The sequence below is a fragment of the Actinotalea solisilvae genome, assembly GCF_016464425.1.
Lineage (GTDB): Bacteria > Actinomycetota > Actinomycetes > Actinomycetales > Cellulomonadaceae > Actinotalea > Actinotalea solisilvae.
The window spans coordinates 1-53,802 of the sequence record NZ_JADDKQ010000008.1 but is presented as its reverse complement, the minus strand read 5'-3'; the positions used below and the strand labels follow the sequence as shown (position 1 = coordinate 53,802).

The window sequence follows — 53,802 nt, the reverse complement described above, 5'->3', positions numbered from 1 at the left end:
GCGGGCGACGAGGGCGGCCTGCGGGTCCTCGCCTCCAAGGGCATCCACATCGTCGTGCCGCGCGAGCGCATCCGCGGCGACGTCGGGCTGATCCTGCAGACCGAGAAGAGCGTCCTGTTCGTCATCCCGTGGTCCCGCTACTGGGTCATCGGGACCACGGACACCCCGTGGGAGCAGGAGCTCGTCCACCCCGTGGCGACGGCGGCCGACATCGACTACGTCATCGAGCACGCCAACGCGGTGCTCGCCGACCCGATCACGCGCGACGACATCATCGGCACGTGGGCGGGCCTGAGGCCCCTGCTCCAGCCGGGCACCAAGGAGGGCACGTCGTCGGCGAAGGTGTCGCGCGAGCACACCGTCGCCTCGCCGACCCCCGGCCTCACCGTGATCGCGGGCGGCAAGCTCACGACCTACCGCGTCATGGCCAAGGACGCCGTCGACTTCGCGATCGGCGAGCGCGCCAAGGCGCTCCCGTCGATCACGGACCGCATCCCGCTCGCGGGGGCCGAGGGCCACGCCGTGCTCCAGCGGCAGGCCAAGCGGATCGCCCGGACGCACGGGTGGACGCGGTTCATGGTCGACCACCTGCTCCACCGCTACGGCTCGCTGCTCACCGACCTCATCGACATGGTCGAGGCCGACCCGTCGCTCGGCCGCCCGCTCGAGGGCGCGCCGGCCTACCTGCGGGCGGAGGTCGCGTACGCGGCCAGCCACGAGGGCGTGCTCCACCTCGAGGACGTCATGGTCCACCGCACGCGCCTCGTCTACGAGCAGCGCGACCGCGGCCTCGCCGCCGTCGAGGAGATCGCCGAGCTGGTCGGCGAGCGCCTCGGCTGGTCCGCCGAGCGGCGGGCGGCCGAGGTCGCCGCCTACCGCGCGCGGTGCGAGGCCGAGGAGGCCGCGTCCCACGAGCCCGACGACGCCTCGGCCGAGGCCGCGCGCCTGCGCGTCCCGGACATCACGCCGCTCGTCGACCTGGGTCCGGACAACCCCGGCGGCGGCCTCAAGCCCGGGTCGCCCGAGGGCTCCCCCGCGGCCGCCGGTCCCGCCGGCACCTGAGCACGCGTCCGGCGGCATGCCGGACCTTCCCACTCTCCGGGCACCCCGCCCGGAGCGCACGTGACAACGAAGTCCCCGCGAGTGAATCGAGGAAACATGGACGTCACCATGACCCAGGTCTTCATCTCGGAGGTGATCGGAACCGCCATCCTGCTCCTCCTGGGTGCAGGCGTGGTCGCCAACGTGATCCTGCCCGGGACCAAGGGCTTCAACGGTGGCTGGATCGTCATCACGTTCGGGTGGGGCCTCGCGGTCTTCGCCGGCGTCTACGCGGCGTACCGGTCGGGCGCACACCTCAACCCCGCCGTCACGTTCGGTCTCCTGGCCAACGGTGCGGAGGAGTACGCCCCCGGGGTGCCCGTCGACGCGATGTCGACGCTCGTCTACCTGGCCGGTGAGATGGTCGGCGCGTTCCTGGGCGCCGTGCTCGCCTTCGTCGCCTACAAGAAGCACTTCGACGAGGACGCGGACCCCGCGACCAAGCTCGCCGTCTTCTCCACGGGCCCGGCCATCCGCAGCTACAGCTGGAACTTCCTCACCGAGGTCCTGGGCACCTTCGTGCTCGTCTTCATCATCCTCATGTTCGGCAACACCCCCAGCGAGCTCGGCCCGCTCGCCGTCGCCATGCTCGTCGTCGGCATCGGCCTGAGCCTCGGCGGCCCGACGGGCTACGCCATCAACCCGGCCCGTGACCTCGGCCCGCGCATCGCGCACGCCCTCCTGCCCATCAAGGGCAAGGGCTCGAGCGACTGGGGCTACGCGTGGGTCCCGGTGCTCGGTCCGATCGTCGGCGGCGTGCTCGCCGGCCTCCTCGCCGCCGGTCTCGCCTGACGCGCACCCCCACCCCCCATCCACCTGCACGACGACGTGAAGGACTGACATGGCTGACTACATCCTCGCCATCGACCAGGGCACGACGAGCTCCCGGGCGATCGTCTTCGACCACTCCGGCTCGATCGTCTCGACGGGCCAGAAGGAGCACGAGCAGATCTTCCCCAAGCCCGGCTGGGTCGAGCACGACCCCGAGGAGATCTGGACCAACGTCCGTGAGGTCGTCGGCCTCGCGCTGACGCGGGCCAACCTCACCCACCGCGACATCGCGGCGGTCGGCATCACCAACCAGCGCGAGACCGCCGTCGTCTGGGACCGCACGACGGGCAAGCCCGTCTACAACGCGATCGTCTGGCAGGACACGCGGACCCAGAAGATCTGCGACGACCTCGCGGCGATGGGCGGCGGCGCCGAGCGCTACAAGGAGCGCGTGGGCCTCCCGCTCGCCACCTACTTCTCGGGGCCGAAGATCCGCTGGATCCTCGACAACGTCGAGGGCGCGCGCGAGAAGGCGGAGCGCGGCGACCTCGCGTTCGGCAACACCGACTCGTGGGTCGTGTGGAACATGACGGGCGGCGTCAACGGCGGCGTGCACGTCACGGACGTCACCAACGCGTCCCGGACGATGCTCATGAACATCGACTCGCTCACGTGGAACGAGGAGATCGCCGGCGACATGCAGATCCCGGTGTCGATGCTGCCCGAGATCCGCTCGTCGTCCGAGGTCTACGGCAACGGGCGCGAGGGCGGCATGGTCCCGGGCGTGCCCATCGCGGGCATCCTCGGCGACCAGCAGGCCGCGACGTTCGGCCAGGCGTGCTTCGAGGTCGGCACGGCCAAGAACACGTACGGCACGGGCAACTTCATGCTCCTCAACACGGGCACGGAGCCGATCCAGTCCAAGAACGGCCTCCTCACGACGGTCTGCTACAAGATCGGCGACCAGCCGCAGGTCTACGCGCTCGAGGGCTCGATCGCCGTGACCGGCTCGCTCGTGCAGTGGCTGCGCGACAACCTCGGGCTCATCAAGGACGCCCCCGAGATCGAGCAGCTCGCCTCGACGGTCGAGGACAACGGCGGCGCCTACTTCGTGCCGGCGTTCTCGGGCCTCTTCGCGCCGTACTGGCGGGGCGACGCGCGCGGCGTGCTCGCGGGCCTCACCCGGTACGTCAACAAGGGGCACATCGCCCGGGCCGCGCTCGAGGCGACGGCGTTCCAGACCCGCGAGGTCCTGGACGCCATGAACGCCGACTCGGGCGTGGACCTCACGGAGCTCAAGGTCGACGGCGGCATGATCGCCAACGAGCTGCTCATGCAGTTCCAGGCGGACATCCTCGGCGTCCCCGTCGTGCGGCCGAAGGTCGCCGAGACGACGGCGCTCGGCGCGGCCTACGCGGCCGGCATCGCCGTCGGCTTCTGGCAGGGCGAGCAGGACGTCATCGACAACTGGGCCGAGGACAAGCGCTGGGAGCCCTCGATGGACCCCGAGGCGCGGGACAAGACGTACCGCAACTGGAAGAAGGCCGTCACGAAGACCTTCGACTGGGTCGACGCCGACACCGAGTGACGTCGGTCGCACCCTGACCGCTGCCGCCGGCGGGCACCGGCGGCAGCGGCAGGCGCGGAGGGGCTCGTCCTGCGGGACGGGCCCCTTCGTCGTCCCCGGCGGCGCCGGCCCGGTCGGCACGTGCGGCGCACGGTGCAGGAGTGACCCACGTGGCGCGGCCGCCGTCCCCTGGGCCCCGTCGGTCCCACCGGCACCGTGCGCCGCACATCCGGGACGGGAGTGCGGCGGCACCGGGGTCCGGGGCGGGGCAGGATGGCGTCATGCGGGTCACGGTGACGGGTGCGTTCGGCAAGGCTGGGCGGGTGGTCGTCGGCGACCTCCTCGCGCACGGGTACGAGGTGGTGGCGACCGACGTCGCGGGGCCTCCCGGCGCGGACGCCGGGCTGGGCGCGGACCTCCTCGTCGCGGACCTCACCGACTACGGGCAGACGCTCGAGGTCATGGCCGGGTCGGACGCCGTCGTGCACCTGGGGAACATCCCCGCGCCGGGGCGCGCGACCGGGCCCGAGACGCTGCACCGGAACTCCGCGATGAACGGCAACGTGTTCCTCGCCGCCGCGCGGCTGGGGCTGCGCAAGGTCGTGTGGGCGTCGAGCGAGACGACGCTCGGCCTGCCGTTCGACACGCCGCCGCGGTACCTGCCCGTCGACGAGGCCCACTTCCCCTACCCGACGACGACGTACGCGCTGTCCAAGGTGCTCGGGGAGGAGACGGCCGCGCACGTCTCGGCCTGGTCGGGCATCCCGTTCGTCGGGCTGCGGATCTCCAACATCCACCGGCCCGAGGACTACGTCGCCGTGCCCGGGTACTGGGGCGACGCGCAGCTGCGCCGGTGGAACGCGTGGGGCTACGTCGACGTGCGCGACGTCGCCCAGGCGTGCCGGCTCGCGCTCGAGGCCGAGACGACCGGGTCGCAGAACGTCATCGTCGCGGCGGCGGACACGATCATGGACCGCCCGTCGGCCGAGCTCGCCGCCGAGGTGTTCCCCGACGTCCGGCTCACCAAGGCGCTCGGCGAGTTCGAGACCCTGCTCGCGATCGACGCCGCGCGCGACCTCCTGGGCTACGAGCCGGCCCACTCGTGGCGCGACGAGCTCGGCCCCCACGGCGACCTCCCCGAGGCCGTCCCCTCCCCCAGCTGACGGCGTTCACCCGGGCGCACCCGTACGACTGAACCTCGGCGCCGTGCGGCGTCCAGGGCTCATGCGCGAGCCCTCCGACGCCGATGGTGACGACATGGCGTCCGGTCCCACCCAGAACTACGACGACGCCTCCCTCGGCCGCTGGAAGGCGCGGCCCGTCCTCGCCCTGCTCGTGCGGGGCACCGTCGCGCTGCTGCCGGTCGCGCTCGCGGTCGCGTTCGGCGCCGCCGCGGCCCGGTGGTTCGGGCCCGAGCGCCTCGGCGTGCACCCCTGGCTCTGGCTCCTCGTCGAGGTCGCCTGCGCGGTCCTGCTGCTGCTCGGGCTCGCCCGCGTCCTGCGCCGGCTCCTGCCGCTGAGCACGATGCTCCGGCTCAGCCTCGTCATGCACGACCGTGCCCCCTCGCGCCTGGCCGTCGCGCGCCGGCTGTACACGCCCGCCGCGCTCGTCGAGAGCCGCCGCCGGCGCGCCGGGCGCAGCGTCCCGCCGCCCGACGACGAGGCCGGGCGTCTCCTCGCGCTCGTCTCCGCGCTCAACGCGCACGACCGGACGACCTTCAGCCACAGCGCCCGGGTCCAGGCGTACAGCGCCCTCATCGGGCGCGAGCTCGGGCTCTCGCGCGAGGACGTCGCGCGGCTCAGCTGGGCCGCGCTGCTGCACGACGTCGGCAAGCTCGAGGTGCCCGGCGCGCTCCTGACCAAGAGCGGCCGCCCGACCGACGAGGAGTGGGCCCGCCTCGCCGAGCACCCGCGGCACGGCGTCGGGCTGGTCCTGCCGCTCGCCGGCTGGCTCGGCGACTGGGCCGGCGCTGTGGGCGAGCACCACGAGCGCTGGGACGGCGCCGGCTACCCGGCCGGTCTCGCCGGCACGGACATCAGCCTCGCCGCGCGGGTCGTCGCCGTCGCGGACGCGTACGACGTCATCACGTCGGCGCGCGCGTACAAGAAGCCGCTGTCCGCCGCGGCCGCGCGCGCCGAGCTCACGCGCTGCGCCGGGACGCAGTTCGACCCCGACGTCGTCCGCGCCATGCTCGCCGTCGGCCTGGGGCGCCTGCGCCTCGTGGCCGGCCCCGCGTCCCTGCTGTCGGCGCTCCCGGGCCTGCGCGTCGTCCCCTGGCCCGAAGCGGTCGCGGGCGTGCCCGGGCTGAGCGCCGCGGCGACGGCTGCCGTCGTGACGACGGCGCTCGTGGCCTGGCCCGCCCTCGCGCTCGCCGGTCCCGAGGCGGTGGCGCAGGAGCCCACGGCCGTCGTCGTGGCGCAGCAGGCGGCGGGGACCGGGTCCGGGTCGCCCAGCCGGTCCGGCCGGGACGGCACCGACGGGCCCGCGTCCGGCGGCGCTGGCGCGACCGACGGCCCGGGCGCGACCGACGGCGACGACGCGTCCACCCCGTCCACGGCTCCCGACGGCGAGCACGCCGGGCGCCCCGAGCGCCCCGTCGCACCGGCGTCCCCTGACGGCGGCACGACGACGCCGGACACCGACGCCGCGCCGAGCGCCGCTCCGCCCGCGGCACCGGCTCCCGGCCCGACGACGCCGACGCCCGCCGGGCCCGCAGCCCCCGTCGCGCCCGTGCCGGCCCCCTCCGCCGCACCCCCGTCGAGCACACCCGCCGAACCGACCGCCGCGGAGTGCCAGGCCGCGCGGGTGGGTGCCGTCGACATGCGCGGCGCCAACCTCGCGCGCTGCGACCTCAGCGGCGCGACGCTCACGGGGTCGTGGGCCGGTGCGAAGCTCGACGGCGCCGACCTGCGCGGGGCCACGCTCGTCGACCTCGACCTCAGCGGCGCGAGCCTCAGCGGCACGGACCTGCGCGGGGCGACCGTCACGCGCACCCGGTTCGACACGGCGACCCTCACCGGCGCCCGGTTCGTCGACGCCGTCGTCAGCGACTCGAGCTTCGCGGGCGCGGTGCTCGACCCGCGCACCCTCCGGGGCGCCACCGTCACCGGCAGCACGGGGCTCGCCTGACGTCGGGACGCGAGGCCGATGCGCGCGCCCGACCGTGACCAGGGGGTCCGGCCCGCGAGCGCGGCCGTCACCGGTCGACCCGCGCGCTCCCGCCGCCCGCGAGCTTGAGCACCTCCGCCTTGGTGACCATGGTCGTGTCCCCGGGCGTCGTCATCGCGAGCGCGCCGTGCGCGGCGCCGTACTCGACCGCCGTCTGCAGCGGCTCGCCCTCGAGCAGCCCGTAGACGAGGCCCGAGGCGAACGAGTCGCCGCCGCCCACGCGGTCGAGGATCTCGAGGCGCTCGCGGTGCGTGGCCTGCACGACGCCGGTCTCGCGCGACCACGCGAGCGCCCCCCAGTCGTTGATGCTCGCCGAGTGCACCGTGCGCAGCGTCGTGCCGATGACCTGGAAGTTCGGGTAGGCCGCGGCGGCCTTCTCGATCATCGCGGCGAACGCGTCGACCGGGATCGTCGAGAGGTGCTCGTCGACGCCCTCGACCTCGAAGCCGAGGGACGCCGTGAAGTCCTCCTCGTTGCCGATCATGACGTCGACGTGCTCGGCGATGCGACGGTTGACCTCGCGCGCCTTCTCCTGACCACCGATCGACCGCCACAGCGACGGCCGGTAGTTGAGGTCGTACGAGACGACGGTGCCGTGCCGCTTCGCGGCCGTGACCGCCTCGACGACGACCTCCGCCGTCGTCTCGCTCAGCGCCGCGAAGATCCCGCCCGTGTGGAGCCAGCGCGCCCCGAGCTCGCCGAACAGGTGGTCCCAGTCGACGTCGCCGGGCTTCATCTGGGACGCGGCGGTGAGGCCGCGGTCCGAGACGCCGACGGCGCCGCGCACCCCGAAGCCGCGCTCGGTGAAGTTCAGGCCGTTGCGCACGCCGCGACCGATGCCGTCGTACGGGACCCACTGCACGAAGGACGTGTCGAGCCCGCCGGTGAGCATGAGGTCCTCGACGAGGCGGCCCACCTCGTTGTCCGCGAGCGCGGTGACGACGGCGCCGCGCAGGCCGAACGCCCGGCGCAGGCCGCGCGCGACGTTGTACTCGCCGCCGCCCTCCCAGGCCCGGAACGAGCGCGCGGTACGGATGCGGCCCTCGCCCGGGTCGAGGCGGAGCATCACCTCGCCGAGCGAGACGGCGTCGTAGCGGCAGTCGGCGGCGGGGCGGAGCGTCAGGGCGGTCATGGTCGTCCTTCGCGTGCTGGGGCGGGGGGCTCGGGCGGGTGCGTCAGTCGCGGCGGGCGAGCGCGACGGCCTCGGTCGTCAGGCGCGTGATGCCGGCGAAGTCCCCGGCGCGCACGAGGTCCTTCGGGACCATCCACGAGCCGCCCACGGCGACCACGGACGGCAGGTCGAGGTACTCGTGCAGGTTCGCCGCGCCGACGCCGCCCGTGGGCACGAAGGTCACGCCGCCGAACGGCGCCGCGAGCGCGGCGATCGCCTTGGCACCCCCCGACGTGCCGGCCGGGAAGAACTTCACGGTCGAGAGGCCGAGCTCGAGCGCCGCCTGGATCTCCGTCGCCGTGACCGCGCCGGGGAGCGGCAGCACGCCGTGCTCACGGCACCGCTCGACGACGGCCCGGCTGAGCCCGGGTGAGACGACGTACGACGCGCCGGCCGCGACGGCCTGGTCGACCTGGGCGGGCGTGAGGACGGTCCCGGCGCCGACGAGGACGTCGCCGCGCTCGCTCATCGCCCGGATCGCGTCCGCCGCGGCGGCGGTGCGGAACGTCACCTCCGCCACGGGCAGCCCGCCCTCGACGAGCGCGGCCGCGAGGGGCGCGGCGTCGGCGGCGTCGTCGAGCACGACGACGGGCACGAGCCGCGCGGCGGCGAGCTGGGCGAGGGTCTCCATCGACGTCTCCTGGCGTTTCGCGGTGCGGAACGATGGTCCCGCCTACGGGAACAGTACGACATCTGGCGTCGCGGAACCAGCCTCCCCTCCGCCCTGCCCGGCACTCCCCCGCGCGCATCCCCGGGTGCGCGGAGCGTCGCGCCGCGCCGCGCCGGCGTGTCGCGGCACAGGGCTCCGCAGGTGGCATGGCAACCGGCGGACGGGTCGCCAGGCGAGCGGCGCTCGCGGTCAGGGCGTGGGGAGGGTGAGGCCCGCGGGGAGGGTGGGCGGGAGGACGCGGCGCATCTCCGCACGCAGAGCGGTCACGCGCGCCGGGGTCATGCGCTCGACCGGCGCGGTGACCGACACGGCCGCGACCGCCACGCCGGCCCTCAGCAGGGGGACCGCGACGCAGCTGATCCCCGCCTCGTTCTCCTCGACCTCCGTCGCGAACCCGTCCCGCCGCGCCCGCTCGATCACGTCCCACACGTGGTCGCCGTCGACACCGGTCCCCGCGAGGTATCCCTCGAGCGTCGAGCGGTCGGCACCCCGGTGCGCGAGCATCGCGCGACCCAGGGCCGTCGTCGCGGCCGGGCTGCGCCGTCCGATCGCCGACCACACGCGTACCGCGCGCTCCGGCTCGACCTTGTCGAGGTACACGACCTCGCGCCCGCTCAGCACCCCCAGGTGGACGAGCTCGTCGACCTCACGGCTCAGCGCGACGAGAGCCGGGTGGAGCAGCGCGGGCAGGTTCTCCTCGCCGAAGTAGGCGTCGGCCAGCCGCGTGGCGGCCGCGCCGAGCGCGTACCGGCCGGACGGCTCCTGCGTCGCGAACCCGCGGTGCCGCAGCGCCGCCAGCGTGCGGTGGATCGTCGTCTTGTTGAGGCCGAGCCCGGCGGCGAGCTCCGCGAGGGACGCCCCGTGCGGTCCGGCCGCCGCGAGCGCCTCGAGCACCACGAGCGCCCGGTCGACCGCCTCGACGGGCGACGCGACGCCGACGTCGGCACGGGCGGGCTCCGGGGTGGCCATGCCGCCAGCCTAGGAGGCGCCGCGCGTTCCGACGCGGTCCGGCCCCTGACCAGCGGCGGCCCTACCCTGGGCCCGTCGCCAGCGCCGCCCACCGCGGCCCGTGACCCTCAGCCGGGTGGCTGCCGAGGCGGGGTCTCCCTCGCGACCGCGTCGCGCGCCATCAACGGCAGCGCCACCCGCACCGTGCGCGAGGACCGAGGTGGTCTTCGCGGTCGACGACGTCATGGCGGTCGGCGCGATGGCCGCGGCGCGCGAGCTGGGCCGGCGCGTGCCCGGCGACGTCGCGGTCGCGGGCTTCGACGACATCACCACGCTCCGCGACATCACCCCCGCGCTCACGACCGTGCGCATCCCGCTGGTCGACGTCGGCATCGCCGCGGCCGAGCTGTCGCTCGCGGCGCCGTCGAGCGAGCCGCGGCTCGTGCACGTCGGCGGGACGGTCGTGCTGCGCGAGTCGACGCCGCCGCGCGGCTGAGGTCGCCGCCGGCGCGCCTCAGAAGCGGCCGCCGCCGCCCTTGCTGCGGCGCGAGGACGAGCTGCGGCTCGAGCTCGACCGCCGGCTCGACCCCGAGCTCGACCGCCGGCTCGAGCTGCTGCGGCCGAACGACCCGCCGCTCGCGCGACGCGACCGGCTCGAGGACCGGCTCGACGACGACCTGCTCGAGCCGCCCGAGCCGCCGCTCCACCAGCCGCCGCCGGACGAGCCCCCGCTGCCGCCCCAGCCGCCGCCCCGGCTCGACTCGTCGTCGTCGGAGTCCCACCGGAAGCCGGACGTCCGGGCGGACCACGACTCCGTGCTGCGCTGCGCGCGCTCGAGGTCCGTCTCGACGGCCCGCCGCGCGCGCCCCGCCTCGTACTCGGCCCGGTCGGCGGCGGCGAGGGCCGCGACGGCGTCGGTCTCGCTGAGCCCGTTCGCACGCGCGACGTGCGCCTGCGCCTCGCCGTAGAGCATCCGGGCGTTCGAGCCGACGTCGGACCCGCGGACCTGGATCGAGCGGCCGATCGCGAGGAGCGTGCCGTCGACGCGCTGGAGGACCTGGGCGAGCCGCTGGCGCGCGCGGGCCTGCGCCGCCTCGTGCTCGCGCAGCGGCATGAGGGCGCTGTCGAGCGCCGCCTCCGCCTCGGCGAGCCGCTGGAGCAGCGCGAGCGGGTCCCCCGCCGCGCGCTGCTCGGGCACCGCCGCGACGACCTGGCGCGCCGCGACGGACGCGCCCACGACGCCGGCGTCCTGCGTGCCGAGGCGGTCGGCGTCGGCGATGTCGGCCGCGAGCGACGCGACCGCCGCGTCGATCCGCGCGGGCGCCTCGGCGAGCGCGCTGCGCGCGCCGTGCAGCGCGTCGAGCAGGGCGAAGGCCCGCGCGACGCCGTCCTCGGCGGTCCGTGCGAGGTCGACGGCGGCGGGACGGTCGGTGTCGAGCACGCCTCGCGCCCGGGTGACCACCTCGTGGGCGTGCGCGATGAGGGCGGCCGCGCCGTCGACGTTGTCGCGGACCGACACGAGCGCGGCCGCCGGGTGGACCGCCGCGAGCGCGTCGTACGTCGAGCGCGCGGCGGGCAGGCGCCGCTCGCCGTCCTGGGCGCGCGCGTCGAGCTCGTCGAGCCACTGCGGCGCGCGCGCGTGCAGGTCGCGGAGCCGGGCGAAGGCCTCGGTCTGCGCGTCGAGCGCGTCGTCCACCTCGTCGCACAGGCGGAGCACCTCGGTGAGCGCGGCGCGGCGCTGCTCGGGCGTCTCGCGAACGCCGTCGTCGAGGCTCGCGCGCAGGCCGAACGCCGCCGTCAGCGTGGCCGTGGCCTGCGCGAGGACGTCGGCGAAGGTGCGCGTCGCCTCGTCGCCGAACTGCGCCTGCGCGAAGCCCAGCTCCTGCTCCGACGCCCGCACGGCCTCGTCGACGGAGACGAGGGCGACGCCCGCGCGACGCTCGAGCTCCTCCGCCGTGAGCGCCGCGGCGGGGAGGTCCGCGGCGCCCGCGCGGCGTGCGGTCCGTCGCCGGTGAGCGACCCACACGACGCCGCCCGCGACCACCGGGACGGCGAGGACCGCGAGGACCGGCGCCACGCCCGGCCCCGTCGCGGCGGCGCGGTAGCCGTCGGCCGCCGCGACCGCGGCGCCGGCCCAGTCGTCGTCGCGCAGCGCGGGCTCGATGTCGGTCGTCTCGACGCGGCGCAGCAGGTCGCTCGTCAGCGCGACGTCGTCGTGCGCCGAGACGCGGTACTGGCGGTCCTCGACCGCGACGGCGAGCAGCAGGTCGTCCCGGCCGAGGTCCGACAGCGCGGCGGTCTCGTCGGCCCAGGCGAAGGAGCCGAGGTCGTCGAACGTGTCGACGTAGACGACGAAGAGCTGGTACTCGGTCGCGTCCGCGAGCCGGTCGAGCGCACCCTGGACGACGCGCTCCTCGCCCTCGCTGAGCACGCCGGCCAGGTCCGTGAGCTCGCCGCGCAGCGCCTGGGGCTCCTCGGCGGACGCGGGCGCGCCGAGCAGCGGCCCGGCGAGCAGCACGCCGACGGCGGCCAGCGCGCACGTCGCACGGTGGAGCGCGGCGGCCCACCGGACGGGCACGGTCACGGGAGCGGAGGTCCGGCGGGGGCGCAGCACCCCCGGATCCTCGCGGTCGCCGCCGGGCGCGGGCAAGCGCCGTCACGGCGACGTGCGCGCCGCCGCCCTGCCATGATCGCCCCCATGACGACGACGTCGGCCGCGCGGCCCGCCGTGGGTCGCGCGCGGGTCGCGGCCGCCCGCGCCCTCGCGGTCCTCGGCCTGCTGGTCTGGTGGATCGGCCTCATGGGGCCGATCGACCTCACCGTGCCGATCTTCCAGCCGCCGATGTTCGAGGACGCCTATCTCGTCGAGACGGGGTGGGGACTGCTCTACACGGTGCTCCTGGGCGTGCCGACGATCGCGCTCGCGATCCGGCCGCGCGCGGCGGGCCCGGCGCTCCAGGTGCTCACCTGCGCCGGCGCGATCGTGCTCGCGGCCCTCGTGTCGACGGACCTCGGGCAGCTCGTGCCGGCCGGCCTCGCCGTCGCGCTCGTGGCCGGCGTGCGGGCGCTGGTGCGGGCGGCGCCGGGAGAGCTCCGGGACGCCGTCGGGCGTCCGGCGCGCGGCGACCGCCGCACGACGGCGCTCGCGGCGCTCGCGGTGATCGCCGTCGTGCCCACGCTCGTGCACCTCGTCGACATGGCGCAGGCCTACCGCGAGGACCGCTACCCCGTCGACATCACGCAGTTCCTCAACCACTGGCCGATCCAGGGCGCGTTCGCGGTCGCGGTCGTCGGGCTCGTGGCGCTCGCCGCTGTCACCGGGCGGCGCACGCCCGCGGTCACGGCGGGGGTGAGCGCCGCCTGGTTCGGCGTCGTGTCCGTCCTCTTCGCCGACCAGGCGGGCGGGTTCGGCCGGGTCGGCGGCGCGGTCGCCGTCGTGTGGGGCGTCGCGGTGGTCGCGGCGGCGTGGGCGACCGGCCGCGCGCGCTGACGCCTCATCCGATGCGCAGCGTGCCCACCTGCTGGTAGCCGCTGTCCATGAGCGGGAGCTCGGCCGCCGTCGTGAGGTCGAGCTGCGGGGCGGCGCCGCCCCAGTAGCGCAGGATGCGACCGACCTCGGCGCCACGGGGCTCGGGCACGGCGTCGAGGTCGATCTCGAGGGTGATCTTCATGCGCTCCACGGTAGGCGCGGGCAGCGCCGGTGGGGAGGGGTCAGCGTGCGAGCAGCCCGTCGACGTCGGGCAGGCCGCTGAACCGCGTCACCGTGCCCGCGCCGGCGAGCTCCTCCGCGGCCGCGAGGAAGCCCGCCCACGCGGTGCGCGCGAGCGTCCCGCCGACGCTGATCCGGCGGACGCCCAGCTCCGCCGCCTCGGCGACGGTGAGGAACGGCGCGTTGAGCAGCAGGTTCACGGGCTTCGGCGCGACGGCGGCGACGACCGTCCGCACCTCGTCCGCCGTGGTGAGGCGCGGGGCGTAGAGGCAGTCGGCGCCCGCCTCCGCGTAGGCCTGAAGGCGGCGCACCGTCTCGTCGAGGTCGGGACGGCCGACGACGAACCCCTCCGACCGCCCGGTGAGCACGACGCCCGTCCCGCTCTCGTCGATCGCCCGGCGCGCGGCCCGCACGCGCTCGACGGCCAGGTCGAACGGGTGCAGCGGGTCGGCGTCGTCGCCCGTCGAGTCCTCGACCGAGAGCCCGGCGACGCCCGTGCGCACGGCCAGGGCGACGTTCGCGTGCACGCCGTCCGGCTCGACCGCGAACGCACCCTCGAAGTCCGCGTTCACCGGGACGGTGACCGCCTCGACGACCGTGCGCAGGTGGGCAACGGTCTCGTCGAGCCCGACGGCGGTGTCCGTCCGGCCGAGCGTCCAGGCGTGCCCGGCGCTCGTGGTCGCGAGCGCCGGGAAGCCGAGGTCCTGGAGCGCGATCGCGCTGCCGGCGTCCCACGGGTTCGGCATGACGAAGCACCCCGACTCGTGCAGCCGGCGGAAGGCGGCGACCCGGTCGTCCTGCGCGTCCATCGTGATCTCCCCACGTCGGCGTCGATCCGCCCATCATGCCGACGCCCGGCACGTCACGGAACGGGGACGGAGCGCACGACTGCGCGCGCCCGGCGCCGTCGTGTGCGACCGTGGGACGTGGCCACCTTCCGGCTCGAGCCCCGCCGCGAGGGCGTGCGCCTGGCCCTGCCGGAGACCTCGGACGCCGAGGCCCCGACGCTCGAGCCCGGGCACCCCTGGCTCCTCACCGCGTCCCAGCGGGGCAACCGCTCGACGCGCATGCGCGTCTCGACGCCCGGCAACGCCGTCCGGCCGATCGTCCACGGGCACCCCTACTTCGCCGAGCTCGCGGACGCCGTCGACCGCATGCAGCCGGGCGACCTCGTGCTCCTCGTCGGCTGGCGCGTCGACCCCGACGAGCTCGTCCGCGACGACGGGACGACGGTCACCGACCTCCTCACGCGCGCGGCGCGGCGCGGCGTCCTGGTCCGGGGCCTCGTGTGGCGCTCGCAGATGGACCGGATGCGGTTCTCGCGAAGGCAGAACCGCCGCTTCGCGCGCGCGGTCAACGCGGCGGGCGGCGAGATCCTGCTCGACCAGCGCGTGCGGCCGTTCGGCAGCCACCACCAGAAGTTCGTCGTGCTGCGCCACCCCGGCCGCGCCGGGGAGGACCGCGCGTACCTCGGCGGGATCGACATCGCGCACAGCCGCCGCGACGACGTCGACCACCGCGGCGACCACCAGCGCATGCCCTTCGCGCGGTGGTACGGCGGCGAGCCCGCGTGGCACGACGTCCAGGTCGAGGTGCGCGGCCCTGCCGTGGCCGACGTCGAGGAGGTGTTCCGCGAGCGCTGGGCGGACCCGGCGTCCCTGTCGCGCCGCCCGTGGCTGCTCGTGCCGCACCTGCTCGACCTTCCCGAGCGCCGGCCGAACCCCCTGCCCGACCCGCTGCCCGAGCCGCCGCCGGCCGGGACGAGCACCGTGCAGCTGCTCCGCACGTACCCCAACCGCCGCCCGGGCTACCCGTTCGCGCCGCTCGGCGAGCGCAGCGTCGCGCGCGGGTACGCGAAGGCGCTGCGCCGCGCGCGGCGGCTGATCTACCTCGAGGACCAGTACCTGTGGTCAGGCAGCGTCGCGGACGTCTTCGCGGCCGCGCTGCGCGCCAACCCGGACCTGCACCTGGTCGCCGTCGTGCCGCGGTTCCCCGACCAGGACGCCGAGCTGACCATCCCCGTCGCGCTGCACGGGCACAGCCAGGCGCTCGACGTGGTGCGCGAGGCCGCGCCCGGGCGGGTGCACATCCTCGACCTCGAGAACGCCGCGGGCCGCCCGGTGTACGTGCACTCCAAGATCTGCGTGGTCGACGACGTCTGGGCGACCGTGGGCAGCGACAACTTCAACCGCCGCTCGTGGACGCACGACTCCGAGCTCACCGCGGCCGTGCTCGACGAGCAGCGCGACCTGCGCGAGCCCACCGACCCCGCGGGCCTGGGCGACGGCGCCCGCAGGTTCGCGCGCGACCTGCGCCTCGAGCTCTGGCGCGAGCACCTCGACGTGGACGACGACGCCCTGCTCCTCGACCCCGACGTCGCGATCGCGACGCTGCGCGAGCGCGTCGCGGCGCTCGACGCCTGGCACGACGGCGGCCGCGTCGGCCCCCGCCCGCCCGGCCGGCTGCGCGCGCACCGGATGGCCGTGCCGACGCCGTGGCAGCGGATCATCGCCTCGCCCGCGTACCGCGCGGTCGTCGACCCGGACGGCCGCCCGCCGCACATGAAGCTCCGCGGGCACCACTGACCCTGCGGGTCGGCGCGCGGGGCGGTTGAGGCCGTCGTGACGACCATCGGGCCGCTCGACGGGGAACCCGAACGGGGTGCACCGCGCCGTCGTTCGTCCGAGGCGGCCGAGACCGCTGCCGGTCGGGCACACCGTGGCCCCGCGGCGCGCGCCCCGCGTGGCCCCGGGTCAGGCGGCCGAGCGGTCGGCGCGCGGGCGGCGGCGCAGCTCGGTCCGGGCGATCGCCGGCGGCACGTAGGACGCCTCGTCGGGCGCGCCGACGTCGGTCCCGGGCGGGACGATCGCGTCGATCCGGTCGAGCAGGTCGTCGTCGAGCGTGACGTCGACGCTGGCGAGGAGGTCGTCCAGCTGCTCCATGGTGCGCGGCCCGAGCAGCACGCTCGTGACGGACGGGTGCGCGACGGCGAACGCCAGGGCGAGGTGCGTCAGGGGCAGCCCGGCCTCCTCCGCGAGCGGGACGAGCTGCTCGACGGCGTCGAGGCGGTGCGCGTCCGTGAGGCTCGAGAAGCGGCCCGCGCGACGCAGGTCCGTCTCCTGCCCGCGCCGGACGCGCCCCGTGAGCATGCCCTTGGCGAGCGGGCTCCACACGAGGACGCCCATCCCGTAGCGCTCGGCGACGGGCAGCACCTCGGACTCGATCCCGCGGTCGAGGATCGAGTAGTTCGGCTGCTCCGTGCGGAACCGGTGGAGCCCGCGGCGCTCGGCGATCCACTGCGCCTCGACGATCTCGGAGGCGGGCAGCTTCGACGTGCCGATCGCCCGGACCTTGCCGGAGCGGACGAGGTCGGTGAGGGCCGAGAGCGTCTCCTCCATGTCCGTGTCCGGGTCCGGCCGGTGGATCTGGAAGAGGTCGACGTGGTCGGTCTGGAGCCGACGCAGCGAGTCCTCGAGCGCACGGACGATCCAGCGGCGGGACGCCCCCTGCCGGTTGGGGTCGTCGCCCATGGGCAGCCGCGCCTTGGTCGCGAGGACGACGTCGTCCCGCCGGCCCCGGAGCGCCTTGCCGACCACGACCTCGGACTCGCCGCGCGAGTACGCGTCGGCGGTGTCGACGAGGTTGATGCCGGCGTCGAGGGCACGGTGGATGATCCGGATGCTGTCGTCGTGGTCCGGGTTGCCGATGCCGGCCCCGAACATCATCGCGCCGAGCGCGTAGGGGCTGACCTTCATGCCGGTCCGGCCGAGCGTCCTGTACCGCATGGTGGCTCCTGGGTGGGTGAGGGGGACCCGCGGCCCTGACGGGCGTACGCTGGGCCAGAACGGAACGTTCGTCCGGAACTGTACGGACGCATGTTCCGGTTAGCAAGCGACCCCGTCTCGAGGAGCTCACCCATGCCCGCAGGGCCCGACGCCGCGGTCACGACCGACCGCGCGCCCCGCCCGCTGCGCGCCGACGCGGCCCGCAACCTCGACGCGCTGCTCGAGGCCGCGAAGGTGGCGTTCGCCGCGGCGGGCGTCGACGTGCCCATGCGGGAGATCGCCGCGCGCGCCGGGGTCGGCGTCGGGACCCTCTACCGGCACTTCCCCAAGCGCTCGGACCTCATCCAGGCCGTCTTCCGCCGCGAGGTCGACGCGTGCGCCGACGCGGGAGCGACCCTCGCGGCCCAGCACGAGCCGCTCGAGGCGCTGACCCGCTGGCTGCTCCGCTTCACCGACTTCGTCGCCACGAAGCGCGGCCTCGGTGCCGCCCTCCACTCGGGCGACCCGGCCTACGACGCGCTCCCCGCCTACTTCACCGGACGCCTCGGCCCGACGCTCCGCGGCCTGCTCGACGCGGCCGCCGCCGCGGGCGAGGTCCGGTCCGACGTCGACCCGGAGGAGCTGCTCATCGCCGTGAGCCGCCTGTGCATGGTCACGCCCGACGACGCCGGCTCCCAGCAGGGCCACCGCATGGTCCGCCTCCTGGTCGACGGCCTGCGCTTCGGCGCGACGCGCGCGCCCTGATCGCCACCCGGGACGACGGCGCCCGTCACTACGGTGGCCCCATGCCGACCGCGGACGTCCGGGCCAGGACCGAGCCGACGCGCGCGCGACCGCGGCGTGCGGGCACGGCGATCGCCGTCGGCGTCCTCATCGCCGTCCTCGCCGCCGTCGCCGCCGTGACGTGGCTGCGCGGCAACCCGCTCGGCGGGCCCGTCCTCACGGCAGACAGCCCCGAGGTGCGGGCCGCGCTCGACGAGGCGCGACCGCGGGCGGAGGCCGCGCTCGAGGAGGCCGTCGACGGCCCCGTCGCGGACGCGCTCCCGGTCGACCACCTCGGCGCCGTCACCGACGCGAGCTGCACGGAGGGTCAGCAGAGCTGGAAGTACAGCGACCCGTGGGACCTCAGCTGCCGGTCGATGCAGGCCGTGCTGCTCCAGCTCGGGAGCACCGACACCTTCCGGGCCGACATGGAGGCGCTGCACGCGTCGTTCCTCGCGGCCGGCTGGGAGGAGGACGGCACGCAGAACATGCTCGCGCTGCTGGCGGGCTACTGGGACGACCGCGAGCAGATCCTCGGCAACAGCCCGGGCATGCGGTACCCGAGCGACATCCCGTCCACCGCCTACCGCTCGCCGGGCGGGGAGACGGTGGCGGTCGGCTGGCTGCAGCCCGAGGCGGGGATGCTCGACGCCGCTCCGGGGGCGTGGTCGGACGACGGCGGCCGGACCGTCGGCCCGGACGAGCTGCGCCGGTCGATGCCGCCCGGTTCGTACGCCCTCGTGCTCAGCGTCGGGTTCACGTACTTCCAGCGCTGAGCGCAGCGGCGCGGCCCGAGCTTGCGGTCACTCGGCGTCGAGCCGGTCGAGCAGGTCCACGACGGCGCGCATGTAGTCGCTGATCCACCGGTCGTAGATGCGCTGGATCGGCAGGGGCGCGAGGGAGAGGTGGCGCTCGCGCCCGACCTTGCGGCCCGTGACCAGGCCCGCGCTCTCGAGCACGCGGAGGTGCTGGAGGACCGTCGTCCGGTCGAGGTCGGGCAGCGCGGCGCACAGGGAGCCGGTCGTGTGCGGGGCCGCCTTGAGCGCGTCGAGCATCCGCCGCCGCACGGGCGAGGCGAGGGCCTTGAAGACGCGGTCGTCCGCCGACCCCTTGTCGCCGTCACCAGACATGTTGTAAAACTACAACATGTCCAACACCGCACCGCTCACCGAGCTGTCCTTCACCGTCTCCGGGCGTGTCGCGCGCCCGTGCGCCGAGGTCTACGAGGCCATCGCCGACCCCGACCAGCTCTCCCGCTACTTCACGACGGGCGGCGCGCGCGGCCGGCTCGAGGGAGGCACCGAGGTCAGCTGGGAGTTCGCCGACCACCCGGGCGCCTTCCCCGTCTCGGTCGTCGAGGCCGCGCCGCCCCGCCGCATCGTCATCGAGTGGGACGGCGACGCGACGACGTCGGCCGAGGGCCGCACCCGCACGGTCTTCGAGCTCGAGCCCCTCGACGACGACGCGCGCACGCTCGTCACCATCACCGAGAGCTCGTGGCAGCCGACCGCCGACGGCGCCCGCGCCGCCTTCGGCAACTGCGAGGGCTGGAGCAGCATGCTGTCCGCGCTCAAGGCCTGGGTCGAGCACGGCATCAACCTCCGCGAGGGCTTCTACCGCTGACGGGCTCGCGCGGCGTGACGTGGGCCGGCACCCCGACGTCGGCCTCCCCGCCAGGATCGGCACGTCCCCTCAAGGCACGTGGTCGATCGGTCGACACCTCTGCCATGAAGCCCCCCGCGCTCCGGACCGCCGTCGTCGGCCTGCTCGTGGCGGCGACGCTCACGGGCTGCGCGCTCACGCCCGTCGCGCCGCAGGCCGCGACGCAGTGCGACCCGCCGGCCCCGCCGGGGGTCTCCCAGGCGGCACAGGCCTACGCGAACGCGACGCACGAGGCGCTCCTGGACCGCATCGAGCTGTCCGACACCATCGCCGCGCAGAACATGATGATGTCGCTCGACGACATGCGTCGCGCCGCCGAGATCGACCAGGCGTTCCTCGCCGACGTCCGGGCGATCCGCTTCCCCGAAGGAGCGGCGGCACCGGCGCAGGACTTCATCGCCGCGGTCGAGGCGGAGGACGAGTTCCTCCTCACCGCCGCGGCGCAGGACGGCTGGTACGGCGCCCACCTCGCCGAGCGCGGCCGGCTGGACGAGGAGCGCGGTGCGGCGAGCAGGGCGCTGCGCGACGCCCTCGGCCTGCCTGCGTCGGGCTGCCGGCTCACCCTCCCCTGAGTCCCCGGTCCGCCGCCCGCGCGTGCGGACGTCCGTCACGGCGGTCGAGGACTTCCCGCCCTGCTCCCGGGGCCGCCTGCGCGCCACCGTGAAGGTGTTCGCCCTCGCGTGGCGCAGCGCCGCCGGGTGCCGGACGGGTCGGGGGGACGCATGCCTGCGGAACGGCCGAGCTTCTGGACGACCACGGCCGGCGTCCTCACCGCCATCGCGACGCTCCTCACCGCGGTGACGGGCGCCGTCGCGCTCTACCTCACGACGCGCGAGGACCCGACGCCGCCGCCGTCGACCAGCGTCGCCGAGAGCCGCGAGCCCGTCGCGGTGCCGAGCACGACGCCGACCACGTCCGCCGAGGACGCCCTCGCCGCCTGGGTGGTCGAGGTGAACGCCCTGTGCCGCGAGGCGACCGGGCCGCTCAGCGACGCCTACCTCGCGCTGGACGCGGTCTACCGCGAGCCCGCGCCGGACCCCGTCGTCGTCGGCGGGCTGCTGCGCGACCTCGCCGGACGGCACGCCGCGCTGACGTCCCAGCTCGGCTCGCTGTCCCTCCCGCAGGACCCGGTCGCGACCCAGTGGCTGACCGCCTACCAGCTCGAGACCCAGCAGGTGATCCAGGCCTCCGAGCTCTGGGACGCCGGGGACGCCCAGGGTGCCGGGGCGACGCTCTTCGCCGTCAGCCAGTCCGCCGCGGCGTCCGCCCTCGGCGACCCGCTCGGGATCGTCTGCCCCTGACCCCCGCCGCCCGGGCCGGGCCCGACCGCAGGCCCGCGGTGCGTGTCCGCTGGGCAAGACGCGCGTTTGCCAGGGGCGCCCTGCGCTTGTGACGGTGGAGACGCCCGAGATGCCCGACCGGCATCGACGACGAACCGAAGGAGAGCTCTGTGCTCACCCTGACCGACAACGCCCGCGCCGCCGTCCAGGACATCGCCGAGCGCGCCGGGCTGCCCGAGCAGGGCGGCCTGCGCATCGCGCCGTCGCCCGCCCAGGACGGGTCGTTCGAGCTGTCGCTCGTCGCGGAGGCCCCGGCCGGCGACAGCGTGATCGACGCCGAGCGCGCCAAGGTCTACCTCGAGCCCGAGACGTCGGCCGTGCTGGCCGACCAGCAGCTCGACGCGGTCCAGTCCGAGGAGGGGCCGGGCTTCCTGCTCGCCGCCCAGGGCTGACCGCCCGCGCAGGTCGGAGGCCGCTCCCCGGTGGGGGGCGGCCTTCCTCGTGCCCGGCGCACGACGACGCCGTCGGGTGCGGCTGCTCTACTGGTCGCGTGACCCGGACCGACGCGCGCGCGCAGACCGCCGCCGACGAGGGCACGGTGGCCGGCGCTGCGGCGCCGGTCGACGCCCGGCTCCCGGGCGACCTCGTGGCGCACTGGTCCTCGGACGGGTTCCGCGACGACGCGACGGCCTGGGTGCGGGCGGCGCTCGACCCGCACGGTGTCGCGCTGCGCGGCCCGCTCGAGGTGCACCGCGTGCGCTTCTGGTCCGCCGTGCTCAGCGCGACCACCGACGCGGGGCGCGTGTGGTTCAAGGCCACGAACCCGGGCCAGTCGTTCGAGGCGACCCTCCTGGCCCGCCTCGGCCGGCTCGCGCCCGACGACGTCGTCGTGCCGCTCGCGGTCGACAGCGGCCGGGGCTGGCTGCTACTCCCCGACGCCGGGCCCGCCGTGCGCGACCGTGGCGCCGTGACGACCGGCGACTGGGAGGCGCTCGTGGCCCACGCGGCCCGGCTCCAGGTCGCCCTCCGCGGCCACCACACCGAGCTCGCGGCCGCTGGACTGCCCGCCCTCGACGCCGGTCAGGCCGAGGAGCACGTCACGGCTCTCGTCGAGCGGCTGCGGCGGCTCCCGCCCGGCGACCCGCAGCGCGTCGCCCCGGACGAGGCCCGGGCGCTCCTGCGCGGGCTGAGGGGCGTGGCGCAGGGCTTCGACGAGCTCGCCCGCTCCGGCATCCCGTCGACGTTCCAGCCGGGCGACGTCAGCGTCGGCAACGCGGTGCCGCGCGACGGGGGCGGGTTCCGCCTCTTCGACGTCGGGGACGCGTTCTGGTCGCACCCGTTCGCCGCGCTGCAGGTGCCCGTGCGCATGGCGACCGGGAGCTGGCCCGGACCGCCCGCGCCCGACGACGCGGTGGCCGCCCGGCTCGGGGACGCCGTCCTGGACGCCTGGGGGATCGCGCCGGGCGCGGACGCCGCACGCCTGGTCGAGGCGGCCGACCGCCTCGCGAGCGTGCAGCGCTGCGAGTCGTGGCGCAGGCTCCTCGCGCACGCCGACCCGGACCGCCTCGGCGTACCGACGCCGCGGCTCGCCGACTGGCTGGCCGACGCCGTGCGACCCCTGTCCCGCGCGTCCGGCTGAGGCGGTCGGTGCCCCGTGCGACGCCGTCCCGCGTCGGGTACCGGCGCCGCTGAGGGCGCCCGCCCGCCTCAGCCCGCGAGCGCCGCCCGGAGGAACGCGATGTCCTCCGCCTGCCGCTCGGCGGGCGTCTCGACGAGCGCGTCGCAGCCCGCCTCCCGGACGACGTGGGCGATGAGCTCGGGCGGGATCGTCCCCGTCGCGAAGTTGGCGTGCCGGTCGCGGCTCGAGCCGAACTCGTCGCGCGAGCTGTTGGCGTGGACGAGGTCGATGCGACCGGTGATGGCCTTGACCCGGTCGACGATCGTCTCGAGGTCCTCCCCCGCCGCCCAGGCGTGGCAGGTGTCGAGGCAGAAGCCGACGTCGTACCCGCCGATGGCGTCCCAGAGCATCGCGATGCGGTCGAGCGTGCGCGCGCACGCGTTCTCCCCGCCCGCGGTGTTCTCGACGAGGACCAGGACGGGGAAGGTCGCGCGCTCGAACGTCTTGCGCCAGTTGTCGACGCCGACCGCGATGTCGTCACCCTCGCCGACGTGCCCGCCGTGGACGATGAGGCCCTTGCCGCCCAGCGTGGCTGCGGCCGCCGCGTGCTCGGCGATCATCTTGCGGCTGGGGATGCGGATCTTGTTGTTGGTCGACGCCACGTTGACCAGGTACGGCGCGTGCACGTAGACACCGAGGCCCGAGGCCACGATCGCGTCCGCGTCCTCGCGCGGCTGGGGCTTCTTCCAGCCCTGCGGGTCCGCGAGGAAGAACTGCACCGCCTCGGCACCGACCTCCGCCCCAGCCGTCGCGGGGTCACCGTCCCTGACGTGCGCTCCGATCAGTGCCATGCGGCCAGGCTAGACGAGCCGTCCGACACCACCGGTGGCCGGGCGGTTCGCAGGCGCCGCACCAGCGCGACGCCCGTGAGGCAGTAGAGGCCCGGCAGGAGCGCGACGGTGAGGACCAGGAGCGGGTCCCCGCCCGAGAAGGCGCCGAGCACCGAGCGCGGCGCTCAGCGAGTGCTCCACGAGCAGGACCGTCGACCACGGCCGGTGCGGCGCGCGTGGTCCCGCGGCGTCCCGCGGCGCCGGGGAGGTCGGCGGCACGAGGTCGGACGGCTGCCCGCCGTGACCCGGCCCGCCCGCGTACGGCGCCCCGTACCCCTGCTCCGACATCTCGCCTCCCCTGCGTCCGCGTCGGACGCTACCGTCGGGCGGCGACCTCGGGAGGGCCGACGGCGCCCGGACGCCGCGCGGTCACCCGTCCGGCGTCAGGCGCTGTCCGCGGCCTCCGCGCCCACGGCGACGAGACCGCGCAGGCCGGTCACGAGCGCGTCGGGCGGCGGGACGCTCGCGCCCGGGTCCTCCTCGAGGTGGCCCAGCACGATCCCCGTGAGCGCCAGCACGGGCACCGACCACTCCGCCGTGCGCCTGGAGCCGTAGGGCGCGAGGGGACGCGTGTCGTGCACGAGCCCCGGGTCCGCGAGCGCCGCGACCATGAACCCGTTGGTCGCGGCGCTGACCGTGCGCGCGACGACGTCGAGCCCCTCCTCCCCGGCGAGCGGCGCGGCGAGCCGCAGCCCGAAGAGCCGGGCGACGCCACCGATGACGGCGCGCCCGCGCGCGACGGCCCGTCGTTCGCTGCGCGCGAGAGCCTCGGCGAGCGCGGCCCGCAGCTCTGGGCTCGGCACGCCGACGAAGGCCGCGCGCAGGGCGAGGTAGGTCTGGAACTGCGGGGACGCGAGCGTCGCGCCCACGTCGGCCCGGAAGGCGAGGCGGTGCAGCTCGACCAGCAGGTCGCGCCGGCCGGCGGGTGAGACGAGGTCGTCGGCGACCGTGTCGAGGAGCGACGTCGCCTCGGCCGTGACCTGCTCGCCGATCGTGGGGAGCTCGCTGCCCCGCGCGAGCGCGAGGAGCACGTCGTCGAGGAAGGCCTCCCGCGTGGGCCAGCGGCGGTAGGCCGACGTGCGCGAGACGTCGGCGGCGCGGATGACGTCCTCGAAGCGCAGCCCGTCGAGACCCACCGTGATGCCGTGGGTCGCGAGCGCGTCGAGCGCGGCGTCGAGGACGCGCCGCTCCGTCTCGGCGTCGCTCAGACGGGCGCGACGCGTGCGCTCGGGATGTTGACCGGTGCCTGCCACAGACCTACCTTTGGGACATGAGATACCAAGTTCCAACGAGCCGACCGGAGCCATGATGCCCGCCCACGTCGTCGTCGGCCACGTGGCCGTCATCGTCGCACCCCTCGCGGCCCTGCTCGCGCTCGTCTACGCGCTCGCAGCGGGGTCCCGACGCGGCACGCGAGCCGGGCTCGTCGCCGCCGCGACGATCGCCTTCGGTCTGTGCGCCTGGGCGGGCGAGGCGGGCGGGGACCTGCTCGACGAGCTGTCGGCCGCGACGCCGGCGGACCTCCCCGAGGAGGTCGCGACGCACGCGCACGGCTCCGACGCGCTGACGGTCGCGGCGTTCGTGCTCCTGGCCGTCGTGCTCGCCGTCGTGTGGCGCTGGCTCCGGCCCGGCCGGACGGCGGGCACGGCGCCGCGCGTCGCGCAGGTGGCGCTCGTGCTCGCGTCCCTCGGCGTCCTGCTCACGACGGCGACCGTCCTCACCGCGGCGATGCGCGCGGTCTGGGCGACGCAGCCGGGCTGGGTGGCCTGATGCGCGCGGCCCTGCCGCAGCGCGCGGCCCGGTGGATGTACCGCAGCGGCGGGCCCAACTGGATGGCCCGGCCGATGAACGCCGTGGCCGCGTGGCAGTTCCGGCGCGGCATCCTCTCGTTCGGCGGGCGCGGCGTCACGCTCGACGTGCGCGGGCGGGTCTCGGGCCGCACCGTCTCGCTGCCCCTCGTGCTCGTGCGCCTGGGCGGCGAGCGCTACCTCGTCTCGATGCTCGGCGAGGACGTCCAGTGGCTGCGCAACGTCCGCGCGGCGGACGGCCGCGCCATCCTGCACGCGCCGCGCGCCGAGCCGGTGCGGCTCGTGGACGTCGCCGTCGCGGACCGCGCGCCGGTCCTGCGGCGCTACGTCGAGCTCGCGCCGGGTGGGCGGCCGCACATCCCCGTGCCGGTCGGTGCGCCGGTCGAGGAGTTCGCCCGCGTCGCCGCGCGCTTCCCGGTGCTGCGCGTGGAGAGCGCGCCCGACGTCGCCTGAGCGGCCCGGCGCCGGAGGTGGGCTGCCGCGATGGCCCCATGGGTCTCCTCGTGGTCACCGGACAGCCTGGCTCCTCGCCGGGCGCGGCGCACACCTGTGGACGGCCGGCCGGGGCGTCGGCGCCGGAACGTAGGCTGGTGAGGTGCCCTCGACGTCGCGACCGGACCGGTCCGCCCCGGTCCCCGACCTGCCGTACGACGTCTCGTACGACGACGTCCTGGACGAGCCGCCGTACGACCCGGAGTACGACGCCGCGCCGCCCCCCGAGGTGCGCGCACCGGTCGCCGACGCCCCGCTGCCGGTCGCCGCGCCCGCGCGCCGGGTGGCCGAGCGGGTCGGCCCCGCGCCGACGCCGATCGAGGTGCTGCGCGAGGTCTGGGGCTACGACAGCCTCCGCGGCGAGCAGGCCGCGATCATCGACACGGTCGTCGCGGGCGGGGACGCGCTCGTCCTCATGCCGACCGGCTCGGGCAAGTCGCTGTGCTACCAGGTCCCCGCGCTGGTCCGGCCGGGCACGGGCGTCGTCGTCTCGCCGCTCATCGCGCTCATGCAGGACCAGGTCGACGCGCTGTCGGCGGCGGGCGTGCGGGCCGGCTTCCTCAACTCGACGCAGGACCCGACGCAGCGCCGCGCGGTCGAGCGCGCCTACGTCGAGGGCGAGCTCGACCTGCTCTACCTCGCGCCCGAGCGGCTGCGCGCGCCGTCGACGCTCGAGCTGCTCGACCGGGGCGAGATCGCGCTGTTCGCGATCGACGAGGCCCACTGCGTGTCCCAGTGGGGGCACGACTTCCGGCCCGACTACCTGCAGCTCTCGGTGCTGCACGAGCGGTGGCCGGCCGTGCCCCGGATCGCGCTCACCGCGACGGCGACCGAGGCGACGCACGCCGAGATCGCGCAGCGGCTCGACCTGCGCGAGGAGTCGGGCGCCCGGCACTTCGTCGCGAGCTTCGACCGGCCCAACATCCAGTACCGGATCGTCCCCAAGGCGAGCCCGCGCCAGCAGCTGCTCGACCTGCTGCGCACCGAGCACGCGGGCGACGCCGGCATCGTCTACTGCCTGAGCCGCGCCTCGGTCGAGCAGACCGCGGACTTCCTCACCGCCCAGGGCATCACCGCCCTGCCGTACCACGCGGGTCTCGACCGGCGCGTGCGGTCGGCGAACCAGGCGCGGTTCCTGCGCGAGGACGGCCTCGTCATGGTCGCGACGATCGCGTTCGGGATGGGCATCGACAAGCCCGACGTGCGGTTCGTCGCGCACCTCGACCTGCCCAAGTCGGTCGAGGGCTACTACCAGGAGACGGGCCGTGCGGGACGCGACGGCCTGCCGTCGACGGCCTGGCTCGCGTACGGGCTGCAGGACGTGGTCCAGCAGCGGCGCATGATCGACACGTCGGAGGGCGACGCCGCCCACCGACGGCGGCTGTCCGCGCACCTCGACGCGATGCTCGCGCTCTGCGAGACGGTCTCGTGCCGCCGCGTGCAGCTGCTCGCGTACTTCGGCCAGGCGTCCGAGCCGTGCGGCAACTGCGACACCTGCCTCACCCCGCCCGAGACGTGGGACGGCACGGTCGCGGCGCAGAAGCTGCTCTCGACGGTCGTCCGGCTCGACCAGCGCGGCCAGCGCTACGGCGCCGGCCACCTCGTCGACATCCTGCTCGGGCGCGAGACGCCCCGGGTACAGCAGCTCGGGCACACGTCCCTCAGCGTGTTCGGCGTCGGCACCGACCTCTCCGAGCCGGACTGGCGCGGCGTCGTCCGGCAGGTGCTCGCGCAGGGCCTGCTCGCGGTCGACGGCGACGGGTACGGCACCCTGCGCCTCACCGACGCCGGCGCCGAGGTGCTGCGCGGCGCGCGCGAGGTGCCGCTGCGGCGGGAGGCGCCGCGCGCGGCCCGCACGAGGTCGACGCGTCGCGCGGCCGCCGTCGCCGGGCCGGAGCTGTCGTCGGAGGCGACGGACGTCTTCGAGCTCCTCCGTGCGTGGCGCGCGGCGACCGCCAAGGAGCAGGGCGTGCCCGCCTACGTCGTGTTCCACGACGCGACGCTGCGCGAGATCGCCAGCCGCCTGCCGAGCACGCTCGACGAGCTCGGCGCCGTGAGCGGCGTCGGCCGCGCCAAGCTCGAGCGCTACGGCCCGGCCCTGCTCACGGCCCTGGGCGGCGACGCACCCGCGACGGCCGAGGCCGCCGGTCCGAGCGCGTCGACCCGGGCGGGTGGCGCGGACGACGACGCCGCGCAGGAGGCCGAGCCGGCGCCCGCGCGCTGATGGTCGCCGTCCTCACCGCCCTCGGGACGATGGCGGCCATCGCCCTCGTGGGCTGGCTGCTCGCGCGGTGGGGCGCGCTCGGGCCGCACGCCGAGCGGGTGCTCGCGCGGGCGGTCTTCGTCATCGCGGCGCCGAGCCTCCTCGCGGTGACGATCGCGGGCGCGGACCTCGGCCTGCTCCTCTCGCGGACCGCGCTCGTCGTCGCCGTGAGCACCCTCGCCGTCGTCGCGATCGCCGTCGTCGTGCTGCGCGTGGTCTGGCGGCGACCCGCGGGCGAGGCGACCATCGGCACGCTCGCGTCGTCGTACGTCAACGCCGGCAACCTCGGCATCCCCATCGCCGTCTACCTGCTCGGGGACGCGGTCGCCGTCGTGCCCACGCTGCTGCTCCAGCTGCTCGTGCTCGCGCCGGTCGCGTTCACGATCCTCGACGCGCAGGCGGAGCGCGGCCGGACGCCTGCGCGCGACGCCGGACCGGGTGACGTCGACGCGGAAAAGCCCCCGGTCGCGGACGCCGCCGACGTCGCCGTCGGCCGGGGCCGCGCGGGCGTGGGGCGGCTGCGGCGCGTCGTCGGGCGCACGCTGCGCAACCCGATCATCATCGGCGCGCTCACCGGGGTCGCCCTCGCGCTCCTGCCGTGGGACGTGCCCGCTGTCGTGCTCGAGCCGTTCCGGCTCATCGGCGCGGCCGCCGCGCCGCTCGCGCTGCTGACGTTCGGCATGTCCCTCGTCGGGCTCGGCCGGGGCCGCGGCGAGCGCAGCCGCCCGCGCGAGCTCGCGCTCGTCGTCACGCTGCGCTCCCTCGTGCACCCGGCGCTCGCCGCCCTGCTCGGGCGCGCGCTGGGTCTCGACGGCGGCGAGCTGCTCGCCGTCGTGACGATGACCGCGCTGCCCACGGCCCAGAACGTGCTCGTGTACGCGATCCAGTACGGGCGGGGGCGTGCCCTCGCCCGCGACGCGGGTCTGGCGACCACGCTCCTCGCGGTCCCCGTGATGCTCGCGGTCGCGGCGCTCCTCGCCTGACGCACCGGCCCGGGCGTTCCGCCGGCGCGGGACCAGGTCCGCCCGCTACCCCGCGAAGCGCCAGCTCGTCGGCCGGGTCGCGAAGTCGTCCTCGCGCTCGATGACGGCGATCGCGCGGGTCGGCCGGACCTCGACCACGAGGTGCGCGAGCACGAACGCCGGGTCGAGCTCCTCGGACATCGCGGCGTACTTCGCGACGTACCGGTCGGCCCAGAGGCGCCGCCGCGCGTCGTCCGTGACCACCGCCGCGCGACCCTGGAGCGAGACGCACTCGACGGTGTCGTCCGCCGCGACCGCGACGCGCGGGTTGGTCGCGATGTTGCGTGCCTTCACCGATCCCGGCGCGCACGAGAACGCGAACCGGTGCTCGTCGTCGTCCCACACGCCCCAGACGGGCAACGCGTGCGGCTGCCCGGACGACGACGCCGTCACCACCCAGAAGTTGCGGCCGCGCACCAGGCGCTCCGCCGCCCACGACCAGGGCAGCGGCTCCCACGCCTCGGCCCGGACCCCGTACTCGGCCATCGCGGGCATCTCCGCCACCGGTTCGACCATCCTCCGACGCTACGGCCGCCCACCGACACGGGCGCCGCGGTCCCCGGCCGTACCAGGAGACAGACCGAGGAGCCGGCACCGGATCCGCTCCGGACCGGTCCTCGGACGAGCTCACCGGGGCAGGAACGCGACGGCGCCGAAGAACAGGGCCGCCGCGAGGACGCCGACGCCGAGCGCGCGCCCGTAGGCGCCGCTCGCCTCGCCACCGGTCGGCCCCGCCGGGCGCCAGCCCCCGAGCCACCACAGCAGTCCCGCGCTCGCGAGCCACATGCCGGCGACGACGAGCAGGCGCGGCTCCCCGAGCGCCGCCCCGGACGCCGCGCCGGCGAGGGCGAGCACCGCGACGACGACCGCGACGAGGCGCAGCCGCGTGTTGCGCAGACGGCGAACGGTGGCGGTCCGGTCGGTCATGGGTACCCTTTCCGATCTACGACGGCGTCCGACACCAGCATGGCAGGGAGCGAGATGGCGGAGTTCTACGTCAGACCGGAGGCGCTCAGCGCGTTCGCGCGCAAGCTCGACCGGCTGTCGAACCAGATCCCCGAGGGCCTCAACTACGTCGAGGGCCACTGCTCTCTCGACTTCGGGGACACCGGCGCCCTCCTGGGCACGGTCCTCATCACGACGAACGCCGCACGCGACGCGACGAACGACCTCCTCACCAAGCTCGGCCAGATCACCGACGCGTCCGCGGCCGAGATCCGAGCCTCCGCCCAGCTGTACCGACGCACCGACGACGACGTCGACGCGCGGATGGACAGCCGCCTCGCCGACCTGCCCGACTGAGAGGACTGCCGTGCCCGTCACCATCGACGGCGGCGGTGGGGGCCCCACCCCGCCCTCCGCCCTGCTGCTCCCCCCGCAGGCCAGCGAGCCGATGCCCGACATCGCGATGCAGATCCTCGGCTGGCAGGACAAGATCTCGCTGGCCTACGGGATCAACGCCGCGATCAACGCGATCTGCGGCTACAACTTCTTCGAGGAGTTCGCCGAGAACTTCACGGGGAACTGGGAGGGCTTCTCGGAGGCCGGCGACGCCCTGCGGCACACCGGCTCGTACCTGCGCGCGTACGCGGTGTCGCTCGAGTCGGGGCTCATCAGCCTCGAGGCCGGGTGGCACGGCAACGCCGCGGACTCGGCGAGCGCTTACATCGGCGACCTGGCCGACCGGCTGCGCGAGCTGCAGACCGCGCTCGACGGCCTCGGCGACGACTTCCAGAAGACGGCGACCGGCGTCTACCTCGCGGGCGAGGCGATGGTGAGCCTCATCCAGGAGCTGTGCGACCTGCTCATCATCCTCGCGCTCGAGGCCACGGCGACGGCGTCGGCGAGCTGGACCGGCGTCGGCGCCCTCATCGGTGGCATCGCGTCCGGCTACACCGCCTGGGAGGCCCGGCAGGTCTGGCTCGAGGTCCTCACCTGGCACGGTCGTGCGGTCGCGGCCTCCGAGGCGTTCGCAGGCCTCGCGGCGGGCAACCTCGCGCTCCTCCACGGGCTGGACGCCAAGCCCCTGCCCGCCGGCTACGACAGCCCGGTGACGCCATGACGTCCGGGGCCCCCGACGGGAGCGACATGACCGAGGCCGACGACGTCGAGCGCCTGCTGCCCTTCGCGGGCAACGACCCGGGCCGCGCGCTGCGCCTGCGGCGCGCGCTGGACCGCCTGCGCGAGTCGCCGGACCCGGAGATCCGCGCGATGGCCGACGACGTCCTCACGGGCCGCCTCGCGTTCCGCGACCTGCTCACCGACGCCCGGTTCAACCGCGTGACGGCCGAGCGCGTGCCGCAGTTCTTCCAGCAGTGGGACGCGCTCGACGAGGGCCAGAAGGCGACGATCGTCGCCGAGGGCCGCGCGCAGCGCGAGCAGGACCGCGCCGAGGCAGCGCGCCTGCGCCGCGACGACGCCTGACGGGCATACGCCCGGCCTCGACGGACGCCCGACCCGCCGGCGGCGCTGTCTTCTCAACCGCACGGTTGACGCTTCGTCGCGCCCGGCGCTAGCCTCGTCGTCAACCACATGGTTGACGACAGGAGCGCTCATGGCGGCCGACCCCCTCTCCCGGGCCTTCGCGGCCCTGGCCGACCCCACGCGGCGCGACATGGTCGCCCGCCTCACCCTCGCCGACGCGACCGTCGGCGAGCTCGCCGAGCCCTACGACGTCAGCGTCCAGGCCGTGTCCAAGCACGTCCGCGTGCTCGAGGACGCGGGGCTCGTCACGCGGCCGACGACAGCGGGCCGCCCACCCGTCCACCTCGAGGCGGAGGTCCTCAGCCTCATGACCGCCTGGATCGAGCGGTACCGACGGCAGGCCGAGGAGCGCTACCGCCGGCTCGACGACGTCCTCGCGGCGATGCCCGACGCGGCACCGCCCAGCCGGACCACCCGGGACACCACGGCCCGCACCAGCACCACCCGCACCACCACCACGGACGAGGAGCACCGACCATGAGCACGAGCACCCGCGAGACCACGATCACCGCCGACCCGACCGTCCCGCTCGTGCGGGTCGTGCGCGAGTTCGACGCGCCGCCGTCCCGCGTCTTCCGCGCCCACACGGACCCCGAGCTGCTCGCGCAGTGGTTCGGGCCGCGCGACTCGCACACGCGCTTCGAGCACTTCGACGCGACCACGGGCGGCACGTTCCGCTACGTGCACGTGAGCGAGGGGTACGAGATGGGCGCCCGCGGCTGCTTCCACGAGGTCCGCCCCGACGAGGTCATCGTCCAGACCTTCAGCATGGACGAGTACCCGGACGGCGTCGCGCTCGAGCGCTACACGTTCGAGGCGCTCGACGGCGGCCGCACGCGCCTGACGGTGACGACGCTCGTCGACGCGTTCGAGACGCGCGACCAGATCATCGCGTCCGGCATGGAGCACGGGGTCCGCGAGGGCTTCGAGCGCCTCGACGCCCTCCTGGCGTCATGACCGCCACCGCGGTCGGCGCTCCCGCACGGCGCCGCGGCCGCGCCGGCACGGTGGCGCTCGTCGCCGCGCAGGTAGCGCTCGCGTTCGTCGTCGGCAGCGGCGGCGCCATGAAGCTCGCGGGTGAGCCGACGATGGTCGCGATGTTCGACGACATCGGCGCCGGGCAGTGGTTCCGCGTGCTGGTCGGCGGGCTCGAGGTCGCGGGGGCGGTGGGGCTGCTCGTGCCCCGGCTCGCGACCCTCGCGGCCGCGGGCCTCACCCTCCTGCTCCTCGGCGCGACGGCGACGAACGTCGTCGTGCTCGACGCGAGCCCGGTGACCGCGGCGGCGCTCGCCGCGGTGGCGGCAGCGATCGCCGTCGTGCGCGTGCGCCGCGCTCGCGCGGCCTCCACCTGACCGCCCCGCCGCCCTGCCCGCCTGACGAGCAAACGTGCAGATCCGCGCGATCACGACGCGGGGCATCTGCGCGGTTGTTCGTCCGAGCCGCGGAGCCGCCTGCGGACCTCCGACCCAGGGAGCGGGTGAGATCTCGCGCGACGCTTCAGGGCGGGCCCGGCGACGCCGATGGGTCCTCGGAGGCGCCGTCCGGCGCCACGGACCCAGGAGCCGTCATGGACCTCGCCGCAGCGCTCGCCACCATCGAGGACGCGCGTCCCCGCCGCCTCCCGCTCGCGATCGTCGTCGCCGGGCTCGTCGTGGTCGCGATGGGTCACGAGCACCAGGGCGTGGCCGTCGCGGCGATCCTCGCCGCGTGGGCCGTGGCCGGCGTCGTCGCCCACCGCCACCGCCGCGCCGACGTCGCGCGCGACCGCCGCGTGGGCGACGCCGTCTCCGCGTTCCTCCAGGTCGAGCACGACCTCCTCGTCGCGGGCCCGGTCGAGGTCCACGCGCGCGGCGCCCGCGCCGTCGCGCTCGACGCCGACGGGGCCCCGCGCGCCGTCGAGGTCCGCTGGACGCCCGTCGCCCGCGGGGCGCGCGGCGTGGCCGTCCCGGTCGCGGGCCCGGTCGTCGTCTCCCTGTCGGAGCTCGTCGCCGCCTGAGCCGTCCGCGGGCCCGTCCCCGCCGAGGTCCTGCCGACGGGTCACCCGCCGGCCTGCCCCTCCGCGTGTCGGAGGTCGCGCCTAGCATGCGCGCGTGAACCGGACCGACCGCCTGTACGCCGTCGTCGAGGAGCTGCGCGCGGTCGCGCCGCGGCCGCTGTCCGCCCGCCGCCTCGCCGAGCGGTTCGAGGTCAGCGTGCGCACCGTCGAGCGCGACATCGGCGCGCTCCAGCAGGCGGGCGTGCCCATCTGGGCCGAGACCGGCCGCCGCGGCGGCTACGCGCTCGACCGGACCACCTCCCTGCCGCCGGTGAACTTCACGTGGGCCGAGGCGACGGCGCTCGTCGTCGCCCTCGCGCGCGGGGCCGACGGCGCCTTCGCGGCTGCGGGCAGGTCGGCGCTGCTCAAGGTCCTCGCGGCCATGCCCGCGCGCGACGCCGCCGTGACGCGGGCGCTCGCCGCGCGCGTGCGCCTGGTCGACGCGGTCCGGACCGCGGGCGACGACGTCGGCCCCATGCCCCGCGTGCCCCCGGCACTCGCCGCGGGCGTCGCGTCGGGCCGCTGCGTGCGGCTGGTCTACTCCGACCAGCACGGCGCGACGAGCGAGCGCGTCCTCGAGCCCTTGCTCCTCCTCGGCCGCCCGGACGCCTGGTACGTCCTCGGCTGGTGCCGCCTGCGCGACGCCGCGCGGGCCTTCCGGCTCGACCGCATCCGCGCGGTCGAGCTGCTCGACGACCGCGTCGCGCCGCGGGACCCGGAGAGCGTGCTGCCGCCGGTCCCGCACCTCGAGATCCGCGCGCTCGCCGTCTGAGCGCCTCGAGATCAGCGCCCTCTCCGCCTGAGCCTCTCGGAGCGCCGGGACGGATCGCCGAAACACCGACACAGGGGTGTCGCGTCGGGGCGCGAGCGTGGTGCCACCGGCGACCCCGCCGGCCCGACCACGGAGGCCCGCATGACCCTCGACCAGACCACCGCCGTCCCCGCCGCAGCACCCGCCGCCACCACCCCGTCCGCTGCGACCACCGCGGCACCCGCGAACGGCGCCGTCGCCTGGTTCGAGATCGGCTCGACCGACCCGGCCTCGGCGCAGGAGTTCTACGGCAGCCTCTTCGGCTGGACCTTCGCGGCCGAGGACGTCGGCATCCCGTACTACGAGGTCGCCACCGGGGCCGAGGGCTCGCTCGGCGGGGGCATCGCCGACACGTCGGCGCAGGGCGTCGCGTACGCCACGGTGTGCGTCCAGGTGGCCGACGTCGCCGCGACGCTCGCAGCCGTGCCCGGCCTCGGCGGCGAGATCGTCGCAGGGCCCATCCCGCTGAGCACCGGCATGGTCATCGGCTACCTGCGCGACCGCGAGGGCAGCGTCGTGGGGCTGTTCACGCCGCCGTCGGGGGCGTGACGCGACGACGCCCCCGCACCGTGGGTGCGGGGGCGTCGGGCTCGCGCCGGGTGGGCTCAGGCGTCGCGCAGCGCCTGGCGCACCGTGACGCGCCCGCTGAACCGCAGGAGCGAGCGCTCGTAGATGCGCGCGCCGATCATGACGACCCCGACCGTCGCCACGGCGAGGAGCGCGAGCGCGAGCAGCGGCTCCCACCACGAGGCCTCGCCGAGGAACAGCCGGACGGGCATCGCGACCGGGGCGCTGAACGGCACGTACGAGAGGATCTTCAGCACCACGGGGTTGTCGTTGAAGAACACGATGCCGAAGTACGGGACCATCGTGAGCATCATCACCGGCGTGAGCACCGGGCCGGTGTCCTCGATCCGGGAGACCAGCGACGCGCTCGACGCGAACACCGCGGCGAGGAGCACGAAGCCCACGACGAAGAAGAGGATGAACCACGCGACGGGGCCGCCGAGCATCCCGAGCAGCTCGTCCTGGCCCGTCGCGACGAGCCCGATGACCGACACGGCCGCGAGCGCCGCCGTCTGGCCCAGCGCGAGCGCGCTGTTGCCGAGGATCTTGCCCGCGAGCAGGGCGCGCGCCGGGACGGTCGACAGCAGGATCTCCACGACGCGGGACTGCTTCTCCTGGACCGTGTTCTGCGCGATGGTCGAGCCGAACGAGATGGCCGACATCATGAAGACCAGGCCGAAGCCGAAGGACACGAGGTAGCGCACGCCCTCGTCCGTCTCGGGCTCGTCGAGCAGCTCCACCGCGGGGGCGGCCGAGAGCGCGCCGACCACGTCGTCCGGCGCGTCCGTGAGCGCGACGACGCGCACGCCCGTGGGGTTGTCCGCCGAGTCGTCCGGCAGCACCGCGGCCGCGACGTCCTCGGACTCGACGAGCTCGCGCGCCGCGTCGGCGTCGTCCACCGGGACGGCCTCGAGCGTCTCGACGTCCTCGACGAGGCCTGCGGTCTGGCTCACGACGGCGACCCGCGTCGCCTCCGTGCGCCCGCCGAGCAGCGAGCCCAGCACGATCGACGCGAGGACGGCGAGCAGGAGCACCGCGGTCGAGATGAGGAACGACTTGCTCCGGACCTGCGTGACGACCTCGCGCTCGGCGACCATGAGGGTCGCCGGCACGACGCCGGGCGCGGCGGGCCGGGCGCGGCCCGCGGTCGTGCGGGTGGTGGTCGGGGTGCTCATCGGACCGCCTCGCTCTGGGTCGCGGTGGCGCCGGCCTCGGCCGACGTCGGGTCGTCGTCCGGGGACTCGTCCCGGACGATGTCGCGGAAGATCTCCGCGAGCGTGGGGCGCACCGGCGCGAACGTGCGCACCGGCGCCCGGTCGAGCGCCGCGCGCAGCACGCGCTGCGCCGCCGCCTCGTCGGCGTCGAACAGGGCCCAGCCGCCCGCGAACTCGACGACGGAGACGCCCGGCTCGTCGCGCAGCCAGCCCACGTCGCCGCCCGAGTCGATCTCGTAGCGCGGCTCGGCGTACGCCTGCCGCAGCTGCTCGCGCTCGCCGGCCGCGCGGATCCGACCGCCGGCGATGACGACGACGTCGTCGCAGAGGCGCTCGACGACGTCGAGCTGGTGCGAGCTGAACAGGACCGGCACGCCCTGGGCCGCGCGCTCGGCGAGCACGGCGACGACCGTGTCGACCGCGAGCGGGTCGAGGCCCGAGAACGGCTCGTCGAGGATGAGGACCTCGGGGTCGTGGACCAGCGCGGCCGCGATCTGGACGCGCTGCTGGTTGCCGAGCGACAGGCTCTCGAGCGCGTCGTCGGCGCGCGCGCCGAGGTCGAGGCGCTCGAGCAGCGCGCGGGCCCGCCGGTCGGCCTCGCGCCGGTCGTAGCCGTGCAGCCGCGCGAGGTAGGTGAGCTGCTCCGCGGCGCGCATCTTCGGGTAGAGGCCGCGCTCCTCGGGCATGTACCCGAAGTGCCGGCGGGCCTCGTCGCCGAGGGGCGCGCCGTCGAGCGTCACGCTGCCGGAGTCGGCCGACAGGACGCCGAGGACGATCCGCATCGTCGTCGTCTTGCCCGCGCCGTTGCCGCCGACGAAGCCGGTGAGCCGGCCGCGCTCGACCGTGAAGTCGACGTCGTCGAGCACGAGCCGGTCGCCGAAGGACCGGTGGATGCCGTCGAGCCTGAGCATGGGTGCCCCTCCTGGGGTGTCCGTCGACGGACCCTCCCGCCGACGACTCCACGCTAGGGACCGGCGCCGCGGCGCACCTCAGGCGCGAGGCGGAACCTGCTGCTCCCCCGCGCGACGGAGCGCGGGACGCGCGACCCGACGGAGGACCGGTTCAGCCGCCGACGAGGCCGTGCTCGTAGGCGAAGACGACGGCCTGCACGCGGTCCCGCAGGCCGAGCTTCATGAGGACGTTGGACACGTGGGTCTTGACCGTCGCGCGGCCGAGGACCAGCTCGCCCGCGATCTCGTCGTTGGTCAGCCCGCGCGCGAGGAGGACGAGCACCTCGTGCTCGCGCTCCGTGAGCGCCGCGACCTCGGGCGACGTCGACCCGGGCGTCGCACCGGTCTCGCCGCCGGGACCGCGCCGCGACCGCACGGCCCGCGCGATGACGGCGCGCGTCACCTCGGGCGCGAGGAGCGCGTCGCCTGCGGCCACGGCCCGGACGCCCTCGACGAGCTGCTCGGGGCGCGAGTTCTTGAGGAGGAAGCCCGACGCCCCGGCGTCGAGCGCCTCGGCCAGGTAGTCCTCGTCGTGGAAGGTCGTGAGGATGAGCACGCCCGCGCGCACGCTCGGGTCCGCGGTGAGGACGCGCGTCGCCTCGATGCCGTCCATGTCCGGCATCTGCACGTCCATGCAGACGACGTCGGGCTGGAGGCTGCGGGCGAGCGCGACGCCCTCGCGCCCGGAGCCCGCCTGGCCGACGACCTCGAGGTCCGGCTGGAGGCCGAGGATGGTGCCGATGCCGGCGCGCACGAGCTCCTGGTCGTCCACGAGGAGGACGCGGTAGGGACGCTGCTCGGGCGCGGCGCCGTCGGCGGAGTCGGTCGTCCGGGGTGCGGGCGGGGCTGCGGGGGTCACTGGTCCTCCGGGACGGTGAGGGGGATGCGGGCGCGGACGAGGAACCCGCCCCGGCTGCGCGGCCCCGCGTGCAGGGTGCCGCCGTCGGCGGCGACGCGCTCGCGCATGCCGACCAGGCCGAGGCCCGAGGACGACACCGGGCCGCGGCGCGCGCCCGTGCCGTCGTCGGCCACCTCGAGCTCGACGGCGCCCGGGAGGTAGCGCACGCGCACGTCCGCGCGGGCGCCGACGCCGCCGTGCTTGCGCGAGTTGGTGAGCGCCTCCTGCGCGATGCGGAAGAGGTTGAGCGACACGAGCGGGGGCAGCGGCACCGGGTCCCCGACGACCTGGAACGACGTCGGCAGGCCCGCCTCGGTCGACTGCGCGGCGAGCTCGGGGATGCGGTCCACCGTGAGCGACCCGACGCTGTCCCGGACCCCGAGCTGCGTCCCGGCGACCTGCTCGCCGGGTGCCTCGCGCAGCGTCCGCAGCACGCCCTGGAGCTCGACGATGCTCTGCCGCGCCGAGTCCTCGACCTGCTCGAGCGCGGACGACGCGCGCGCCGCGTCGGACGCGAGGAGCGCGCGGGCGGCGCCCGCCTGGACGCCCATCATCGACACGTGGTGCGCGACGGCGTCGTGCAGCTCGCGCGCCAGGCGCAGCCGCTCGAGCGTCACGGCCTGGCGCTCGACGAGCTGGCGCTCGACCTGCAGGAGGCGGCCGCGGTAGGCGGTGCGCGCGCGCTCGCGCGCGGACGTCCACGCGTGCTCGCCGAACCACCACGCCCCGGCGAAGTACAGGACGTTCGTGAGGAGCTGGATGAGCAGGTACGCCACGAGCGGCGAGAAGGCGCCGGCGCGCGACAGCTCCGGCAGCGAGTCCGGGTCGGTCACGCTGCGGAAGATCGAGAGGACCAGCCAGACGAACATCCCGACGACGACGGCGAGCCGCGCGAGCGTCGCGCGACGCCGCACCGGGTCCCACGCGCCGACCGTGTAGAGCGCCATGAAGAGCGCGATGTTGAGGAAGAGCGTCTCGGGCACCAGCAGCTCGGCGGTCACGACGAACGCGACGGCGACGACGAGCACGACGGCGGCGGGCCGACGGCGGCGCGCCGCGAGCGGCAGGGTCACGGCCGCGAGGCACAGGACCGAGACCCAGCCCGCGGCCGGGTCCTCGTAGAAGCCCGTGGTGCGCTGGAGGGCCATGCTCAGCACCGCGCCGACGAAGAGCGCGCCCGCGAGCAGGAGGTCGGCGCGCGCCTGGTCGCCCGTGACGGGCGGGCGGCGCCAGCCGGGGGCGTCCGGGTCCTCGGCCGCCTCGAGGACGACCTCGGGACGCTCGTCGGCGGGGGCGTCGTCCTCGGGCCGGCGCACGGCGAGCCCGCGGCCGCCGTCGGCGGCGGGGGCCGGCGTGGCCGGCGTCCGCGTCGAGGTCAGGGGGCGGTCCACGCGCCCACCGTAGCGAGCGCCCCCGGCCTCCGGACCCGAGTGACCAGGACCACCCTCAAGCCCGGCGCGGACGCGCCGATGAGGACTGCGGGCGCTGACGCGCCCCACCCCCGCGGCCCACCCCCGCCGCGGGCCGCCACGACACCGGCACCACCCCGCCGGACGACGGAGCACCATGCACGCCGCCACGGAGGCCATCGGACTGTTGGCCTCGCTCAGCTCGTTCCTCCTGTGGATCCCGCAGGGCCTGCGCGTGTGGCGCGGCCGCCACGACCCCGCCGCCCTGCGCGGCGTCGCGCCGAGCACGCAGGTCATCGCGCTCGCAGGCGGCCTCCTGTGGGTCGTGTACGCGGTGCTGCTCGACTCGTTCTGGATCGGTGCGCCCGTCGTCGTGTCCGGTCCGATCGCCGCGGTGACGCTCGTCGTGCTCGCGCGCGGCCGCCGCGCCGAGCGCGCCGCGGCCGCTGCCCCGTCCTCGGACGCCGGCGCGGCCCTCGTCGCGGCGGCGCAGACGTCGTCGTCGCAGCCCGCCGCGGAGCAGGTCGCGCTCGCGGCCTGAGCCCGCAGCGCATCGTCCGACATCGTCTTCTCACCCGTGGTGAACGTTCACATCGACGGCCCGGATGCCGATGTCCCCCACATGTCAGCGCTGACGGTGGCTCCGCTCCTCGACCGCGACGAGCCCGAGATCGGGCCGGCCCCGGTGCCGTGCGCCGCGCGCCCCTCGACCGGCTTCGTGCACCGCGACGGCGCGTGCCGCTGCTTCACCGGCGGCCCGGCCCCCGAGCTCGCCCCGTCCGCCCGGCCCGAGGCGCGGCGCACCCACCTCGCGCTGGCGCGCTGACCGGACCTCAGCGCACGTCGAGGTAGACCAGCGCGAGGTCGTCGCGCCGCACGACGTCCGCGAGCTCGTCGTGCGTCGGCATGCGGTCCACCCGGACGCGCAGCCCGAACCGGCGCGGCGCCTGCGCGACGCCGACCGCCTGGATCATGCGCCGGTAGGCCGACGCGACGCGGTCCGGGTCCTCGACGACCTCGGCGCGCGCCGTGCGGCGCCGGCCGAGCAGCGTGACCTCGACGTCCGCCCCGCCCCGCAGGTTCGCGCGCCAGCGCGAGCTCGTCTGCACGAGCAGCCGCCCGTCGCCGGTGCGGCGGTAGGCGACCGGGAAGGAGAACGGGACGCCCGACGCGCGGCCCACGACGTGCAGCACGAGCAGCGACCGCCCGAGGCGGGCGCCCCAGCGGGGCGACGCGAGCACCCGGCACACGACGCGCCCGACGGCGCGCGGCGAGCGGGGCGGACGCAGGTGCTCCACGGCGGGACGGGTCGTGGTCGTCATGCCCCGAGCGTCGCGCGGGACGGCGCGAGCGGCGTGGGCCCTTCCGCCCAGGCCGGCGTGCCGGTAGCGCCGGCGGTCAGGGTTCTGGAACCGGATCCGGGGTCCGGGCGCCGGGTCGCTTCCAGAACTCGGGCTCCGGCGCCTCGTCTCGTCGCGGAGCGGGGTGCGCCCCGGGGGCGCGTGGTGCGGGGAGGTCGTCCCCTCGAGCGGCGAGCCGCGCCCCCTCGCGCGACCGGCCGCGTGCGGATCAGGCCGAGCGGGGGTCCCCGCGCTCGGCGACGAGCTCGTCGTAGATGGGCGACGGGCTCTGGCCCGCGCCCGACGTGCCGCCGTCACGCCGATCGGGCGACCCCTGGGGGGCCTGCCGTGCGGTGTCGGCAAGGCTCATGGTGACCTCCGGTGTGTGCAGATGAGGACGATCTTGCCCGTTCCGGCTCCCGGGCGCACCTGGTCGGCATCCCGTGGACCGCGCCGCGACACGCAGCGCCACCTGGCCCTTCACGGCGGCTCCACACGCGCCGCCGGGCGTCTCCCGTCCGCGCGCCGCTCGGAGGCCCGTCGCGGGCGGCGACCCGGGCCGTCGGTGCCGCCTCCCGCGCCCGGACCGGCGGGGCGTGGGAGTGTGGCGAGCACCGCCGCGCCGAGGGAGTCACGTATGACCGAGCAGCCGTCCGAGGCGCCCCGCCCCCGGACCGTCCGCCAGGTGCCGCGCTGGCGCGAGCTCAGGCCCCTCCTGCGGGCCAAGCCGATCCAGCTCGACCCGACCGAGCGCCGCCTCGAGCGCGCGCTGTCGATCGCGGACCTGCGCCGCGCGGCCCGGCGCCGCACGCCGCGGTCGGTGTTCGACTACACCGACGGCGCCGCGGACGCCGAGATCAGCCTGCGCCGTGCGCGCAGCCTCTTCCGGCAGCTCGAGCTGCGGCCGTCGATCCTGCACGACGTGTCCGCGGTCGACACGACGACGCCGATGCTCGGGCGCGACGCCGCCGTGCCGTTCGCGTTCGCCCCGACGGGCTTCACGCGGATGATGCACCACGAGGGCGAGACCGCCGTCGTCCGCGTGGCCGGCCGGCGCGGCATCCCCTACGCGCTCTCGACCATGGGCACGACGTCGATCGAGGACGTCGCGGCGGCGTCGCCCGAGGCCCGGAAGTGGTTCCAGCTCTACGTGTGGAAGGACCGCGGCGCGGGCGAGGACCTCATGGCGCGCGCGCGGGCGGCCGGCTACGAGGCCCTGATGCTCACGGTCGACGTGCCCGTCGCGGGCGCGCGGCTGCGCGACGTCCGCAACGGCTTCTCCATCCCGCCCGCGCTCACCGTGCGGACGGTGCTCGACGCCGCGACGCACCCCGCGTGGTGGGTCAACCTGCTCACGACGCGGCCCCTGACGTTCGCGTCGCTGTCCACGTGGGACGGCACCGTCGCCGAGCTCCTCGACCAGCTCTTCGACCCGACCATGACGTTCGCGGACCTCGAGTGGCTGCGCGCGAGCTGGGACGGGCCGCTCATCATCAAGGGCATCCAGACCGTCGAGGACGCCCGCCGGGTCGCCGAGGTGGGCGCCGACGCGATCGTCCTGTCCAACCACGGCGGGCGGCAGCTCGACCGGGCGCCCGTGCCGCTGCGCCTCGTCCCGGACGTCGTCGAGGCCGTCGCCGGCCGGTCCGAGGTGTGGGTCGACACGGGGATCATGAGCGGCGCCGACGTCGTCGCGGCGCTCGCGCTCGGCGCGGACGCGACGCTCGTCGGCCGCGCCTACCTCTACGGCCTCATGGCGGGCGGCGAGCGGGGGGTCGACCGCGCGGCGGAGATCCTCACGCGCGAGGTCCGGCGCACCATGGCGCTGCTCGGGGTGTCGCGCGTGGGTGAGCTCGGGGCGCGGCACGTACGGCTGCCCTGACCGGCGTCGTCGCGCGGCTGCGGCCGTGGGCGTGGGCGTGCCACCCTGGCGACGGCGGAGGGAGCGGCATGGCGACGTTCGTCCTCATCCACGGCGCGGGTGACGTCGGCTGGTACTGGCACCTGGTCGAGGCGCGGCTGCGCGCCCGCGGCCACGACGTCGTCGCGCCCGACCTGCCGTGCGACGACGACGCCGCCGGCCTGCCCGAGTACGCGGACGCCGTCGTCGACGCCGTCGACCGGACCGGGCTCGTCGTGGTCGGGCAGTCCCTCGGCGGGTTCGTCGCGCCGCTGGTGTGCGACCGGCTGCCGGTCGAGGTGCTCGTGCTCGTCGCGCCGATGATCCCGGCCCCGGGCGAGGCCCCCGCGGACCACTGGGAGCGGACCGGGTACGCGGACGAGCCGCGCGAGCCCGTCGACGGCGAGGTCGAGCTCTTCTACCAGGACGTCGAGCCGGGGCTGGCGGCCGAGGCCGTGGCCCGCGGGCGCCGCCAGTCGGAGACCCGGCTGGGTGAGCCGTCGCCCCTGCGCGCCTGGCCCGACGTCCCGACCCACGTCGTCCTGTGCCGCGACGACCGCCTGCTGCCGCCGACGCTGCTGCGACGCGTTGCCCGCGACCGCCTCGGCGTGACGCCCGACGAGCTCGACGCCGGGCACACCCCGGCGCTCAGCCGCCCCGACGAGCTCACGGACCTCCTCGTCCGCTACGCCGACGAGCACGGGGACCGGGTCGCGCCCTCCGGCGCCTGACGGGGTGCAGACGCGCGCGGGATGCGCCCCTCAGCCGCGCGCGACGCGGGCGTCGGCCGCGGCGAGCGCCGCGTCGACTGCGGCGAGGAACTCCGCCCGGGCCTCGCGCCGGACGCAGTGGCCGGCGCCGGGCGCGTGGACGCGCGCGAGCCGCGAACCGAGGAGCTCGCCCGCCCGCGCGACCAGCGCGTCGTCGACGATCGCGCCCCGGGAGGGGTCCCCCGTGACGATCGTGACGGGCGCGCCCACGTCCCTCAGCGCCTCGACCCAGTGGCGCTCGTCCCACAGGTGCGGGCCGTCGGCGAGCCTCGGGTCGAGCGCGGCGCGCGCCGCGGCCCACGCCACGTGCTCGTCCTCGGGCCAGCCCCGGTTCTCGCGGTGCGAGCGCGCGAGCAGCTCGTCCGGCCCCTCGGTCCGGGCGGACGCCACCGCCTCCGCCAGCCACGGCAGCACGCCGCGCTCGTCGACGCCGCGGTCGCGCCGCCACGCCGGGTCCTCGAGCACGAGCGCGGCGACCAGCGCGGGCTCCGTGATCGCGAGCTCCTCCGCCACGAGGCCACCCATCGAGTGGCCGAGGGCGACGACCTCGCGCCCCAGCACGTCGCGCACGACGGCGGCCGCGTCCTGCGCGAGCGTCGACATCGCGAGCCGGCCGTCGGCGGGCAGGGGCGTGCCCCCGTGGCCGCGCGCGTCGACCGCGAGCACGGCCCGCTCCCCCGTCCACGCGCTCGCGACGGGCTCCCAGCACCGGCCCGCGTCGGTGACCCCGTGCAGCGCGACGACCGGCAGGTGGGCCGCGTCGTCCGCGTGCTCGGCGCCCAGGAGGGTCCAGGCGACCGGCCCGGTCGCCGTGGCCGTCGTGCCCCGCCGGACCGTCCCGCCCGCCGCGGCGCTCAGCGCGCCGTCCCGTCGACGGCGTGCTCCTCGATCGCCGCGAGCTCGTCGGCGGTGAGCGCCGGAGCACGCAGCGCGGCCACGTTGTCCTCGAGCTGGGCCACGCTGCTCGCGCCGATGAGCGCCGACGTCACGCGCTCGTCGCGCAGCACCCACGACAGCGCGAGCTGGGCGAGGCTCTGCCCGCGCGCCGCGGCGACGTCGTTCAGCGCACGTGCGCGCGCGAGGTACGTCTCCGAGATCCGCTCGGCCTTGAGGAAGTGCCCGACCGCCGCCCGCGAGTCGGACGGCACCTCGCCCGAGAGGTAGCGGTCGGTCAGCAGGCCCTGCGCGAGCGGCGAGAAGACGATCGTGCCCACGCCCAGCTCGCCGACGACGTCGAGGAGCGTCTCGCTCTCCCCCTCGGCGACCTGCTCCACGTGCCGGTTGAACATCGAGTACGAGGGCTGGTGGATGAGCAGCGGGGTGCCGAGCTCGCCGAGGATCCGCGCCGCCTCGCGCGTCTGCGACGGCGAGTAGTTGGAGACGCCCGCGTAGAGCGCGCGGCCGCTCGTCACGGCCGTGTGCAGCGCACCCATCGTCTCCTCGAGCGGCGTCGACGGGTCGAAGCGGTGCGAGTAGAAGATGTCGACGTACTCGAGGCCCATCCGCGCGAGCGACTGGTCGAGCGACGACAGGAGGTACTTGCGCGAGCCGCCGTCGCCGTAGGGACCCGGCCACATGTCGTAGCCGGCCTTGGTCGAGATGACGAGCTCGTCGCGGTACGGCGCCAGGTCCTCGGCGAGCACCCGGCCGAACGCCTCCTCGGCGGAGCCCGGCGGGGGGCCGTAGTTGTTCGCGAGGTCGATGTGCGTGACGCCGAGGTCGAACGCGCGCAGCAGGATGTCGCGCTGCGTCCCGAACGGCTTGGTGTGGCCGAAGTTGTGCCACAGGCCGAGCGACAGGGCCGGCAGGTCGAGGCCGCTGCGCCCCGTCCGGCGGTACGTCATGGTGTCGTAGCGGTCGTCCGCGGCCAGGTGCGGGGGGCGGGACGAGCGGGGAGAGGTCATGGGGCCACGCTAGCCAGTCCCGGCGACACGCGGTGCCCGGGCCCGTCCACGAGCCGTCGCAGCACGAGCCCCGTGACGCCCGCCATCGAGAACGCCATGGCCGCGCCGCCGAGCAGCCCGATCGCGACGACGACGCCCGTCGCCTGCCCCGGCTGCCACAGGGGCGACGTCACCGCGGCGAACACCCCGAGCCCGACGACCCACGCGCCCGCGGTGCCCGCGACCCACCAGCCGGCGCGCGGCAGCCGCGTGCGCAGGAGCAGCCACTGCGCCGTGCCGATCGACGCGAGCAGCACGCCCGCGGCGGCGGCCCCGACCGCGCCGACGACGACGGGCGGCCACGCCGACCACGTCCGCCACGTGAGCCCGGGCAGCATCCCGACCGCCCACGCGAGGCCGGCGGCGGCCGACGTCGCGAGCACCCACCGCCCCGCGGGCACGCGGACGACGTCGCGCAGCACCCGGGCCTGCGCCACGCCGAGCAGCGCACCCTCGACGAGCCCGGCGCCGACGGCGCCGGCGAAGGACCACGCGTCCCCGCGGTCGAGCACGAGCGCCACCACCGTCGCGGGCACCGCGAAGCCCGCGAGCTCGCCCGCCCCGACCCACGCGACCCAGCGCCCGAGCCACCCCGGCGGCGTCCGTCCCGGTCGACGCGCCATGCCGGCCACCTCCCGTCGCCCGCCGCACGAGCCCGCCGGCGCCGTCGCCGGCCGGGCCGCGCCGCCCTCGGTCCCAGCGCAGCACCGGCCGCCGCGCGCGGCGAGGGGCGTTGGTCCCGGCCAGGCGCCGCGCGCGGTCGGTCCGGCGCGCGGTCCGTCCGACGCGCGGTCCGCCGGGTCCGGTCGGTCCAGCGGGGTCGGCCCGGCACGGTTGGTCCAGCGCACGGTTGGTCCGGCGCCCGCGCCGTCGGGCACACTCGGCGCGTGCTGCACGTGATGTTCTTCGAGCCCCGGATCGCCGGGAACACCGGCAGCGCCATCCGCACGTCCGCCGCGACGGGCGCCGCGCTGCACCTCGTCGAGCCGCTGGGCTTCGACCTGTCGGAGCCGAAGCTGCGCCGGGCGGGCCTCGACTACCACGACCTCGCGCACGTCGTCGTGCACCCCGACCTCGACGCCGCGCTCGCGACGCTGCCCGGGTCGCGCGTGCTCGCCTTCACGACGCACGCCACCGAACGCTTCACCGACGTCGCCTACCGGGACGACGACGTCCTGCTGTTCGGCCCCGAGCCCACCGGCCTGCCCGACGAGGTCCTCGCCCACCCGCGCGTGACGGCGCAGGTCCGGATCCCCATGCTGCCCGGCCGCCGGTCGCTCAACCTGTCCAACTCGGCGGCCGTCGCGACCTACGAGGCCTGGCGCCAGCTGGGCTTCCCGGGCGGCGTCTGACGCACGACGCCGCCCGGGCCGGCGTCACGCGCCCGGGACGCCGCCGTTCGTCAGCGCCACCGGGGCGCCGTCGTACGGGACCACGGGGCCCGCGCCGCTGTCGGTGAGGTACGGCGTGCCCACGTAGTGCTGCTCGCCGCCCTGGACCACGTTGACCTGCGTCCCGCTGTAGGCGACGTTCGACGACGCGAGCGACAGGGGCACCCGGCCGTTGCCGAGCACCTCGGGCGAGCGGACGGCGGCGAGCAGGCTCTCGCGCGTCGGGTCGTCGCCCGCGTGCGCGAGCGCCTCGGCGAACAGGTAGGCCACCGACATCCCGTAGACGACCATCCCGTTGAAGGGCATCTCCGGCATGTACTCCGCGTGGACCTGGCGGAAGAGCTCGGTCCAGGCGTCGCCGCTCGCGTCGTGCGGCGGCAGGAAGTTCGCGCTCACGTAGCCCTCGAGCAGGAGCGGTCCGGCGTCGCCGAGGTAGGCGGAGACCGTGCTGTAGTCGCCGCCGGTGCTCGCCGCGATCCACTGCGGGTGGTAGCCCATCTGCGCGGCCGTGCCGAGCGCGATCGCGCTGAACGCGTTGATCGCCGCGAGGTAGACGACCTCGCAGCCCGCGGCGCGCAGCGTCCCGACCTGGGTGACGAGGTCCGTGCTCGCGACCGAGTAGGTCTGCTCGGCGGCGAGCGCACCCTCGCCGAGCACCTGGACGAGGCCGGCGCGGAAGTCCGTGCCGAGGTCGTCGTCCTGCCCGAGGAGGCAGGCGCGCTTCCCGGGGAACGTCTCGGCGCCGTACGTCGCGAGGACCTTGGACTCGACGAGGTAGTCGACGTTGTAGCCGAACGTGGCCGGGTACACGTCGGGCTGGTTGAACATCGGGCTGCCCGACGCGACGAAGAGGTCCGGCACGCCCTCGAGGTGCAGGTAGTCGAGCACCGCCGCGTGCGTCTGGGTGCCGAGCCCGTTGAGCATCGCGAAGACCTGCTGGTTCTCGACGAGCTCGACGGCGACCGCCGGGGTCTCCGCGGGGTTGTAGCCGTCGTCCATGACGACGTAGCGGATCTGCCGGCCGTTCACGCCGCCCTGCGCGTTGAGGTAGGCGAAGTACGCGCTCGTCGCGGTCGCGATGGTCGCGTAGCCCTCGGCCGCGGGGCCCGTGAGGGGGTGGTGGCTGCCGACGACGACCTCGAGGTCGGTCACACCGGGCTGCGGCTCGGAGGTGGGCGTCGCGCTCGCGCCCGGCGCGGCCTCCTCCTCGAGGCCGAGCGGACCGCTCGAGCAGGCCGTGAGGACGGACGCCGCGGCCACCGCGGTGACGACGGCGGCGCTCACGACGCGGCGGCGGCCGGGACGGGCGGGGCGGGGGCGGGCGGGCGCTGCCGCGCGGTCTGCGGGCAGGGCAGGGCTGGGTCGGGTCATGTCGACAGCTCTCGGTCCGGGGTGGGGGGAGCCGGGCGGGTGCGTCGCCGTCGGGGGTGGGCGGTGCGGGCGTCGTCACGCGGGTCCGGGGTGCTCGGACGCTAGCAGCGGCGCGGACCGCCCCGACGCGGCCGAGAGGGTGACGAAGGTCCCGGGTCCGTGTGAACCCCGGACGGCCCGGGCCGGTCAGCCCGCCAGCGCCGCCGGGTCGAGACGCGGGTCGAGGTCCGGGTGCTCGAGGCCCGTGGCGAGGACCCAGCGCCACGCGTCGAGCACGGACTCCTCGACGGGCCGCGTCGGCAGGCCGAGCTCGCGGGCGCGGTCGGTCGCGACGTCCCACGCGGTGCGGGCGGTCTCCTCGGGCAGCCAGAAGGGCAGGTCACGCCACGGCTCGACCCCGGCTGCGAGGAGCGCCGCGTCCGGCACGGGCACGGTCTCGCCCGGCCGCCCGCCCGTCGCCTCGACCGCCGCCCGGCACGCGTCGAGCATCCCGTGGAAGGTCGTCATGCCCGCGGGACCCGTGGCGGTCACGGCCCCGCCGGCCCCGGCGATCGGGCGCTCCACCATGTCGAGCAGCCAGCCGGCGAGGTCCCGGACGTCGACGAACGCGACGGGGACGTCGACCGCGGGGACCGCGACCCGCGCCTGCGTCGCGAACCGGTGGACCCACGAGGTGAGCCGGCGCGTCCGGTCCCCCGGCCCGACGATGAGACCGGCGCGCGCGAGGAGCACGCGGTCACCCAGCGCAGCGGTCAGGACCCGCTCGCTCTCGGCCTTCATCGGGCCGTACTCCTGGACGTCGGCGTCGGGGCCGAAGGTCGGGTCCGCCTCGGACCGCACGGGGCCGGGCGGCCAGTCGCGGTACGCGCTCACGCTGCTCACGTACGCGTACGCCGGCACGTCCGCGAGCACCGCGGCGGCCGCTCGGGCCCCGGCGACCGTGTAGCCGCACGTGTCGACGACGGCGTCGGGCGGCGCGCCGAGCCCGGTGACCGCGGCACGCAGCGCGTCGACGTCGTCGCGGTCGGCGTGGAGGGGTGTCACGCCGGGCGGCAGGTCGCCGGGCGTGCGGCTGAGGCCGACGACCTCGTGGCCGCGCGCCGCCGCCTCGCGCACCACCGCACCGCTGAGGAACCCCGTCGCGCCGAGCGTCAGCACTCTCATGGGGGCCAGTGTGGTCGCCACGGCACCGTGGCGGGAGGCCGTCCGCCGAGGGCAGACGTCGGCCCGGCCGGGGCGCGCGCCGGGGATGCGCGATCCTCAGGGTGCTGAGAGTCTCGGGGCATGAGCACCGTCGCCAGAACCGACGTCCTGCGCTCCGACACCACGCGCCAGGTGGGCGTGCTCGTGCTCGCGCTGCTCGCGACCCTCGGCGCCTTCCTCGGCTCGGGCGCCCTCGGCGGGACGCCGGTCGCCGAGGCGGCCGACGGCGCCCTCTCCGCCACCGCGACGCCGGTCGCGCCCGGGACGCCTGCCTTCTCCATCTGGTCCGTCATCTACACGGGGCTGCTCGCCTACGCGGTCTGGCAGGCGCTGCCGGCGCGGCGCGAGGACCGGCGTCAGCGGCGGATGGGCTGGCTCGCGGCGGCGTCCATGCTGCTCAACGCCCTGTGGATCGGCGTCGTCCAGCTCGGCGTGCTGTGGCTCAGCGTCGTCGTCATCGTCGCGCTGCTCGTCGTGCTCGTGCTCGTCCTGCGCATCTGCCTCGCGGTGCCGCGCCGGTCGCTGCTCGAGCTCGTCCTCGTGGACGGCACCTTCGGCCTCTACCTCGGCTGGGTCACCATCGCGACGATCGCCAACACCGCCGCGGCGCTCGCGGCGTCCGACGTCGGCCCGCTGGGGCTGGGCCCGACGCTGTGGTCGGTCCTCCTGCTGGCCACCGCGGCCATGATCGGGCTGGCCTTCGCCCTCCAGACCGGCGGCCGGCTGGGCTTCGCGCTCGCGCTCACGTGGGGCCTGGCGTGGGTCGCGGTCGCGCGCACCGTCGACGAGCCGCGCGACCCGTCGGTCGCGACCGCGGCCGTGTGCGCCGCGGTGGTGACGCTCGGGGCGGCGCTCGCCGTGCGGGTGCGCACGCTGCTGGCCGACCGCCGCGCGACCGGGGCGCCCGACGTCGACCGGACCGCGCCCGGTCCGGCCTGAGCCGACCGCGCACGGCCGGCCGGGCCCCGCTCAGCGGACGGGGCGGAAGAACTCGCGCAGGTCCTCGACCAGCAGGTCGGGCACCTCGAGCGCCGCGTAGTGGCCACCGCGGTCGAACCGGCTCCAGTGCACGATCGCGTCGTTGTCCCGCTCGGCGAAGACGCGGATCGTCCGGAAGTCGTCCTCGAACACAGCGACGCCCATACGGCTGTGGTTGACCGCCGGCTCGCGGTCCTCGCGCGCGACCTCGAAGTGGTACCTCCCCACCGACGCCGAGGTGTTCGTGAGCCACTCGAGGGTCACCTCGGCGAGGATCGCGTCGAGCGGCACGAGGCTCGTGCCGTTGCCGAAGTTCACGAAGAGCTCGTTCCACGCGAGCTGCCCCACGGGCGAGTCCGAGAGCCCGACGGCGACGGTCTGCGGCCGCGACGCGTTGATCGCGTTGTACCCCCCGACCGACTGGAACCACTGCATGTGCGCGAGGCCCGCGTAGTCGTCGGGGGTGAGTCCCGCCATCTCCGCGGGGTCGCCCGACGGGAACGAGAAGGCCTGGAGCACGTGCGAGCCGAGGAACCCCGCGGGCTCGAGCAGCCCGAGCTCGCGCCCGACCATCGCGCCCGCGTCGCTGCCGTGCACGCCGTAGCTGTCGTACCCGAGCCGGCGCATGAGGGTGTCGAGGGTCCGCGCGGCGTGCTCCATCGTCCAGCCGCGCTCGACGACGGGGGTGCTCCACCCGAACCCGGGCAGCGACGGCACCACGACGTGGAACGCGTCCTCGGCGCGGCCGCCGTGCGCGACGGGGTCGACCAGCGGGTCGATCATGTCGAGGAAGTCGAGCACCGTGCCCGGGTAGCTATGTACCAGGAGCAGCGGCACGGCGTGCGCGTGCGGCGAGCGCACGTGGAGGAGGTGGATCGTCTGGCCGTCGACCTCGGTGAGGAGCTGCGGGTAGGCGTTGAGCCGGGCCTCGACGGCACGCCAGTCGAACGCCCGCCACACCTCGACGGCCTGCGCGAGCCACGACGTCGGCGTGCCGTACAGCCAGTCGTCCTCGTCGGGTGCCGGTTGCGGCAGGCGCGTCCGCGCGAGGCGCTCGCGCAGGTCGTCGAGGTCCGCGTCCGGCACCGCGACGGTGAACGGGCGGAACCCGGCCGGCGTCGCGGGGGTCGCGGACGGGGTGGCGGTGGCGGTGGTGCGGTCCATCGTCGTCTCCTCGGGTGCGGGGGTGGTCGCGGTCTGCGGGTGGTGCGTGCTCTCCATGTCTCCGACGGTAGGAGCGATACAGGAAGGGATCGTTCCTGGTATGCGACGCTCTTCCCGTGCTCGAGACCTCCGCCCGCCTGCTCGCCCTGCTCGGCCTCCTCCAGTCGCGCCCCACGTGGACGGGCCCGGAGCTGGCAGAGCGGCTCGGCGTGACCGGACGCACGATCCGGACCGACATCGAGCGGCTGCGCACCCTCGGCTACCCGGTCGACGCCACGCGCGGGCGCGCCGGGGCGTACCGCCTGGGTGCCGGAGGGCGCCTGCCGCCGCTCCTGCTCGACGACGACGAGGCCGTCGCGATCGCCGTGGGCCTGCGCGCGGTGACGGGGCTCGCGGGGATCGAGGACGCCGGCGCGCGCGCGAGCACCAAGCTCCACCAGGTGCTGCCGTCGCGGCTCCGCGGCCGCGTGCAGGCCCTCACGGCGACGACCGAGCGCGGCCCCGACAACACCGGCAGCGACGCGTCCGACCCCGAGGTGGACCCCGCCCTGCTGGGCGAGGTCGCCGAGGCGGTGCACCGCGGCGAGGTGGTGCGCGTCGAGCACCGCGGCGACCGCCTCGTCGTCGAGCCCTACCGGCTCGTGACCTGGCAGCGCCGCTGGTACCTCGTGGCGCGCGAGCCCGACGCCGACCGCTGGCTCGCCCTCCGCGTCGACTGGCTCGACCTGCGCGTGCGCACGGGTCGGCGGTTCGCGCCGCGCCCGCTCCCCGAGAGCGAGTACGCCGCCTTCGTCGTGCGCGAGGTCGCGTCGAGCGGCTGGGCCGTGCACGCGCGCATCCGCGTCGACGCACCGGCCGACGTCGTGCTCGCGCGGATCAACCCCGCCGTCGGCGTCGTCGAGCCGCTCGACGACGGCACCTGCGTGCTCGTCACGGGCGCCGACAGCGTCGCGACCGTCGCGGCGTACATCGGCATGCTCGAGCAGCCCTTCCACGTCGACGGGCCGCCCGAGCTCGTCGAGGCGATCCGCGTGCTCGGCGAGCGCTACACGGCTGCGGTCAGCTGACTGCACGACGACGCCCCGCCCGGGTCACCGGGCGGGGCGTCGTCGCGAGGCGGACGGGGCGTCAGGTCAGGAGGCCTGGCCTCGTCCCTCGTCGATGAGCTTCCCCCAGGGCGCGCCACGTGGCAGGCCGGCAGTCAGTCACCCGGACGACCTGAGACGGCGCGGTCAGAAGGGTGGCGGCGGGTACAGGTCGATCGTCACGCCGTCGGGCGGCGGCGGCGCGGGGACCGCCGCGGGCGGGTCGTGCGCGGGTGGCCTCCGGTAGAGCTGTCCCGTCGGAGCGCGCCAGCGGGTGGATCCGTCGTCGTCGCGCGCCACCTCCCATCCCCCGTGCGTCTTGGCGCGGTGGTGGTGCCGGCAGAGCGCCTGCAGGTTGTCGAGCGAGGTCTGCGGCTGGGTCGCGCAGGGCGCACCGTCCCGACCGTCGACGTCCCCACCCTCGACGTACGGCTCCACGTGGTCGACGTCGCAGCGCGCGGCGGGCATGCGGCAGCCCACGAACGTGCAGGTGCTGTCCCTCAGGACGACGGCGTCCCGCTGGGACTGCGTGGGGGCGTAGCGGCGGGTCGACCGTGCGAGCGGTTCGCCGTTCCAGGCGCTCGCGAGGAGTGGCTCCCACGTGGAGTGCGCCGCGATGCGCCGCGCCATCTCGGGCGGGATCGGACCGTAGCCCTGCAGCTCGCCCGGCCCCTCAGCGAGCCCGAGCAGCGTCGCCGCGGACGCGGTCACGACGAGGTGGGGCCGGCGACCCTGACGCGTCGCGAGCGGGGTCCCGTCGGGGTGGGCGCCCGCGTCGAGCCAGCGGGTCGCGAGGTCGACGAGCGCGTCGGCGCGCCGCTGGTCCAGCGTGCGCTCGTCGTCGGGCGCCGCGTCGCCCGCGAGCGCGGTGAGGCTGGTGTGGATGGCTGCCGCGTCGTCGGCGGGGAGGTACGCGCTCAGCCATGCCATCGCATCGGGCGCAGGAGTGAGCTCGACGCGCCGGTCGGCGCAGGCTCGCGCGTGCCTCGTCCGCGCGCCGTCCGGATCCCGCAGCAGCTCCATGCGCCGCAGGCGCTGCCGCAGCTGAGGCGCCGTGCACTCCCGGGCGGAGGGCAGGACCGCCTCCGCCACCTCGGCGGCCGCGGCGTCGGACAGCCGCGCGAGCTCGTCGGTCAGCACGGTCGCACGGCGCACGTCGACGTCGCCGCGGGCGAGTGCGCCAGCGACCGCGGGGACCCGGTCCAGGTGCAGGGCCAGGCCGACCTTCGCCTCAGCCACCGGCCGCGAGACGGAGAGCCGCGCCGCGACCTCCTCGCTCAGGAACGCCCCGCGCGCACCTCGCTGCCGGCCGTCCAGCTCGGCCACGAGCCACGCCTGGCCCGCGGCGGCCCACGACGCGATCCGCTCCCACGCGGCGATCCCCTCGACGAGTGCCGCCTCGTCGAGGTCGGCGGGCTCGAGGGCGTCCAGCCGTGCCGCCAGCTCGGGCCCGGGAGCCGACTCCTCGAGCTCGGCCGCGACGCGGTGACGCACCGCCCAGAGCAGCGAGTCGAGGGGGGGGGCGGGCCCCGGCCCCCCCCCCCCCCCCCCCCCCCCCCCCCGCCCGGGGGGCCAAACCGGCCCCAAAGGGCCCCCCCACAC

Annotated in this window: 61 protein-coding genes (1 of these 61 only partly in view); 35 read left to right on the top strand and 26 right to left on the bottom strand. The window is 76.0% G+C overall.

What is annotated here, in order from left to right:
* The 5 genes from JIG38_RS08740 to JIG38_RS08720 form a co-directional block, all read left to right on the top strand.
* On the top strand, positions 1–1,062 hold the 3' portion of the coding sequence (locus tag JIG38_RS08740; RefSeq protein WP_199423398.1) for a glycerol-3-phosphate dehydrogenase/oxidase. Its footprint begins 753 nt before the window's first position; only the last 1,062 of its 1,815 coding nucleotides appear in the window; its start codon lies off the left edge, out of view; the stop codon is at positions 1,060–1,062.
* Positions 1,063–1,158: 96 nt separating this feature from the next.
* Positions 1,159–1,893 carry an MIP/aquaporin family protein gene (locus JIG38_RS08735; protein WP_199423397.1) on the top strand — a complete coding sequence of 245 codons (735 nt, stop codon included), beginning with the start codon at positions 1,159–1,161 and terminating at the stop codon, positions 1,891–1,893.
* 49 nt (positions 1,894–1,942) lie between these two features.
* A complete protein-coding gene (gene glpK, locus JIG38_RS08730) occupies positions 1,943–3,460 on the top strand; it encodes a glycerol kinase GlpK (protein WP_199423396.1) in 1,518 nt (505 codons plus the stop codon).
* Between the two features lie 260 nt (positions 3,461–3,720).
* Positions 3,721–4,602 carry an NAD-dependent epimerase/dehydratase family protein gene (locus JIG38_RS08725; protein WP_199423395.1) on the top strand — a complete coding sequence of 294 codons (882 nt, stop codon included), beginning with the start codon at positions 3,721–3,723 and terminating at the stop codon, positions 4,600–4,602.
* A 94-nt stretch (positions 4,603–4,696) separates the two neighbouring features.
* Positions 4,697–6,568 (top strand): HD domain-containing phosphohydrolase, encoded by a 1,872-nt coding sequence (locus JIG38_RS08720; RefSeq protein WP_199423394.1) that lies wholly within the window; start codon positions 4,697–4,699, stop codon positions 6,566–6,568.
* A gap of 67 nt (positions 6,569–6,635) precedes the next feature.
* Here JIG38_RS08720 and JIG38_RS08715 read toward each other — a convergent pair whose 3' ends face one another.
* From JIG38_RS08715 to JIG38_RS08705, 3 genes are all read right to left on the bottom strand, one after another.
* A complete protein-coding gene (locus JIG38_RS08715) occupies positions 6,636–7,739 on the bottom strand; it encodes a sugar kinase (protein WP_199423393.1) in 1,104 nt (367 codons plus the stop codon).
* A gap of 43 nt (positions 7,740–7,782) precedes the next feature.
* Positions 7,783–8,409 carry a bifunctional 4-hydroxy-2-oxoglutarate aldolase/2-dehydro-3-deoxy-phosphogluconate aldolase gene (gene eda / locus JIG38_RS08710; protein WP_199423392.1) on the bottom strand — a complete coding sequence of 209 codons (627 nt, stop codon included), beginning with the start codon at positions 8,407–8,409 and terminating at the stop codon, positions 7,783–7,785.
* 228 nt (positions 8,410–8,637) lie between these two features.
* A complete protein-coding gene (locus JIG38_RS08705; protein WP_199423391.1) occupies positions 8,638–9,417 on the bottom strand; it encodes an IclR family transcriptional regulator in 780 nt (259 codons plus the stop codon).
* Positions 9,418–9,616: 199 nt separating this feature from the next.
* On the opposite strand from JIG38_RS08705, the gene JIG38_RS08700 reads away from it, so the two are divergent.
* A complete protein-coding gene (locus JIG38_RS08700; RefSeq protein WP_372419879.1) occupies positions 9,617–9,892 on the top strand; it encodes a substrate-binding domain-containing protein in 276 nt (91 codons plus the stop codon).
* 18 nt (positions 9,893–9,910) lie between these two features.
* Here the strand turns inward: JIG38_RS08700 and JIG38_RS08695 are convergent, their stop codons facing one another.
* Positions 9,911–12,010, bottom strand: coding sequence for a TPM domain-containing protein (locus JIG38_RS08695; protein WP_199423389.1), 2,100 nt, complete (start codon positions 12,008–12,010; stop codon positions 9,911–9,913).
* Between the two features lie 84 nt (positions 12,011–12,094).
* Here JIG38_RS08695 and JIG38_RS08690 point away from each other — a divergent pair, with 84 nt between their 5' ends.
* Positions 12,095–12,886, top strand: a complete 792-nt coding sequence (locus JIG38_RS08690) for a hypothetical protein (RefSeq protein WP_199423388.1) — start codon at positions 12,095–12,097, stop codon at positions 12,884–12,886.
* Between the two features lie 4 nt (positions 12,887–12,890).
* Here the strand turns inward: JIG38_RS08690 and JIG38_RS08685 are convergent, their stop codons facing one another.
* Positions 12,891–13,067: a hypothetical protein gene (locus JIG38_RS08685; protein WP_199423387.1), complete on the bottom strand. Its 177-nt coding sequence runs from the start codon at positions 13,065–13,067 to the stop codon at positions 12,891–12,893.
* 40 nt (positions 13,068–13,107) lie between these two features.
* Positions 13,108–13,914, bottom strand: coding sequence for an isocitrate lyase/PEP mutase family protein (locus JIG38_RS08680; protein WP_199423386.1), 807 nt, complete (start codon positions 13,912–13,914; stop codon positions 13,108–13,110).
* A 117-nt stretch (positions 13,915–14,031) separates the two neighbouring features.
* Between JIG38_RS08680 and JIG38_RS08675 the strand changes: the two genes are divergently transcribed.
* Positions 14,032–15,690 carry a phospholipase D family protein gene (locus JIG38_RS08675; protein ID WP_307844726.1) on the top strand — a complete coding sequence of 553 codons (1,659 nt, stop codon included), beginning with the start codon at positions 14,032–14,034 and terminating at the stop codon, positions 15,688–15,690.
* Positions 15,691–15,858: 168 nt separating this feature from the next.
* On the opposite strand, the gene JIG38_RS08670 is transcribed toward JIG38_RS08675, so the two are convergent.
* Entirely contained in the window at positions 15,859–16,890 is a 1,032-nt protein-coding gene (locus JIG38_RS08670) for an aldo/keto reductase (RefSeq protein WP_199423385.1), read from the bottom strand.
* Positions 16,891–17,022: 132 nt separating this feature from the next.
* On the opposite strand from JIG38_RS08670, the gene JIG38_RS08665 reads away from it, so the two are divergent.
* Positions 17,023–17,634: a TetR/AcrR family transcriptional regulator gene (locus JIG38_RS08665; protein ID WP_199423384.1), complete on the top strand. Its 612-nt coding sequence runs from the start codon at positions 17,023–17,025 to the stop codon at positions 17,632–17,634.
* Positions 17,635–17,675: 41 nt separating this feature from the next.
* Entirely contained in the window at positions 17,676–18,428 is a 753-nt protein-coding gene (locus JIG38_RS08660; protein ID WP_199423383.1) for a hypothetical protein, read from the top strand.
* Positions 18,429–18,455: 27 nt separating this feature from the next.
* Here JIG38_RS08660 and JIG38_RS08655 read toward each other — a convergent pair whose 3' ends face one another.
* Positions 18,456–18,782 carry an ArsR/SmtB family transcription factor gene (locus tag JIG38_RS08655; RefSeq protein ID WP_199423382.1) on the bottom strand — a complete coding sequence of 109 codons (327 nt, stop codon included), beginning with the start codon at positions 18,780–18,782 and terminating at the stop codon, positions 18,456–18,458.
* Positions 18,783–18,798: 16 nt separating this feature from the next.
* On the opposite strand from JIG38_RS08655, the gene JIG38_RS08650 reads away from it, so the two are divergent.
* The 5 genes from JIG38_RS08650 (at position 18,799) to JIG38_RS08630 (ending at position 22,233) form a co-directional block, all read left to right on the top strand.
* The gene (locus JIG38_RS08650; RefSeq protein WP_199423381.1) at positions 18,799–19,275 is read left to right on the top strand and encodes an SRPBCC domain-containing protein; all 477 of its coding nucleotides are present in this window, start codon (positions 18,799–18,801) and stop codon (positions 19,273–19,275) included.
* Positions 19,276–19,379: 104 nt separating this feature from the next.
* Positions 19,380–19,886, top strand: a complete 507-nt coding sequence (locus JIG38_RS08645; RefSeq protein WP_199423380.1) for a hypothetical protein — start codon at positions 19,380–19,382, stop codon at positions 19,884–19,886.
* Between the two features lie 150 nt (positions 19,887–20,036).
* Positions 20,037–20,615 carry a hypothetical protein gene (locus JIG38_RS08640; protein ID WP_199423379.1) on the top strand — a complete coding sequence of 193 codons (579 nt, stop codon included), beginning with the start codon at positions 20,037–20,039 and terminating at the stop codon, positions 20,613–20,615.
* A 149-nt stretch (positions 20,616–20,764) separates the two neighbouring features.
* Entirely contained in the window at positions 20,765–21,046 is a 282-nt protein-coding gene (locus JIG38_RS08635; protein WP_199423378.1) for a hypothetical protein, read from the top strand.
* A 98-nt stretch (positions 21,047–21,144) separates the two neighbouring features.
* Entirely contained in the window at positions 21,145–22,233 is a 1,089-nt protein-coding gene (locus JIG38_RS08630; protein WP_199423377.1) for a hypothetical protein, read from the top strand.
* Positions 22,234–22,301: 68 nt separating this feature from the next.
* Here the strand turns inward: JIG38_RS08630 and JIG38_RS08625 are convergent, their stop codons facing one another.
* The 3 genes from JIG38_RS08625 to JIG38_RS08615 form a co-directional block, all read right to left on the bottom strand.
* Positions 22,302–23,063, bottom strand: coding sequence for a deoxyribonuclease IV (locus tag JIG38_RS08625; RefSeq protein WP_199423376.1), 762 nt, complete (start codon positions 23,061–23,063; stop codon positions 22,302–22,304).
* Positions 23,054–23,215, bottom strand: a complete 162-nt coding sequence (locus JIG38_RS08620) for a hypothetical protein (RefSeq protein ID WP_199423375.1) — start codon at positions 23,213–23,215, stop codon at positions 23,054–23,056. The genes JIG38_RS08625 and JIG38_RS08620 overlap by 10 nt, the downstream gene beginning before the upstream one ends.
* Positions 23,216–23,485: 270 nt before the next feature.
* Positions 23,486–24,355: a TetR/AcrR family transcriptional regulator gene (locus JIG38_RS08615; protein ID WP_307844724.1), complete on the bottom strand. Its 870-nt coding sequence runs from the start codon at positions 24,353–24,355 to the stop codon at positions 23,486–23,488.
* Positions 24,356–24,407: 52 nt separating this feature from the next.
* Here JIG38_RS08615 and JIG38_RS08610 point away from each other — a divergent pair, with 52 nt between their 5' ends.
* The 4 genes from JIG38_RS08610 (at position 24,408) to JIG38_RS08595 (ending at position 28,648) form a co-directional block, all read left to right on the top strand.
* On the top strand, positions 24,408–24,872 hold the full coding sequence (locus JIG38_RS08610) for a hypothetical protein (RefSeq protein WP_199423374.1): 465 nt from the start codon (positions 24,408–24,410) through the stop codon (positions 24,870–24,872).
* Positions 24,872–25,363 carry a nitroreductase/quinone reductase family protein gene (locus JIG38_RS08605; RefSeq protein WP_199423373.1) on the top strand — a complete coding sequence of 164 codons (492 nt, stop codon included), beginning with the start codon at positions 24,872–24,874 and terminating at the stop codon, positions 25,361–25,363. The genes JIG38_RS08610 and JIG38_RS08605 overlap by 1 nt, the downstream gene beginning before the upstream one ends.
* 142 nt (positions 25,364–25,505) lie before the next feature.
* Complete coding sequence (gene recQ, locus JIG38_RS08600) at positions 25,506–27,626, top strand: DNA helicase RecQ (protein WP_372419878.1); 2,121 nt, start codon at positions 25,506–25,508, stop codon at positions 27,624–27,626.
* Positions 27,626–28,648, top strand: a complete 1,023-nt coding sequence (locus JIG38_RS08595) for an AEC family transporter (protein ID WP_199423372.1) — start codon at positions 27,626–27,628, stop codon at positions 28,646–28,648. The genes recQ and JIG38_RS08595 overlap by 1 nt, the downstream gene beginning before the upstream one ends.
* 45 nt (positions 28,649–28,693) lie before the next feature.
* Here JIG38_RS08595 and JIG38_RS08590 read toward each other — a convergent pair whose 3' ends face one another.
* Entirely contained in the window at positions 28,694–29,203 is a 510-nt protein-coding gene (locus JIG38_RS08590; RefSeq protein ID WP_199423371.1) for a pyridoxamine 5'-phosphate oxidase family protein, read from the bottom strand.
* Positions 29,204–29,314: 111 nt separating this feature from the next.
* Complete coding sequence (locus JIG38_RS08585) at positions 29,315–29,614, bottom strand: hypothetical protein (protein ID WP_199423370.1); 300 nt, start codon at positions 29,612–29,614, stop codon at positions 29,315–29,317.
* A 39-nt stretch (positions 29,615–29,653) separates the two neighbouring features.
* Between JIG38_RS08585 and JIG38_RS08580 the strand changes: the two genes are divergently transcribed.
* The 9 genes from JIG38_RS08580 to JIG38_RS08540 all read left to right on the top strand — a co-directional run bounded on the left by JIG38_RS08580 (position 29,654) and on the right by JIG38_RS08540 (position 34,566).
* The gene (locus tag JIG38_RS08580) at positions 29,654–29,989 is read left to right on the top strand and encodes a type VII secretion target (RefSeq protein ID WP_199423369.1); all 336 of its coding nucleotides are present in this window, start codon (positions 29,654–29,656) and stop codon (positions 29,987–29,989) included.
* A gap of 10 nt (positions 29,990–29,999) precedes the next feature.
* Entirely contained in the window at positions 30,000–30,749 is a 750-nt protein-coding gene (locus tag JIG38_RS08575) for a WXG100 family type VII secretion target (protein ID WP_199423368.1), read from the top strand.
* Between the two features lie 26 nt (positions 30,750–30,775).
* A complete protein-coding gene (locus JIG38_RS08570; protein WP_199423367.1) occupies positions 30,776–31,111 on the top strand; it encodes a hypothetical protein in 336 nt (111 codons plus the stop codon).
* Between the two features lie 130 nt (positions 31,112–31,241).
* Positions 31,242–31,652: an ArsR/SmtB family transcription factor gene (locus JIG38_RS08565; RefSeq protein WP_199423366.1), complete on the top strand. Its 411-nt coding sequence runs from the start codon at positions 31,242–31,244 to the stop codon at positions 31,650–31,652.
* Positions 31,649–32,128: an SRPBCC family protein gene (locus JIG38_RS08560; RefSeq protein ID WP_199423365.1), complete on the top strand. Its 480-nt coding sequence runs from the start codon at positions 31,649–31,651 to the stop codon at positions 32,126–32,128. Before JIG38_RS08565 ends, JIG38_RS08560 begins: the two co-directional genes overlap by 4 nt.
* Positions 32,125–32,523, top strand: coding sequence for a DoxX family protein (locus JIG38_RS08555; RefSeq protein WP_199423364.1), 399 nt, complete (start codon positions 32,125–32,127; stop codon positions 32,521–32,523). The genes JIG38_RS08560 and JIG38_RS08555 overlap by 4 nt, the downstream gene beginning before the upstream one ends.
* A gap of 215 nt (positions 32,524–32,738) precedes the next feature.
* The gene (locus JIG38_RS08550) at positions 32,739–33,167 is read left to right on the top strand and encodes a hypothetical protein (protein ID WP_199423363.1); all 429 of its coding nucleotides are present in this window, start codon (positions 32,739–32,741) and stop codon (positions 33,165–33,167) included.
* 94 nt (positions 33,168–33,261) lie between these two features.
* Positions 33,262–33,978: a helix-turn-helix transcriptional regulator gene (locus tag JIG38_RS08545; RefSeq protein ID WP_199423362.1), complete on the top strand. Its 717-nt coding sequence runs from the start codon at positions 33,262–33,264 to the stop codon at positions 33,976–33,978.
* A gap of 141 nt (positions 33,979–34,119) precedes the next feature.
* Complete coding sequence (locus tag JIG38_RS08540; RefSeq protein ID WP_199423361.1) at positions 34,120–34,566, top strand: VOC family protein; 447 nt, start codon at positions 34,120–34,122, stop codon at positions 34,564–34,566.
* A gap of 56 nt (positions 34,567–34,622) precedes the next feature.
* Here the strand turns inward: JIG38_RS08540 and JIG38_RS08535 are convergent, their stop codons facing one another.
* From JIG38_RS08535 to JIG38_RS08520, 4 genes are all read right to left on the bottom strand, one after another.
* Complete coding sequence (locus tag JIG38_RS08535; RefSeq protein ID WP_199423360.1) at positions 34,623–35,759, bottom strand: ABC transporter permease; 1,137 nt, start codon at positions 35,757–35,759, stop codon at positions 34,623–34,625.
* Complete coding sequence (locus JIG38_RS08530) at positions 35,756–36,709, bottom strand: ABC transporter ATP-binding protein (protein WP_199423359.1); 954 nt, start codon at positions 36,707–36,709, stop codon at positions 35,756–35,758. The genes JIG38_RS08535 and JIG38_RS08530 overlap by 4 nt, the downstream gene beginning before the upstream one ends.
* Before the next feature lie 151 nt (positions 36,710–36,860).
* Positions 36,861–37,607: a response regulator gene (locus JIG38_RS08525; RefSeq protein ID WP_199423358.1), complete on the bottom strand. Its 747-nt coding sequence runs from the start codon at positions 37,605–37,607 to the stop codon at positions 36,861–36,863.
* Entirely contained in the window at positions 37,604–39,037 is a 1,434-nt protein-coding gene (locus JIG38_RS08520) for a sensor histidine kinase (RefSeq protein WP_307844722.1), read from the bottom strand. Before JIG38_RS08520 ends, JIG38_RS08525 begins: the two co-directional genes overlap by 4 nt.
* A gap of 175 nt (positions 39,038–39,212) precedes the next feature.
* Between JIG38_RS08520 and JIG38_RS08515 the strand changes: the two genes are divergently transcribed.
* The gene (locus JIG38_RS08515) at positions 39,213–39,596 is read left to right on the top strand and encodes a hypothetical protein (RefSeq protein ID WP_199423356.1); all 384 of its coding nucleotides are present in this window, start codon (positions 39,213–39,215) and stop codon (positions 39,594–39,596) included.
* Between the two features lie 81 nt (positions 39,597–39,677).
* Entirely contained in the window at positions 39,678–39,881 is a 204-nt protein-coding gene (locus tag JIG38_RS08510; protein ID WP_199423355.1) for a hypothetical protein, read from the top strand.
* A gap of 7 nt (positions 39,882–39,888) precedes the next feature.
* On the opposite strand, the gene JIG38_RS08505 is transcribed toward JIG38_RS08510, so the two are convergent.
* Both JIG38_RS08505 and JIG38_RS08500 read right to left on the bottom strand, forming a co-directional pair.
* Positions 39,889–40,377: a nitroreductase/quinone reductase family protein gene (locus JIG38_RS08505; RefSeq protein WP_199423354.1), complete on the bottom strand. Its 489-nt coding sequence runs from the start codon at positions 40,375–40,377 to the stop codon at positions 39,889–39,891.
* Positions 40,378–40,624: 247 nt separating this feature from the next.
* Positions 40,625–40,765, bottom strand: coding sequence for a hypothetical protein (locus JIG38_RS08500; protein WP_199423353.1), 141 nt, complete (start codon positions 40,763–40,765; stop codon positions 40,625–40,627).
* A gap of 267 nt (positions 40,766–41,032) precedes the next feature.
* On the opposite strand from JIG38_RS08500, the gene JIG38_RS08495 reads away from it, so the two are divergent.
* A complete protein-coding gene (locus tag JIG38_RS08495) occupies positions 41,033–42,277 on the top strand; it encodes an alpha-hydroxy acid oxidase (RefSeq protein WP_199423352.1) in 1,245 nt (414 codons plus the stop codon).
* A 68-nt stretch (positions 42,278–42,345) separates the two neighbouring features.
* Positions 42,346–43,026: an alpha/beta fold hydrolase gene (locus JIG38_RS08490; RefSeq protein WP_199423351.1), complete on the top strand. Its 681-nt coding sequence runs from the start codon at positions 42,346–42,348 to the stop codon at positions 43,024–43,026.
* Between the two features lie 30 nt (positions 43,027–43,056).
* Here JIG38_RS08490 and JIG38_RS08485 read toward each other — a convergent pair whose 3' ends face one another.
* The 3 genes from JIG38_RS08485 to JIG38_RS08475 form a co-directional block, all read right to left on the bottom strand.
* On the bottom strand, positions 43,057–43,800 hold the full coding sequence (locus JIG38_RS08485) for an alpha/beta fold hydrolase (RefSeq protein ID WP_233404697.1): 744 nt from the start codon (positions 43,798–43,800) through the stop codon (positions 43,057–43,059).
* A gap of 119 nt (positions 43,801–43,919) precedes the next feature.
* Positions 43,920–44,969 carry an L-glyceraldehyde 3-phosphate reductase gene (mgrA, locus tag JIG38_RS08480; RefSeq protein WP_199423350.1) on the bottom strand — a complete coding sequence of 350 codons (1,050 nt, stop codon included), beginning with the start codon at positions 44,967–44,969 and terminating at the stop codon, positions 43,920–43,922.
* Positions 44,966–45,631: a hypothetical protein gene (locus JIG38_RS08475; RefSeq protein ID WP_199423349.1), complete on the bottom strand. Its 666-nt coding sequence runs from the start codon at positions 45,629–45,631 to the stop codon at positions 44,966–44,968. Before JIG38_RS08475 ends, mgrA begins: the two co-directional genes overlap by 4 nt.
* 276 nt (positions 45,632–45,907) lie before the next feature.
* Between JIG38_RS08475 and JIG38_RS08470 the strand changes: the two genes are divergently transcribed.
* Positions 45,908–46,360, top strand: coding sequence for a tRNA (cytidine(34)-2'-O)-methyltransferase (locus JIG38_RS08470; protein ID WP_199423426.1), 453 nt, complete (start codon positions 45,908–45,910; stop codon positions 46,358–46,360).
* Between the two features lie 24 nt (positions 46,361–46,384).
* Here JIG38_RS08470 and JIG38_RS08465 read toward each other — a convergent pair whose 3' ends face one another.
* Both JIG38_RS08465 and JIG38_RS08460 read right to left on the bottom strand, forming a co-directional pair.
* Positions 46,385–47,770, bottom strand: a complete 1,386-nt coding sequence (locus tag JIG38_RS08465) for an ABC transporter substrate-binding protein (RefSeq protein WP_199423348.1) — start codon at positions 47,768–47,770, stop codon at positions 46,385–46,387.
* A 186-nt stretch (positions 47,771–47,956) separates the two neighbouring features.
* Complete coding sequence (locus JIG38_RS08460) at positions 47,957–48,934, bottom strand: NAD-dependent epimerase/dehydratase family protein (RefSeq protein ID WP_199423347.1); 978 nt, start codon at positions 48,932–48,934, stop codon at positions 47,957–47,959.
* Positions 48,935–49,054: 120 nt separating this feature from the next.
* On the opposite strand from JIG38_RS08460, the gene JIG38_RS08455 reads away from it, so the two are divergent.
* On the top strand, positions 49,055–49,912 hold the full coding sequence (locus JIG38_RS08455; protein ID WP_199423346.1) for a TspO-related membrane protein: 858 nt from the start codon (positions 49,055–49,057) through the stop codon (positions 49,910–49,912).
* A 30-nt stretch (positions 49,913–49,942) separates the two neighbouring features.
* On the opposite strand, the gene JIG38_RS08450 is transcribed toward JIG38_RS08455, so the two are convergent.
* The gene (locus tag JIG38_RS08450) at positions 49,943–51,115 is read right to left on the bottom strand and encodes an epoxide hydrolase family protein (protein ID WP_199423425.1); all 1,173 of its coding nucleotides are present in this window, start codon (positions 51,113–51,115) and stop codon (positions 49,943–49,945) included.
* 116 nt (positions 51,116–51,231) lie between these two features.
* On the opposite strand from JIG38_RS08450, the gene JIG38_RS08445 reads away from it, so the two are divergent.
* Positions 51,232–52,182 carry a helix-turn-helix transcriptional regulator gene (locus JIG38_RS08445; RefSeq protein ID WP_199423345.1) on the top strand — a complete coding sequence of 317 codons (951 nt, stop codon included), beginning with the start codon at positions 51,232–51,234 and terminating at the stop codon, positions 52,180–52,182.
* A gap of 165 nt (positions 52,183–52,347) precedes the next feature.
* Here the strand turns inward: JIG38_RS08445 and JIG38_RS08440 are convergent, their stop codons facing one another.
* Positions 52,348–53,694, bottom strand: a complete 1,347-nt coding sequence (locus JIG38_RS08440) for an HNH endonuclease signature motif containing protein (protein WP_199423344.1) — start codon at positions 53,692–53,694, stop codon at positions 52,348–52,350.
* Positions 53,695–53,802 lie beyond the last annotated feature (108 nt).

Bases quoted from the DNA above. Each gene is read 5' to 3' on its own strand.
- JIG38_RS08645 (WP_199423380.1), top strand. From the start codon at position 19,380: ATGAAGCCCCCCGCGCTCCGGACCGCCGTCGTCGGCCTGCTCGTGGCG.
- JIG38_RS08680 (WP_199423386.1), bottom strand. From the start codon at position 13,914: ATGGACGCGCAGGACGACCGGGTCGCCGCCTTCCGCCGGCTGCACGAG.
- JIG38_RS08460 (WP_199423347.1), bottom strand. From the start codon at position 48,934: ATGAGAGTGCTGACGCTCGGCGCGACGGGGTTCCTCAGCGGTGCGGTG.
- JIG38_RS08555 (WP_199423364.1), top strand. From the start codon at position 32,125: ATGACCGCCACCGCGGTCGGCGCTCCCGCACGGCGCCGCGGCCGCGCC.
- JIG38_RS08500 (WP_199423353.1), bottom strand. From the start codon at position 40,765: ATGAGCCTTGCCGACACCGCACGGCAGGCCCCCCAGGGGTCGCCCGAT.
- JIG38_RS08465 (WP_199423348.1), bottom strand. From the start codon at position 47,770: ATGACCCGACCCAGCCCTGCCCTGCCCGCAGACCGCGCGGCAGCGCCC.
- JIG38_RS08540 (WP_199423361.1), top strand. From the start codon at position 34,120: ATGACCCTCGACCAGACCACCGCCGTCCCCGCCGCAGCACCCGCCGCC.
- JIG38_RS08580 (WP_199423369.1), top strand. From the start codon at position 29,654: ATGGCAGGGAGCGAGATGGCGGAGTTCTACGTCAGACCGGAGGCGCTC.
- JIG38_RS08690 (WP_199423388.1), top strand. From the start codon at position 12,095: ATGACGACGACGTCGGCCGCGCGGCCCGCCGTGGGTCGCGCGCGGGTC.
- JIG38_RS08495 (WP_199423352.1), top strand. From the start codon at position 41,033: ATGACCGAGCAGCCGTCCGAGGCGCCCCGCCCCCGGACCGTCCGCCAG.
- JIG38_RS08450 (WP_199423425.1), bottom strand. From the start codon at position 51,115: ATGGACCGCACCACCGCCACCGCCACCCCGTCCGCGACCCCCGCGACG.
- JIG38_RS08665 (WP_199423384.1), top strand. From the start codon at position 17,023: ATGCCCGCAGGGCCCGACGCCGCGGTCACGACCGACCGCGCGCCCCGC.
- JIG38_RS08735 (WP_199423397.1), top strand. From the start codon at position 1,159: ATGGACGTCACCATGACCCAGGTCTTCATCTCGGAGGTGATCGGAACC.
- JIG38_RS08720 (WP_199423394.1), top strand. From the start codon at position 4,697: ATGGCGTCCGGTCCCACCCAGAACTACGACGACGCCTCCCTCGGCCGC.
- JIG38_RS08640 (WP_199423379.1), top strand. From the start codon at position 20,037: ATGCCTGCGGAACGGCCGAGCTTCTGGACGACCACGGCCGGCGTCCTC.
- JIG38_RS08455 (WP_199423346.1), top strand. From the start codon at position 49,055: ATGAGCACCGTCGCCAGAACCGACGTCCTGCGCTCCGACACCACGCGC.
- JIG38_RS08585 (WP_199423370.1), bottom strand. From the start codon at position 29,614: ATGACCGACCGGACCGCCACCGTTCGCCGTCTGCGCAACACGCGGCTG.
- JIG38_RS08510 (WP_199423355.1), top strand. From the start codon at position 39,678: ATGTCAGCGCTGACGGTGGCTCCGCTCCTCGACCGCGACGAGCCCGAG.
- JIG38_RS08570 (WP_199423367.1), top strand. From the start codon at position 30,776: ATGACCGAGGCCGACGACGTCGAGCGCCTGCTGCCCTTCGCGGGCAAC.
- JIG38_RS08530 (WP_199423359.1), bottom strand. From the start codon at position 36,709: ATGCTCAGGCTCGACGGCATCCACCGGTCCTTCGGCGACCGGCTCGTG.
- JIG38_RS08475 (WP_199423349.1), bottom strand. From the start codon at position 45,631: ATGGCGCGTCGACCGGGACGGACGCCGCCGGGGTGGCTCGGGCGCTGG.
- JIG38_RS08505 (WP_199423354.1), bottom strand. From the start codon at position 40,377: ATGACGACCACGACCCGTCCCGCCGTGGAGCACCTGCGTCCGCCCCGC.
- JIG38_RS08650 (WP_199423381.1), top strand. From the start codon at position 18,799: ATGTCCAACACCGCACCGCTCACCGAGCTGTCCTTCACCGTCTCCGGG.
- JIG38_RS08660 (WP_199423383.1), top strand. From the start codon at position 17,676: ATGCCGACCGCGGACGTCCGGGCCAGGACCGAGCCGACGCGCGCGCGA.
- JIG38_RS08655 (WP_199423382.1), bottom strand. From the start codon at position 18,782: ATGTCTGGTGACGGCGACAAGGGGTCGGCGGACGACCGCGTCTTCAAG.
- JIG38_RS08715 (WP_199423393.1), bottom strand. From the start codon at position 7,739: ATGACCGCCCTGACGCTCCGCCCCGCCGCCGACTGCCGCTACGACGCC.
- JIG38_RS08565 (WP_199423366.1), top strand. From the start codon at position 31,242: ATGGCGGCCGACCCCCTCTCCCGGGCCTTCGCGGCCCTGGCCGACCCC.
- JIG38_RS08595 (WP_199423372.1), top strand. From the start codon at position 27,626: ATGGTCGCCGTCCTCACCGCCCTCGGGACGATGGCGGCCATCGCCCTC.
- JIG38_RS08670 (WP_199423385.1), bottom strand. From the start codon at position 16,890: ATGCGGTACAGGACGCTCGGCCGGACCGGCATGAAGGTCAGCCCCTAC.
- mgrA (WP_199423350.1), bottom strand. From the start codon at position 44,969: ATGACCTCTCCCCGCTCGTCCCGCCCCCCGCACCTGGCCGCGGACGAC.
- JIG38_RS08515 (WP_199423356.1), top strand. From the start codon at position 39,213: ATGCACGCCGCCACGGAGGCCATCGGACTGTTGGCCTCGCTCAGCTCG.
- JIG38_RS08535 (WP_199423360.1), bottom strand. From the start codon at position 35,759: ATGAGCACCCCGACCACCACCCGCACGACCGCGGGCCGCGCCCGGCCC.
- JIG38_RS08560 (WP_199423365.1), top strand. From the start codon at position 31,649: ATGAGCACGAGCACCCGCGAGACCACGATCACCGCCGACCCGACCGTC.
- JIG38_RS08685 (WP_199423387.1), bottom strand. From the start codon at position 13,067: ATGAAGATCACCCTCGAGATCGACCTCGACGCCGTGCCCGAGCCCCGT.
- JIG38_RS08625 (WP_199423376.1), bottom strand. From the start codon at position 23,063: ATGGCACTGATCGGAGCGCACGTCAGGGACGGTGACCCCGCGACGGCT.
- JIG38_RS08470 (WP_199423426.1), top strand. From the start codon at position 45,908: ATGTTCTTCGAGCCCCGGATCGCCGGGAACACCGGCAGCGCCATCCGC.
- JIG38_RS08705 (WP_199423391.1), bottom strand. From the start codon at position 9,417: ATGGCCACCCCGGAGCCCGCCCGTGCCGACGTCGGCGTCGCGTCGCCC.
- JIG38_RS08590 (WP_199423371.1), bottom strand. From the start codon at position 29,203: ATGGTCGAACCGGTGGCGGAGATGCCCGCGATGGCCGAGTACGGGGTC.
- JIG38_RS08610 (WP_199423374.1), top strand. From the start codon at position 24,408: ATGATGCCCGCCCACGTCGTCGTCGGCCACGTGGCCGTCATCGTCGCA.
- JIG38_RS08725 (WP_199423395.1), top strand. From the start codon at position 3,721: ATGCGGGTCACGGTGACGGGTGCGTTCGGCAAGGCTGGGCGGGTGGTC.
- JIG38_RS08490 (WP_199423351.1), top strand. From the start codon at position 42,346: ATGGCGACGTTCGTCCTCATCCACGGCGCGGGTGACGTCGGCTGGTAC.
- JIG38_RS08550 (WP_199423363.1), top strand. From the start codon at position 32,739: ATGGACCTCGCCGCAGCGCTCGCCACCATCGAGGACGCGCGTCCCCGC.
- eda (WP_199423392.1), bottom strand. From the start codon at position 8,409: ATGGAGACCCTCGCCCAGCTCGCCGCCGCGCGGCTCGTGCCCGTCGTC.
- glpK (WP_199423396.1), top strand. From the start codon at position 1,943: ATGGCTGACTACATCCTCGCCATCGACCAGGGCACGACGAGCTCCCGG.
- JIG38_RS08605 (WP_199423373.1), top strand. From the start codon at position 24,872: ATGCGCGCGGCCCTGCCGCAGCGCGCGGCCCGGTGGATGTACCGCAGC.